General features: G+C 37.6%; 51 protein-coding genes and 4 pseudogenes (2 of these 55 only partly in view). 42 read left to right on the forward strand and 13 right to left on the reverse strand.

Translation table 11 applies throughout. The annotated features are described in order from the left end of the window. The 15 genes from J2S10_RS08875 to J2S10_RS08945 all read left to right on the forward strand — a co-directional run. Positions 1-203: the 3' end of a DUF3388 domain-containing protein gene (locus tag J2S10_RS08875; RefSeq protein ID WP_307406620.1), read on the forward strand. The gene continues 589 nt to the left of window position 1, outside the view; the window shows 203 of its 792 coding nt (coding positions 590-792); its start codon lies off the left edge, out of view; it ends in the stop codon at positions 201-203. Positions 204-223: 20 nt separating this feature from the next. Next, on the forward strand, positions 224-1,135 hold the full coding sequence (locus tag J2S10_RS08880) for a helix-turn-helix domain-containing protein (RefSeq protein WP_307406623.1): 912 nt from the start codon (positions 224-226) through the stop codon (positions 1,133-1,135). Between the two features lie 128 nt (positions 1,136-1,263). Beyond that, the gene (pgsA, locus tag J2S10_RS08885) at positions 1,264-1,842 is read left to right on the forward strand and encodes a CDP-diacylglycerol--glycerol-3-phosphate 3-phosphatidyltransferase (RefSeq protein WP_307406625.1); all 579 of its coding nucleotides are present in this window, start codon (positions 1,264-1,266) and stop codon (positions 1,840-1,842) included. 45 nt (positions 1,843-1,887) lie between these two features. After that, the gene (locus tag J2S10_RS08890; RefSeq protein ID WP_307406627.1) at positions 1,888-3,141 is read left to right on the forward strand and encodes a competence/damage-inducible protein A; all 1,254 of its coding nucleotides are present in this window, start codon (positions 1,888-1,890) and stop codon (positions 3,139-3,141) included. 309 nt (positions 3,142-3,450) lie between these two features. Continuing rightward, complete coding sequence (gene recA, locus J2S10_RS08895) at positions 3,451-4,491, forward strand: recombinase RecA (protein WP_307406629.1); 1,041 nt, start codon at positions 3,451-3,453, stop codon at positions 4,489-4,491. A 319-nt stretch (positions 4,492-4,810) separates the two neighbouring features. After that, complete coding sequence (rny, locus tag J2S10_RS08900) at positions 4,811-6,370, forward strand: ribonuclease Y (protein ID WP_307406631.1); 1,560 nt, start codon at positions 4,811-4,813, stop codon at positions 6,368-6,370. Between the two features lie 106 nt (positions 6,371-6,476). Then, the gene (locus tag J2S10_RS08905) at positions 6,477-7,274 is read left to right on the forward strand and encodes a TIGR00282 family metallophosphoesterase (protein ID WP_307406633.1); all 798 of its coding nucleotides are present in this window, start codon (positions 6,477-6,479) and stop codon (positions 7,272-7,274) included. 163 nt (positions 7,275-7,437) lie between these two features. Then, the gene (gene spoVS / locus J2S10_RS08910; RefSeq protein ID WP_003211281.1) at positions 7,438-7,698 is read left to right on the forward strand and encodes a stage V sporulation protein SpoVS; all 261 of its coding nucleotides are present in this window, start codon (positions 7,438-7,440) and stop codon (positions 7,696-7,698) included. A 494-nt stretch (positions 7,699-8,192) separates the two neighbouring features. Next, positions 8,193-9,929, forward strand: coding sequence for a 2-oxoacid:acceptor oxidoreductase subunit alpha (locus tag J2S10_RS08915; RefSeq protein ID WP_307406635.1), 1,737 nt, complete (start codon positions 8,193-8,195; stop codon positions 9,927-9,929). After that, a complete protein-coding gene (locus tag J2S10_RS08920; RefSeq protein ID WP_307406637.1) occupies positions 9,930-10,796 on the forward strand; it encodes a 2-oxoacid:ferredoxin oxidoreductase subunit beta in 867 nt (288 codons plus the stop codon). 358 nt (positions 10,797-11,154) lie between these two features. Continuing rightward, on the forward strand, positions 11,155-12,699 hold the full coding sequence (gene miaB / locus J2S10_RS08925) for a tRNA (N6-isopentenyl adenosine(37)-C2)-methylthiotransferase MiaB (protein ID WP_307406639.1): 1,545 nt from the start codon (positions 11,155-11,157) through the stop codon (positions 12,697-12,699). Between the two features lies 1 nt (position 12,700). Then, entirely contained in the window at positions 12,701-13,159 is a 459-nt protein-coding gene (locus tag J2S10_RS08930) for a YlbF/YmcA family competence regulator (protein ID WP_307406642.1), read from the forward strand. A gap of 279 nt (positions 13,160-13,438) precedes the next feature. Further along, positions 13,439-13,984 carry an outer spore coat protein CotE gene (locus J2S10_RS08935; RefSeq protein ID WP_307406793.1) on the forward strand — a complete coding sequence of 182 codons (546 nt, stop codon included), beginning with the start codon at positions 13,439-13,441 and terminating at the stop codon, positions 13,982-13,984. 814 nt (positions 13,985-14,798) lie between these two features. Next, the gene (locus J2S10_RS27405; protein WP_370876184.1) at positions 14,799-15,167 is read left to right on the forward strand and encodes a VOC family protein; all 369 of its coding nucleotides are present in this window, start codon (positions 14,799-14,801) and stop codon (positions 15,165-15,167) included. Positions 15,168-15,220: 53 nt separating this feature from the next. Continuing rightward, positions 15,221-15,421 (forward strand): hypothetical protein, encoded by a 201-nt coding sequence (locus tag J2S10_RS08945; RefSeq protein WP_307406646.1) that lies wholly within the window; start codon positions 15,221-15,223, stop codon positions 15,419-15,421. Between the two features lie 10 nt (positions 15,422-15,431). On the opposite strand, the gene J2S10_RS08950 is transcribed toward J2S10_RS08945, so the two are convergent. Further along, positions 15,432-15,986: a GNAT family N-acetyltransferase gene (locus J2S10_RS08950; protein WP_307406648.1), complete on the reverse strand. Its 555-nt coding sequence runs from the start codon at positions 15,984-15,986 to the stop codon at positions 15,432-15,434. Between the two features lie 158 nt (positions 15,987-16,144). Here J2S10_RS08950 and J2S10_RS08955 point away from each other — a divergent pair, with 158 nt between their 5' ends. The 10 genes and pseudogenes from J2S10_RS08955 to J2S10_RS09000 all read left to right on the forward strand — a co-directional run bounded on the left by J2S10_RS08955 (position 16,145) and on the right by J2S10_RS09000 (position 23,580). After that, positions 16,145-16,795 (forward strand): protein kinase family protein, encoded by a 651-nt coding sequence (locus J2S10_RS08955; protein WP_307406652.1) that lies wholly within the window; start codon positions 16,145-16,147, stop codon positions 16,793-16,795. 91 nt (positions 16,796-16,886) lie between these two features. Continuing rightward, positions 16,887-17,075 (forward strand): annotated as a pseudogene (locus tag J2S10_RS08960) (aldehyde dehydrogenase family protein); the annotation flags it as partial. Between the two features lie 75 nt (positions 17,076-17,150). Continuing rightward, positions 17,151-17,357: pseudogene (locus J2S10_RS08965) on the forward strand (fumarylacetoacetate hydrolase family protein); the annotation flags it as partial. A gap of 43 nt (positions 17,358-17,400) precedes the next feature. Beyond that, entirely contained in the window at positions 17,401-17,592 is a 192-nt protein-coding gene (locus tag J2S10_RS08970; protein WP_307406654.1) for a 4-oxalocrotonate tautomerase, read from the forward strand. 226 nt (positions 17,593-17,818) lie between these two features. Further along, entirely contained in the window at positions 17,819-18,562 is a 744-nt protein-coding gene (locus J2S10_RS08975) for a prolipoprotein diacylglyceryl transferase (protein WP_307406656.1), read from the forward strand. Next, complete coding sequence (locus tag J2S10_RS08980) at positions 18,555-19,970, forward strand: radical SAM protein (protein ID WP_307406658.1); 1,416 nt, start codon at positions 18,555-18,557, stop codon at positions 19,968-19,970. Before J2S10_RS08975 ends, J2S10_RS08980 begins: the two co-directional genes overlap by 8 nt. 35 nt (positions 19,971-20,005) lie before the next feature. Next, on the forward strand, positions 20,006-20,296 hold the full coding sequence (locus tag J2S10_RS08985) for a hypothetical protein (protein WP_307406660.1): 291 nt from the start codon (positions 20,006-20,008) through the stop codon (positions 20,294-20,296). A 132-nt stretch (positions 20,297-20,428) separates the two neighbouring features. Further along, positions 20,429-20,914 (forward strand): nitroreductase family protein, encoded by a 486-nt coding sequence (locus tag J2S10_RS08990; protein WP_307406662.1) that lies wholly within the window; start codon positions 20,429-20,431, stop codon positions 20,912-20,914. 323 nt (positions 20,915-21,237) lie between these two features. Next, positions 21,238-22,551, forward strand: a complete 1,314-nt coding sequence (locus tag J2S10_RS08995; RefSeq protein ID WP_307406795.1) for a cytochrome ubiquinol oxidase subunit I — start codon at positions 21,238-21,240, stop codon at positions 22,549-22,551. A 6-nt stretch (positions 22,552-22,557) separates the two neighbouring features. Continuing rightward, complete coding sequence (locus J2S10_RS09000) at positions 22,558-23,580, forward strand: cytochrome d ubiquinol oxidase subunit II (RefSeq protein ID WP_307406664.1); 1,023 nt, start codon at positions 22,558-22,560, stop codon at positions 23,578-23,580. Positions 23,581-23,626: 46 nt separating this feature from the next. Here the strand turns inward: J2S10_RS09000 and serC are convergent, their stop codons facing one another. Then, a complete protein-coding gene (gene serC / locus J2S10_RS09005) occupies positions 23,627-24,724 on the reverse strand; it encodes a 3-phosphoserine/phosphohydroxythreonine transaminase (RefSeq protein ID WP_307406666.1) in 1,098 nt (365 codons plus the stop codon). Between the two features lie 337 nt (positions 24,725-25,061). On the opposite strand from serC, the gene J2S10_RS09010 reads away from it, so the two are divergent. The 5 genes from J2S10_RS09010 to rhaA all read left to right on the forward strand — a co-directional run bounded on the left by J2S10_RS09010 (position 25,062) and on the right by rhaA (position 32,388). Beyond that, on the forward strand, positions 25,062-27,131 hold the full coding sequence (locus J2S10_RS09010; RefSeq protein WP_307406668.1) for a bifunctional aldolase/short-chain dehydrogenase: 2,070 nt from the start codon (positions 25,062-25,064) through the stop codon (positions 27,129-27,131). 165 nt (positions 27,132-27,296) lie between these two features. Next, complete coding sequence (locus J2S10_RS09015) at positions 27,297-28,499, forward strand: MFS transporter (RefSeq protein ID WP_307406670.1); 1,203 nt, start codon at positions 27,297-27,299, stop codon at positions 28,497-28,499. A gap of 84 nt (positions 28,500-28,583) precedes the next feature. Then, positions 28,584-29,549 carry an AraC family transcriptional regulator gene (locus J2S10_RS09020; RefSeq protein WP_307406672.1) on the forward strand — a complete coding sequence of 322 codons (966 nt, stop codon included), beginning with the start codon at positions 28,584-28,586 and terminating at the stop codon, positions 29,547-29,549. A 142-nt stretch (positions 29,550-29,691) separates the two neighbouring features. Continuing rightward, positions 29,692-31,113: a rhamnulokinase gene (rhaB, locus tag J2S10_RS09025; protein ID WP_307406674.1), complete on the forward strand. Its 1,422-nt coding sequence runs from the start codon at positions 29,692-29,694 to the stop codon at positions 31,111-31,113. 18 nt (positions 31,114-31,131) lie between these two features. Then, positions 31,132-32,388 (forward strand): L-rhamnose isomerase, encoded by a 1,257-nt coding sequence (gene rhaA / locus J2S10_RS09030; RefSeq protein WP_307406677.1) that lies wholly within the window; start codon positions 31,132-31,134, stop codon positions 32,386-32,388. Positions 32,389-32,468: 80 nt separating this feature from the next. Here rhaA and J2S10_RS09035 read toward each other — a convergent pair whose 3' ends face one another. After that, positions 32,469-32,909, reverse strand: coding sequence for an Rrf2 family transcriptional regulator (locus J2S10_RS09035; RefSeq protein WP_307406679.1), 441 nt, complete (start codon positions 32,907-32,909; stop codon positions 32,469-32,471). Between the two features lie 198 nt (positions 32,910-33,107). Between J2S10_RS09035 and J2S10_RS09040 the strand changes: the two genes are divergently transcribed. From J2S10_RS09040 to J2S10_RS09050, 3 genes are all read left to right on the forward strand, one after another. Then, complete coding sequence (locus J2S10_RS09040; RefSeq protein WP_307406683.1) at positions 33,108-33,749, forward strand: NAD(P)-dependent oxidoreductase; 642 nt, start codon at positions 33,108-33,110, stop codon at positions 33,747-33,749. A 225-nt stretch (positions 33,750-33,974) separates the two neighbouring features. Beyond that, on the forward strand, positions 33,975-34,736 hold the full coding sequence (locus J2S10_RS09045) for a DeoR/GlpR family DNA-binding transcription regulator (RefSeq protein ID WP_307406686.1): 762 nt from the start codon (positions 33,975-33,977) through the stop codon (positions 34,734-34,736). 955 nt (positions 34,737-35,691) lie between these two features. Next, positions 35,692-36,579 (forward strand): SCO family protein, encoded by an 888-nt coding sequence (locus J2S10_RS09050; RefSeq protein ID WP_307406687.1) that lies wholly within the window; start codon positions 35,692-35,694, stop codon positions 36,577-36,579. A gap of 69 nt (positions 36,580-36,648) precedes the next feature. On the opposite strand, the gene J2S10_RS09055 is transcribed toward J2S10_RS09050, so the two are convergent. Further along, complete coding sequence (locus tag J2S10_RS09055) at positions 36,649-36,840, reverse strand: hypothetical protein (RefSeq protein ID WP_307406690.1); 192 nt, start codon at positions 36,838-36,840, stop codon at positions 36,649-36,651. 180 nt (positions 36,841-37,020) lie between these two features. Between J2S10_RS09055 and pdxR the strand changes: the two genes are divergently transcribed. The 7 genes and pseudogenes from pdxR (at position 37,021) to adhE (ending at position 43,743) form a co-directional block, all read left to right on the forward strand. Next, on the forward strand, positions 37,021-38,484 hold the full coding sequence (gene pdxR / locus J2S10_RS09060) for a MocR-like pyridoxine biosynthesis transcription factor PdxR (RefSeq protein WP_307406693.1): 1,464 nt from the start codon (positions 37,021-37,023) through the stop codon (positions 38,482-38,484). A 74-nt stretch (positions 38,485-38,558) separates the two neighbouring features. Continuing rightward, positions 38,559-38,990: a hypothetical protein gene (locus J2S10_RS09065; protein ID WP_307406696.1), complete on the forward strand. Its 432-nt coding sequence runs from the start codon at positions 38,559-38,561 to the stop codon at positions 38,988-38,990. Between the two features lie 11 nt (positions 38,991-39,001). Continuing rightward, positions 39,002-39,304: a DUF2653 family protein gene (locus J2S10_RS09070; RefSeq protein WP_307406699.1), complete on the forward strand. Its 303-nt coding sequence runs from the start codon at positions 39,002-39,004 to the stop codon at positions 39,302-39,304. 385 nt (positions 39,305-39,689) lie between these two features. Next, positions 39,690-40,154: a hypothetical protein gene (locus J2S10_RS09075; RefSeq protein WP_307406703.1), complete on the forward strand. Its 465-nt coding sequence runs from the start codon at positions 39,690-39,692 to the stop codon at positions 40,152-40,154. A 136-nt stretch (positions 40,155-40,290) separates the two neighbouring features. Then, positions 40,291-40,422 (forward strand): annotated as a pseudogene (locus tag J2S10_RS09080) (ATP-binding cassette domain-containing protein); the annotation flags it as partial. A gap of 399 nt (positions 40,423-40,821) precedes the next feature. Beyond that, positions 40,822-41,049 (forward strand): hypothetical protein, encoded by a 228-nt coding sequence (locus tag J2S10_RS09085; protein ID WP_307406705.1) that lies wholly within the window; start codon positions 40,822-40,824, stop codon positions 41,047-41,049. Between the two features lie 90 nt (positions 41,050-41,139). Further along, complete coding sequence (gene adhE, locus J2S10_RS09090; RefSeq protein ID WP_307406707.1) at positions 41,140-43,743, forward strand: bifunctional acetaldehyde-CoA/alcohol dehydrogenase; 2,604 nt, start codon at positions 41,140-41,142, stop codon at positions 43,741-43,743. 94 nt (positions 43,744-43,837) lie between these two features. Here adhE and J2S10_RS09095 read toward each other — a convergent pair whose 3' ends face one another. The 3 genes from J2S10_RS09095 to J2S10_RS09105 all read right to left on the reverse strand — a co-directional run bounded on the left by J2S10_RS09095 (position 43,838) and on the right by J2S10_RS09105 (position 47,806). After that, positions 43,838-44,227 (reverse strand): YidH family protein, encoded by a 390-nt coding sequence (locus J2S10_RS09095; protein ID WP_307406710.1) that lies wholly within the window; start codon positions 44,225-44,227, stop codon positions 43,838-43,840. 246 nt (positions 44,228-44,473) lie between these two features. Continuing rightward, entirely contained in the window at positions 44,474-46,399 is a 1,926-nt protein-coding gene (locus J2S10_RS09100; protein WP_307406712.1) for a S53 family peptidase, read from the reverse strand. 771 nt (positions 46,400-47,170) lie between these two features. After that, entirely contained in the window at positions 47,171-47,806 is a 636-nt protein-coding gene (locus J2S10_RS09105; protein WP_307406715.1) for a TVP38/TMEM64 family protein, read from the reverse strand. A gap of 242 nt (positions 47,807-48,048) precedes the next feature. Between J2S10_RS09105 and J2S10_RS09110 the strand changes: the two genes are divergently transcribed. Beyond that, the gene (locus J2S10_RS09110) at positions 48,049-48,306 is read left to right on the forward strand and encodes a hypothetical protein (RefSeq protein ID WP_307406717.1); all 258 of its coding nucleotides are present in this window, start codon (positions 48,049-48,051) and stop codon (positions 48,304-48,306) included. 198 nt (positions 48,307-48,504) lie between these two features. Here J2S10_RS09110 and J2S10_RS09115 read toward each other — a convergent pair whose 3' ends face one another. From J2S10_RS09115 to J2S10_RS09140, 6 genes and pseudogenes are all read right to left on the reverse strand, one after another. After that, the gene (locus J2S10_RS09115; RefSeq protein WP_307406720.1) at positions 48,505-49,665 is read right to left on the reverse strand and encodes an MGDG synthase family glycosyltransferase; all 1,161 of its coding nucleotides are present in this window, start codon (positions 49,663-49,665) and stop codon (positions 48,505-48,507) included. Positions 49,666-49,946: 281 nt separating this feature from the next. Further along, the gene (locus J2S10_RS09120; protein WP_307406798.1) at positions 49,947-50,084 is read right to left on the reverse strand and encodes a glycoside hydrolase family 3 N-terminal domain-containing protein; all 138 of its coding nucleotides are present in this window, start codon (positions 50,082-50,084) and stop codon (positions 49,947-49,949) included. A gap of 271 nt (positions 50,085-50,355) precedes the next feature. Next, positions 50,356-51,855 carry a malate:quinone oxidoreductase gene (locus J2S10_RS09125; RefSeq protein WP_307406800.1) on the reverse strand — a complete coding sequence of 500 codons (1,500 nt, stop codon included), beginning with the start codon at positions 51,853-51,855 and terminating at the stop codon, positions 50,356-50,358. A 368-nt stretch (positions 51,856-52,223) separates the two neighbouring features. Beyond that, a complete protein-coding gene (locus tag J2S10_RS09130) occupies positions 52,224-52,700 on the reverse strand; it encodes a hypothetical protein (protein WP_307406722.1) in 477 nt (158 codons plus the stop codon). A gap of 998 nt (positions 52,701-53,698) precedes the next feature. Further along, positions 53,699-54,138: pseudogene (locus J2S10_RS09135) on the reverse strand (hypothetical protein). A gap of 62 nt (positions 54,139-54,200) precedes the next feature. Further along, on the reverse strand, positions 54,201-54,548 hold the full coding sequence (locus J2S10_RS09140) for a S8 family serine peptidase (RefSeq protein ID WP_307406726.1): 348 nt from the start codon (positions 54,546-54,548) through the stop codon (positions 54,201-54,203). A 623-nt stretch (positions 54,549-55,171) separates the two neighbouring features. Between J2S10_RS09140 and J2S10_RS09145 the strand changes: the two genes are divergently transcribed. Next, positions 55,172-57,671 carry the 5' portion of an Ig-like domain-containing protein gene (locus J2S10_RS09145; RefSeq protein WP_307406729.1) on the forward strand. It continues 29 nt past the right edge of the window, so only the first 2,500 of its 2,529 coding nucleotides appear in the window; the start codon lies at positions 55,172-55,174; its stop codon lies off the right edge, out of view.

Here is a 57,671-nt window from a genome sequence, read left to right on the forward strand (position 1 = left end):
AGCTTGTTCGTGAGATTATGCGTATGCCGGCCATTAAAGTAATTGAGCATCCGGATATTTTTGTCCAAAATTCGGAATACTCATTGGAAGATTTTGATTATATTATCGAACTCAGAAATGATGCCGATGAAGAGATTACATACGATGTGGTAGAGCAAAATGATTTGCTCTCCGGATCTGATTTTGGTAGTTTTGATTTTTGAAAATTGGAAGGTGTTAAAAGGTGACTGAATTAGGGAATCGATTAAAAGAAGCCCGATTAGCCAAAAATTTAAGCTTAGACGATGTTCAATCTATCACAAAAATTCAAAAGCGTTACTTAATAGGCATTGAAGAAGGCAACTATAGCAGTATGCCGGGTAATTTTTACGTGCGCGCCTTCATTAAGCAATATTCAGAAGCGCTTCAACTTGATCCTGATGAAATTTTTGAAACATATAAGAATGAAATTCCTGCAGCACTTAATGATGATTTACCAAATCAATTATCAAGGGTAAAAACGCGGAAAAACATTTCGGAAGGAAATTCGAAAATTTTTGATGTTCTTCCAAAAATATTAATTGGAATATTCATTATTGGCGCTGCCAGCCTTTTATATTACTTCTTGACTCATCATGTGGGCAGTAAATCGAATCAAACGGCAAATCCGGGAAATGAGCAAGTGAAGTTTGCTAAATCTGCAGAGTTGGAAAAAGCTAAAACGAATACAACTGATAATGCTATAAAGAATAGCACTGCTAAAAACAATAATTCCGCTGCAATGCAAGATACGGGGAATACACAGGCTGCAGTTCCATCACCGCAAGAGTTAACAGTTGTCCAAAGTGTCGGCAAAAATTCCAGCTATGAATTAAAAAACGCTGATAAGTTTGTATTAAAATTGGTTTCAAAGGGTAAAACCTGGGTGAATATTAAAAATGGCAGCGGTCGCTCTTTTTTTAGTGGGACACTTACAACTACCGGAACTTCCAGCCAAACTGTTGATTTCACAAAGGAAGATAAAGCGGTAATTGTTGTAGGAAATGCAATCGATACGGACATTTATGTAAATGACCAAAAGCTAGAGTATGCTATTGCACCGACTTCGGTGGTTAGTCAGAACGTAACGATTCAATTGGTTCCTAAGACCAAATAGTCATCTATGGATGGCTATTTTTCACTGTTATTTTTTGAAGAACTGTTTAGCACCAAAATGAAAGCTTCTTGGTAATAAGCTTTTGCTAATTCCGTTGGGGCTTCTGCTTTTCTATAGGAGGAAATCGTATGAATTTGCCAAATAAAATAACAGTTTCAAGAATTGTATTAATCCCATTATTCTTGATTGTTATGCTTGTTCCTTTTGATTGGGGTGACATTTATGTGCTGGGGGTCTACCTGCCTGTTACCCATCTTGCCGGAGCATTAATCTTTATAATCGCTGCTACGACCGATTGGATTGACGGCTATTATGCAAGGAAACTAGACCTTGTGACTAATATGGGGAAATTCCTTGACCCGCTCGCCGATAAGCTACTTGTTTCCGCTGCTCTTATCGTTCTCGTAGAACTTGGATATGCTGCATCATGGATGGTTATTGTCATTATAAGCAGGGAATTTGCTGTAACAGGTCTTCGTCTATTGCTTGCAGGGGAAGGCGAGGTTGTAGCAGCTAATATGTTAGGGAAAATTAAAACATGGACGCAAATTATCGCGATTTCCGCACTTTTATTACATAATATACTATTTGAAATGTTTTCATTACCCTTTGCCAATATAGCTTTATGGGTGGCCTTAATCTTTACGATTTGGTCTGGCTGGGATTATTTTGCCAAGAATAGTCATGTATTTAAAAACTCTAAATAGGACTTTTAACGCCTCTGCTTGGATTTAATTTAGGAGTGATGAATCATGAATGCTGAAATTATTGCCGTTGGCTCAGAGTTATTATTAGGACAGATTGTTAATACGAACGCTCGTTTTTTGTCACAGCAATTAGCTGTTCTGGGGATAAATGTTTATTATCATACGGTTGTCGGCGACAACCCTGACCGACTTAAATCAGCAATTGAAATTGCGGAACAGCGTTCCAATCTTATTATTTTTACCGGGGGACTCGGGCCGACTAAAGATGATTTGACAAAGGAAACAATTGCCCGTCACATCGGAAAAAATCTTGTTATGGATCAAACGGCTTTAGAATCGATTGAGCACTATTTCAAAAAGACCAATCGTATCATGACAGAAAACAATCGTAAGCAGGCTCTTGTATTAGAAGGCTCTAAAATCCTTCCTAATGATCATGGAATGGCTCCGGGGATGGTTGTTGAAGGTGATGGCATTATCTATATGCTGCTGCCCGGTCCGCCAAAGGAAATGGAACCGATGTTCAGCCAATACGGTGCCAACGCTATTAGCCTGCAATACGATGCTAAAGAGAAAATTGTTTCAAGAGTGTTAAGATTTTTCGGTATCGGTGAAGCGGCATTGGAGACAGAAATTATTGATCTAATTGATAATCAAAGCAATCCAACGATTGCTCCGCTTGCAGGTGATAGTGAGGTCACATTAAGACTTACTGCGAAGCATATTGACCCGGATTCAGCAAACACTATGCTTGATGAAGTAGAAAAGGCGATAAATAAACGGGTAGGTAAGTTTTTCTACGGGTACGATAATACTTCACTTATGAAAGAGTTGACAAAATGTTTAAAAAACAAAAACCTGACATTAGCGGCTGCTGAAAGCTTAACAGGCGGTTTGTTTCAGGAAGAGTTAACTGGAATTCCGGGTGCAAGCTCTGTGTTAAAAGGCGGAGTTGTCTGTTATTCACCTGAAGTGAAGCAGCAGGTTTTAGGAGTAAAACAAGAAACGATTGAAAAGTACGGTGTCGTAAGTGAACAATGTGCGATAGAATTGGCTGAAAATGCAGCAGGATTGATTTCCACTGATATTGGAATTAGTTTCACTGGGGTGGCAGGTCCTGATGAGCTTGAAGGCAAGCCGGTAGGCACTGTTTATATCGGGATTGCAATTAAAGGTAGGCCGACAATCGTAGAAAAGCTCAATCTCGGCGGCACAAGGGCTGCTAATCGTATTCGTTCAGTGAAATTTGGCTGTTACTTTTTACTGCGTTATTTAAAAGAATCACAGAATGCTAACTAAGCGTTCTGTGATTTTTTTTGAGTCAAATTCCATTATAAAGATCGCTTTAATGAGTCACTTTATTGGTATTAATAAAGTTATTTGACAATTTAAGATAATGTCAATTTCCAGTATAAAAAAATATGGAAATTGACAAAAATCAGGCTGAAAAGCTTGTTTTAACATAGTAAATACCTTTCAAAACAATCGAATGAATGTTCGATTTTTTACTCGACAAAAAGCTAAAAAGAGGTTATATTATTTATAGGTTCATTTTAATAGATTGAGGCAATTATTTTGTGTTTATATAAATGAAGGAGGAACTAATTAGTGAGTGATCGTAAAGCCGCCTTAGAAATGGCGTTAAAACAAATTGAAAAACAATTTGGTAAAGGTTCCATTATGAAAATGGGAGAGCAAACGGAAACTAGAATTTCTACTGTTCCGAGCGGCTCTTTAGCTCTTGATTCAGCACTTGGTGTTGGCGGATATCCTAGAGGACGGATAATTGAGATCTATGGACCGGAAAGTTCCGGTAAAACAACTGTTGCCCTGCATGCAATTGCAGAAGTACAGGCAGCAGGAGGACAAGCTGCATTTATCGATGCAGAGCACGCGCTTGATCCAACATATGCACAAAAATTAGGCGTTAACATTGATGAGTTATTATTGTCCCAACCGGACACCGGTGAACAAGGTTTGGAAATCGCTGAGGCACTTGTGCGAAGCGGTGCAGTAGATATTATTGTCATCGACTCTGTAGCGGCGTTAGTTCCTAAGGCAGAAATTGAAGGTGAAATGGGAGATGCACATGTAGGTTTACAGGCTCGCTTAATGTCCCAGGCACTTCGTAAGCTTTCCGGTGCGATTAACAAATCGAAAACAATCGCTGTCTTTATTAACCAAATCCGTGAAAAAGTTGGAGTTATGTTTGGAAACCCCGAGACAACACCAGGTGGACGCGCTTTAAAATTCTACTCGACTATTCGACTTGAAGTCCGTCGTGCAGAAACACTAAAGCAAGGAAATGACATGGTAGGAAACAAAACAAAAATTAAAGTTGTTAAAAATAAAGTCGCTCCACCTTTCCGAGTAGCTGAAGTGGATATAATGTATGGTGAAGGTATATCTAAAGAAGGCGAGACCATTGACCTTGGAGCTGAATTAGATATCGTTCAAAAAAGCGGTTCCTGGTATTCTTATAATGAAGAACGCCTTGGTCAGGGACGGGAAAATGCAAAGCAGTTTTTGAAAGAAAACCCAAGTATTCGCCTTGAAATTCAACAAAAAATTCGTGAGCATTATGGTTTAGACGGTGAAAAAACTGTCACGGAAACGGACGATGATGATCAATTTGAATTACTTGACTAAAAACCTCGAGCAAAGCCCCTTGTCGGGTTTTGCTCTTTTTTGATAAAATGTATTTTTATGCAAATTAATTTATTATTACACATTATAAAAACCGTCAGAAATCGTGAATATGTGAACAAATTCGAAATATTTCAAAAAGCTAACAGGACTTACCCTTGACAATGAATATACACACATTTACAATTAACATGTATATTTTACATTTTTGTTAATATTACAAAGTAAAAAGCCTTGGTGCTTGCTGTATGTTGAGTCTAAACAATGTACATGCCGACACTTAAAAAAGTAACAAAAGTTCATAGCAAGAGGAGGTGTAACGATGGAACCTATTACAATCATCTCCATTTTGCTTGGCCTTATCGTCGGTGCCGTTGTTGGCTATTTTATTCGTAAATCCATTGCTGAAGCAAAAATTGCCGGAGCAAAGAATGCTGCAGAGCAAATCCTTGAAGATGCAAAACGTGATGCTGACTCATTGAAGAAAGAAGCTTTGCTGGAGGCAAAGGATGAAATTCACAAGCTTCGTACAGAAGCTGAACGTGAGGTTCGTGAACGAAGAAATGAACTGCAAAAACAAGAAAACCGTTTACTGCAAAGAGAAGAGAATTTAGATCGAAAAGATGAAACGTTAAATAAACGTGAGAGTCTTTTAGAAAAGAAGGATGATTCTCTTAACCAAAGACAACAGCATATTGAAGAGATGGAAAGCAAAGTGGACGAGTTGGTACGATTACAACAGACTGAACTCGAACGAATTTCGAGCTTGACGCGTGATGAAGCAAAGGCGATCATTATAGAGCGTACCGAGCAGGAACTTTCTGTTGATACTGCGATTATGATCAAGGAAAGTGAAAACCGCGCCAAAGAAGAAGCTGATAAGAAGGCGAAGGAAATTCTATCATTGGCAATCCAGCGTTGCGCTGCTGACCATGTTGCGGAAACGACTGTCTCTGTAGTCAACCTTCCAAATGATGAAATGAAAGGCCGAATTATTGGCCGTGAAGGACGAAATATCCGTACCCTTGAGACACTTACAGGAATTGATTTGATTATTGATGATACTCCTGAAGCTGTCATTCTTTCAGGTTTTGACCCAATACGTCGTGAAACAGCCCGCTTAGCGCTGGAAAAACTAGTACAAGACGGACGTATTCATCCTGCCCGTATTGAGGAAATGGTTGAAAAATCCCGTCGTGAAGTGGATGAGTATATTCGAGAAGTTGGTGAACAAACAACATTTGAAGTTGGTGTACATGGACTTCATCCGGATTTAATCAAAATTCTTGGCCGCTTAAAGTACCGTACAAGCTACGGACAAAATGTTTTAAAACACTCAATGGAGGTTGCACAGCTTTCGGGCTTGCTTGCAGCTGAGCTTGGTGAGGATGAAACATTGGCCCGTCGTGCGGGATTATTACACGATATCGGAAAAGCCATCGACCATGAAGTGGAAGGCAGCCATGTTGAGATTGGTGTTGAGCTAGCGACAAAATACAAGGAACACCCAGTGGTTATTAACAGTATTGCTTCTCACCATGGGGATACTGAACCAACATCTATAATTGCTGTTTTGGTTGCTGCTGCTGACGCTTTATCAGCCGCGAGACCGGGTGCACGTAGTGAGACTCTCGAAAACTATATCCGCCGTCTTGAAAAGCTGGAAGAGATTTCTGAGTCGTATGAAGGTGTTGAAAAGTCGTTTGCGATTCAAGCAGGTCGTGAAGTGCGCATCATTGTAAGACCGGATGCCATTGATGATCTAGCTGCACATCGTTTAGCACGTGATATTCGTAAGAGAATTGAAGAAGAGCTAGATTATCCCGGACATATTAAAGTGACAGTGATCCGTGAAACACGGGCTGTGGAATATGCGAAATAAAGCGGTGCGTATGCACCGCTTTATTTTTTTAAGGACTATAACGGTTAATTTATATGCCATGTGATACAATTTAAACAGATAGGTCATAATCGGAAAGGGTAAAGACATGAATTTATTATTTATTGGAGATGTTGTGGGCTCTCCCGGACGTGATATGGTAAAAGAATATTTGCCAAAATTAAAAGAGAAATACCACCCGCATTTTACCATTATCAATGGTGAGAATGCCGCAGCCGGAAAAGGGATTACCGAAAAAATATACAGAGAATTTTTAATGTATGGGGCACAAGCAGTGACCCTTGGAAATCATGCTTGGGATAACAAAGAAATCTTCGAATTTATCGATAACGCCAAGAATATGGTTAGACCCGCGAATTTTCCTGAAGGAACTCCCGGTAAAGGACTAGCGTTTTTTAAAGTGAATGATCTGGAAATAGCGGTTATTAATTTACAAGGGCGGACCTTTATGGCACCGCTGGACTGTCCTTTCAGGAAAGCCGATGAATTAGTTGAAATAGCTAGAGCAAGGACGCCTTTTATTTTTGTTGATTTTCACGCCGAGGTAACAAGTGAAAAACAAGCAATGGGCTGGTACCTCGACGGGCGGGTTTCCGCAGTCGTTGGTACGCATACACATGTTCAAACAGCTGACAGCCGTGTCCTGCCGGGAGGTACGGGATATTTATCAGACGTAGGCATGACTGGACCTTATGATGGGATTCTAGGTGTTGAAAAGGAGCTAGTCCTAAAAAGATTTTTAACAAGCCTTCCGGTTCGCTTTGAAGTGCCGAAAACAGGCCGCAACCAATTAAGTGCTGTATATATTGAACTTGACAGAAAAAATGGATTTAGTAAAAAATTAGAACGTATTTTAATAAATGATGATCAACCATGGTATTCATAATCCTGGAAACTCTCCTTATTGGAGAGTTTTTTTTATCTTTTTTTGTCCAAGCCGGAATATGTCTATTGCCTGACGAATATAGTAGCAGTGGAATATTATACACCTGATTTATTCATGAAACTGCTCATGCGGGATCGGGATTTTATACAAGGAGGAGCTAGGAATGGAAATATTAAAAGTTTCAGCAAAATCTAATCCTAATTCTGTAGCTGGTGCACTTGCCGGAGTTCTGCGTGAAAGAGGTGCAGCGGAAATACAGGCGATTGGGGCGGGTGCATTGAATCAAGCCGTTAAGGCAGTAGCGATTGCTCGAGGATTTGTAGCACCTAGCGGAGTTGATTTGATCTGCATCCCTGCGTTTACCGATATCTTAATTGACGGGGAAGAACGAACAGCAATTAAGCTTATTGTAGAGCCGCGTTGAAGGAATCGAAAAACCTAAAAACAATGGTTGATAAAGAGATTTTTCATTTATCTGCTTGTCTTATGACAAGCAGGTTTTTTGTTATTATAAGGAGTCTGAAATCGTTTTAATTAATAGGTGTAAGAAAACTATTATTCTGATATAAAAGAAGTTGATTTTTTCAATACATTTCAAGAAGGCTAAAACTAAGCTGAAATAGTGAAAAGTAGCCGTGGAATGCGCTATTATGCATGTTTCGCTGTGTTCGTCTGAAATCAGAAAACAGACGAATATTAAATAATAAAAAAATATTCATATTTTAGACAATATTTATGATTAAAGGGTTGCAATTTTTAATACATAGGTCTAGAATTGAAAGCGTTTAGTACGTATCTAAGAATAAATTCGCTTTGATTCTTTAAAGCATAAAAGTCTAGTGATTTACTTGGAAAAGTGCTACACTAATAGATGATTAAATCTACTTAATTTTTTACATATCCAAAGGGGTGTAAGTCATGATCAATCAACTTTCATGGAAAGTTGGCGGACAACAAGGGGAAGGTATTGAAAGTACTGGGGAAATCTTTGCTATCGCACTGAATCGCCTGGGATATTACTTGTATGGTTATCGTCACTTTTCATCTCGGATTAAAGGCGGTCATACAAATAATAAGATTCGAGTGAGTACAACTGAAGTTCGTTCCATTTCTGACGATCTTGATATTCTTGTTGCATTTGACCAAGAAACAATCGATTTAAATTACAAAGAGTTACATAGTAAAGGAGTAATCCTTGCTGATTCTAAATTTGATCCAAAGAAGCCTGAAGATTCCAGCGCTTCAATGTATGCGGTACCATTTACTGAAATTGCTACACAATTAGGGACATCTCTAATGAAAAACATGGTGGCAATCGGTGCAACTTCTGCAGTATTAGATCTGGATATAAATGTATTTGAAGAAGTAGTTCGTGAGATTTTCGGTAGAAAAGGCGACCAAGTCGTTGCAAAAAACATGGATGCAATCAAAGCCGGCTTTGATTATATGAAAGAAAACATGGATGCAAATGTTCCAACAATGGAGCTTGAAAAAGCGGACGGCAAAAAACGGATGTTCATGATTGGTAATGATGCAATCGCTTTGGGAGCGCTTGCAGCAGGATGTCGTTTCATGGCTGCCTATCCAATCACACCGGCGTCTGATATCATGGAGTATTTAATTAAGAAACTACCTGCAGTTGGAGGTACAGTTATTCAAACAGAAGATGAAATTGCTGCTTGTACAATGACAATTGGTGCAAGTTATGGCGGTGTTCGTGCCATCACTGCTTCTTCCGGCCCTGGATTATCTTTAAAGATGGAAGCAATTGGATTAGCTGGTATTACAGAAACTCCACTTGTCATTGTTGACACTCAACGTGGCGGTCCTTCAACAGGATTACCAACAAAACAGGAGCAGTCTGACTTAATGGCGATGATTTACGGAACACACGGTGAAATTCCAAAAATTGTTATGGCGCCAAGTACAGTTGAAGAGGCTTTCTATGATACAGCAGAAGCTTTTAATCTTGCAGAAGAATATCAATGCCCTGTTATTGTCTTATCAGACCTTCAATTATCTTTAGGTAAGCAAACAGTAGAACCGCTTGATGTTTCAAAAGTGGAAATTAGACGTGGTAAGCTTGTAACTGAAGAGCTTCCTGAGATTGAAAACAAAGGTTACTTCAAGCGTTATGAAGTTACAGAAGATGGTATTTCACCACGTACGATTCCTGGTCAGAAAAATGGTATTCACCATGTGACAGGTGTTGAGCATGCTGAGACAGGAAAACCATCTGAATCTGCTGCAAACCGGATCGCCCAAATGGACAAACGTTTCCGTAAGGTTGAAAATATCCGTTTTAATACACCTGTATATAAAAATGCACCACATGAAGATGCAGATCTATTGATCGTAGGTTTTAACTCAACTCGCGGTGCTATTGAAGAAGCAATGGTTCGTCTTGAAAATGACGGCATGAAAGTAAATCATGCTCAAATCCGTTTAATTCATCCATTCCCAACAGACGAAGTTCTTCCACTAATTCGTTCTGCGAAAAAAGTAATTGTTGTCGAAAACAATGCAACCGGACAATTAGCAAATATTATGAAAATGAATGTCGGGCATGCTGAAAAGATCACTAAATATGTTAAATATGATGGAAATCCATTTCTTCCTCACGAAGTTCATTCAAAATGTAAGGAGTTGTTCTAAGTGGCCACTTTTAAAGACTTTCGAAATGATGTAAAACCGAACTGGTGCCCTGGCTGTGGTGACTTCTCCGTACAAGCGGCAATGCAACGTGCGGCAGCAAATGTTGGCTTAGAACCACAAAATCTAGCAGTAATTTCCGGGATTGGTTGTTCAGGTCGTATTTCCGGTTATATTAATTCATACGGCTTTCACGGTATCCACGGTCGTTCACTTCCGATTGCCCAAGGTGTTAAAATGGCCAATCGTGACCTAACAGTTATCGCTTCCGGTGGTGACGGCGACGGATATGCAATTGGTATGGCTCATACTATTCATGCCATTCGTCGTAATGTTGACATTACTTATATTGTAATGGATAACCAAATCTATGGATTAACAAAGGGACAAACCTCCCCGCGTTCAGCTGAAGGTTTTAAAACAAAATCTACACCGATGGGGTCAATTGAACAAGCAATTTCCCCAATGGAAATGGCTTTAACAGTAGGAGCAACATTTGTTGCACAAAGCTTCTCAACAGATTTAAAAGACCTAACAGCTTTAATTGAAGCAGGTATTAAACATAAAGGATTCTCTTTAATTAACGTTTTCAGTCCATGTGTTACTTATAATAAAGTAAACACATATGACTGGTTTAAAGAAAATCTAACAAAGTTAAGCGATGTTGAAGGTTATGATCCATCAAACCGCGAAAATGCTATGCAAACATTAATGAAGCATAACGGTCTTGTTACAGGACTTATATATCAAAATATAGAGCGTCCATCTTACCAAGAATTAATCAAAGGTTATTCAGAGACTCCATTAGTAAATGCGAACCTTAACCTTGACCAAGCGCATTTTGATAAGTTAGTTGCTGAATTTATGTAATTTCACTATAAAAAATCCCGTGGATGTAATCCTCCGGGATTTTTTTATTGTTTAAAACATTGATGAATTGTGAACAATGCCTTTTATAGAGTGAGGGTCATCACATATTTTTTTAGAAAAATAAGTTAAAATTATTAATTGTGTATCCATGTTTAACATTCATTCAAGATTCCAAAATAGATTTACTTAGCGGTTTTGCCGGAAAGGATTTTCTATTGTTTTAAAGCCTATAAACCTTTATACTATAATAATGTGCGGTAACGCATGAAGTATTTTTTCTATGTGTTTAAGTAAAAAAATTTCTTTATTTTAATAGAAGTAGTTAAGGAAATTGACATGAAAGGGGATTTTTCCGAACATGAATGAAAATCAACGCTTAGAAAGTCAACAAGTAAAGTCTGCTAATTCTTCGGACAAAAAATCCGCCAAGGATTACAGCAAATATTTTGAACAAGTTATTACTGCTCCATCTTTAAAGGATGCAAAAAAACGCGGAAAGGAAGAAGTGAAGTACCATAATGACTTCTCGATTCCCGAGGAATTCCGCGGGATGGGTAATGGACGCAAATTCTATATCCGTACCTATGGCTGCCAAATGAATGAACACGATACAGAAGTAATGGCGGGAATTTTTTTAGCACTTGGCTACGAGCCAACTGACAGCACAGACGATGCCAATGTAATTCTATTAAATACATGTGCCATCCGTGAAAATGCTGAAAATAAAGTATTTGGTGAACTTGGCCATCTAAAAGCACTGAAAATGGAAAAGCCGGACTTGCTTTTAGGTGTTTGCGGATGCATGTCTCAAGAAGAATCGGTCGTTAATAAGATTTTAAAAACCTATCAACAGGTTGATATGATTTTTGGTACCCATAATATCCACCGCCTGCCGAACATTTTACGTGAAGCCTATATGTCGAAAGAAATGGTGGTTGAGGTGTGGTCCAAAGAAGGCGACGTAATCGAGAACCTTCCAAAGGTCCGCCGCGGTAATATTAAGGCATGGGTGAACATTATGTACGGCTGTGACAAATTCTGTACGTATTGTATCGTACCTTACACTCGCGGGAAAGAACGAAGCCGCCGCCCTGAAGAAATTATTCAGGAAGTCCGCCATTTAGCTGCACAGGGCTATCAGGAAGTTACCCTATTAGGTCAAAACGTTAATGCTTATGGAAAAGACTTAGATGGAATGCACTATGGACTTGGTGATCTAATGGATGAATTACGTAAAATTGATATCCCAAGGATTCGTTTTACAACAAGCCATCCGCGTGATTTTGATGACCATTTAATTGAAGTTCTTGCAAAGGGCGGCAATTTGATGGATCATATCCATTTGCCGGTACAATCAGGTTCTACAGAAGTGCTTAAAATTATGGCGCGTAAATATACAAGAGAACAATATTTAGAGCTTGTTAGAAAAATTAAAGCAGCTATCCCGAATGTAGCATTAACAACCGATATAATTGTCGGCTATCCAAACGAAACAGATGAGCAATTTGAAGAAACATTATCTTTATATCAAGAAGTGGGTTATGAATTAGCTTATACGTTTATTTATTCTCCTCGTGAAGGTACTCCTGCAGCAAAAATGGAGGATAACGTTCCGTTGGAAGTGAAAAAACAACGATTGCAACGTCTAAATGCTCTTGTAAATGAGCTTTCTTTAGAAGCGATGAAAAAACATGTAGGTCAAATTGTTGAGGTTTTAGTCGAAGGGGAAAGTAAGAACAATCCTGATGTTCTTGCCGGATATACAAGCAGGAACAAGCTAGTTAACTTTGTAGCTCCTAAAACAGCAATCGGTAAGATTGTGACAGTGAAAATTACAGATGCAAAAACATGGTCATTAAACGGAGAAATGGTGGAAGAATTAGAACCGGTAGAGGTGAAGTAAAGTGGCGAAGTATACAAAAGATGATATCGTCGCTCGTGCAGCAGATTTAGCACGTATGATTTCAGAAACAGAAGAAGTGGACTTCTTCAAACGGGCAGAAGCCCAGATACATGAAAACCCAAAGGTTAAGATATTGATTTCAGATATTAAAGGATTACAAAAGCAAGCAGTAAACCTCCAGCATTATGGTAAACCGGAGGCATTAAAAAAAGTTGAGGATAAGATTACTTCCATTGAGCAGGAGTTGGATGAAATCCCTGTTGTACAGGATTTCAAGCAATCTCAAGTGGAAGTAAATGAATTGCTTCAGCTAATTGCCTCAACGATTTCCAATACGGTAACCGATGAAATAATTATTTCAACGGGTGGAGATGTATTAATGGGTGAAACAGGTGCAAGCATGAAAAATGGTGGAGCTTGTGATCACGGCTGTGATCATGATCATGACCACGATCATTAATTTACCTAAAACCAGGCTATTTACGGAGCCTGGTTTTTTCTTTTTTCCTTTCCCGGTATATCATTCTAACCCTAAAGGCGGCCTCATAGAATGAAAGCAGGGCCCACATCAGGGTCATCCTCGTTTTTAAAGTGCAAGCTATCATGGAACATACATAAAAATCCCGCATAAAATGAACTATGACTAAACTTTTAACCAGTATTCCTAAAAATATATCGCACACTAGTCTAAAAATTAGCATAGGATGAAATGAAAATGAATGAGGAGGGTTCGCGCGAAATGGGAGAATTTAGAGAGATATTTGCCAAAGCGGTAGTAGCGAAAGGACGAAAATTTACTCAGTCCAATCATACGATTAGCCCGGCGCATAGTCCAACTAGTATTCTTGGCTGTTGGATTATCAACCATAAATACAACGCGAAAAAAGTCGGTAAGACAGTAGAGATACACGGCTCCTATGACATCAACGTTTGGTACTCTTTTAATGATAATACCAAAACTGAAGTGGTTACCGAACGAGTTCAATATACAGATGTCATTAAGTTAAAGTATCGTGACCACGATTGCCTCGATGACAATGAAATTGTTGCTCGAGTGCTTCAGCAGCCTAATTGCTGTGAAGCAGTAATATCCCCTAATGGCAATCGCATCATCGTTCATGTGGAAAGGGAATTTCTTGTAGAGGTGATCGGCGAGACAAAAATTGTTGTTGTCATCAGTTCTGAAGGACATTCAGACGACGATGGTGATTGGGGTATGGATGTAGACGACGAGGAATTCGAAGAACTCAATCCGGATTTCTTAGTCGGCTCAGAAGAGGAATAAAAGATACTAGGAAGGTTTTACTTCCTAGTTTTTTTCTATGTTCATTCCATTTAATGAGACCTTTTTCGAACTTTAGTCTGACAAATTAATGTAGTATTCAACTTATAATGATGGAGAAGGAGTGAGCCTAATGAAAATCTATCAACTATATTTAAAATGTTTTCACTTAGATGAAATGAAAAAGTTCTATACCGAAGATTTAGAAATGGAATTGCTCAGTGAATCTGAACACCATTTTACGGTTAGTGCAGGTACAACAAAAATATTTTTTGAATTGGATACAAGCATACCCTATTATCATGTTTGTTTTCGTACGGGCTCTAAATACATAGAGCACATGTATCATAAGCTTGCCGAAAATAAACTGTTACTGTCTGATGAAAAAGGGCATTACAGTATGTTTTGGGAAGGAAAGCAAGTATATTTTTTTGATCCTGATGGTAATATTCTTGAAATATTGGAAAGGCCGTTTCATTGGGGAGAAAGTCAACCGGAAGCGGGTTGGTATGATATTGGCGAAATAGGGATGCCGGTACCATCGGTAAAGAAAATGCAGGAAAGTCTACGCCCGTATATCAGAGATCAACGAAAAGATGAAAACGATACATTTGCTTTTTACGGTGATCAGAAGGGTGTTTTTGTAATTGTAAAGGAAGGACGGAACTGGAAGCCATCAGCTCGGGCGGCAACGATTCATCCGATTACGGCTGTAGTTTTAGGTGAGCAGGAGGGGCGTTTTACTCATCCTGAATTACCTTACGATGTTTTTGTCCGAAAGGAATGGAATGATGCGGTTCCAGCTGTTCAATTTCGTATGGCCCGCCCAACCAATCAAATGGATAAAATCATCGAATTTTATGAAGAGGGTCTTGGGTTGGAGAAAATCGGCGGATTCAAAGGCCATGCGGGCTATGATGGTGTTATGTTCGGCCTCCCTAATTATAGCTATCATTTGGAGTTTACCCAATCAGAAGAAAAGGTGAAATTGCCAATGCCTACGAAAGAACATCTATTAGTTTTTTACCTCCCCAACCTGTTTGAACTCAATCGAATCGTACATAGACTTTCGGATATGGGCTATAAAGAGGTAGAACCGGAAAATCCATACTGGGGCAGAGGAGGAGTAACGATAGAAGACCCAGATGGATACAGAATTGTGCTTATGAATACAGTGGGGATATAAAAGATGTATTTTTGAAATAGAAAAATCACACCCTAATTTCAGGAGGTGTACTGATGGAACCAAAACTGCCCGGGAATAAGAAGATGCCGGATTTTGACCAATTAAATGATCGTATAATCGCCGATAGACCTTCAACACCATCTTTAGTCATTAAAACGAATCTGGATGCAAAGGATGCAACAGAAAATAATCCCTATAACCATGATAAGGAGCCCAAGGATCCGAAGGAATTTAGAGATTATTTTGAAGAGTGATAAGCCGGGATTAGTCCTTCCGGCTTTTTTTCCACTCCTCTTTTAATAAAGATAATACGTATGTGTCATGAGACTGATTATTTTGATACATATAGTCTCGAAGTAATCCTTCTTCTTGGAAACCTATATTTTCAAGGAGTTTGAGCGATGCAATATTTTCAGGGTACACAATTGCACCGATCCGATGTAAATCCAACTTTTCAAAGCTATACGTTAGAACCTCTTTTATCGCCTCTGATGTATATCCCTTCCGCCAATATTGCGGATGCAATTCATAGCCGATTTCTGCTCTTTTATTACCTAGTTGTAAGCTGTTTAGCCCCAGTGTGCCAATAAATTTTTGATTTTCCTTGAGAACGATACCCCAGCGAATTCCCCGTTTTTCTCTATAGTTTTTACTGAACATGTCAATTAATTTCATTGCCTCAGATTGAAGCATGAAACGATTGGTCCCATAGTATCTTGTCACGTCTTCTAATGATAAAATTTCATATAAGCTTTCAACATGCTGATGAGTGATTTCTATTAATTTTAATCGATGTGTTTTAAGAATCGGAAAATTCATAGTAACTCCTCTCTATTAATCCCTAATTAGTTTGTAAAAGCATACCTTTGAAAAGGCAGCATACATTGGAAATGATACTTTTCTTAATTAGTTTATATTGTAAAAATACAAAAGGAAAGTAGAAACAAAAGATTTATAGTTAGCAAGAAGGTGAAAAAATGCAATTAGATACGTATTTAAGATTAATTGATAAAGAGTTATTACCATATATTCAATTAACATCAGAGAGCCCATTTGACCCCATCATTGTTAAAAATCAATCAAAATCTTGGAAAATGATTGGGAACGGAAATTATGCCGGCGTTTTTACTCATCATGCTAATCCGGAGTGGGTTGTTAAGGTTTATGGAAGAAACCCTAAGGAATTGCAAAAGGAAATTGAAGTATATAAAAAATTAGGAAGCCATGATTCCTATTCTACCCTTTATGCATATGGGGAGGATTATTTAGTGCTTAAAAAATTAGAAGGAATCACTCTGTTCGAAGCGGTAGTAAATGGTGTTCCCATTCCGGATTCCGTCATTATAGATATCGATAAGGGCTTGCAATATGCAAAATCTGTTGGTTTAAATCCTTATGATGTCCATGGTAAAAATGTAGTGATGAATAATGGAAGGGGATTTATCGTCGATGTTTCCGATTTTTATAAACAGGGCTATTGCTGTAAGTGGGATGATTTGAAGAAAGCCTATAACAGGATTTATCGACCATTTCTCTTAAAATATCATCCGCCGATTCCATTTTTTATTATGAACTGGATTAGAAAAGGGTATCGGTTGTATCGGAAAAAGAAAAAGGGAAATATATAATTACTAAATATATTTCCCTAAAAAATCCATATACAGTATCATTTCCGGGCCTTTCGCGGCTCCGATTTCCCCTTCGATCTTTCCGTTTGGCCAAGTGATTGAAACGACTGTTAAATCAAGTTTTGTGAATCAAGGAGAAGTTTGTCTTTGTGGTTCTCGTATTTCCGTAGAGCGTCCGGCCTACGAACCGTTTCTTGCCAAATTCACAGCAAAAGTGAAAGAGCTAAAGGTCGGTCTTCCATTGAATGCTGATACCAATGTGGGAGCATTAATAGAAAAGACTTAAACAAGAATGGTGAGCTCGTGAATACTGGAGTTGGGGCGGCTGCACTTGGAAATCCGGTAAATTGTGTTGCTTGGAGCAGGTGCAGCAGTACTTGGTCATCCTGCTCATTCCGTGGCAATGTTAGCCAATATGCTTGCACGAAAAGGTGAAAAGGTACGTAAGGGTGATGTGTTTCTAACCGGAGGAATTACAAGTGCTGTTATGTTAAAATATGGCGATGTTGTAAGCGGTAAATTTGATGGTTTAGGTGAAGTAACTTTTACTGTAACAGAATAATATGTGGTACGTTGCTTAGTCGATAAGAAAGAGGGTTAGTTTTATGCCAATTATTAATGTGCAAATGATGGAAGGCAGGCCGAAAGAGAAAGTTGCAGAATTGATTCAAAATATTACAAACACGGTATCGGAAACTTTAAATGCACCAAAAGAGAGTATTCGCGTGATCGTGACGGAGATTCCAAAAACCCATTGGGGAATTGCAGGAATTCCTGTATCGGAAAGAAAAAGCTAGTAAACTCCTTTGAGACGTGAGCATGGTATTAAATGTTACCATAAACAGATTAAGGAACTAAAACCAGATGTTTTTTAAGACTCCTATGGATTAATTAAAGAGTTCAATACTCTTAGTTAATCCATGGGAGCTTTTTTGTTAAACTTTAGAAATAATGAGAATTTATTACTACTATTCTGATAATATAGTGATAAATCCAATATTTTTTTAGAAAGGAGGAAGGATTTTGACGTTTCCTTTCTATATTTTTGGGATTCACCCGCATCTATTATTTGAATCATTAGCGTATTTTATTGGTTTCCGTGTTTATCTATACACAAGAAATAAAGATCGAATTCCGATGGAAAAAGCACTTTGGGTAGTAGTTGGTGCAATTTTGGGAGCAGCATTTGGTGCGAAATTTCTATATTGGTTTGAAGATCCAAAAAAGACAATAGTAAACTGGAATAACATCTTCTACTTAATGGAAGGAAAAACAATCGTCGGCGGGCTACTAGGTGGTTTGATTGGCGTGGAACTAGCCAAAAAGTTTATCGGCTGGACCCGTTCAACAGGAGATGATTTTGTACTTCCGTTGGCAGTTGGCATGATGATTGGAAGAATCGGCTGTTTTTTAACAGGCCTGGATGATCATACATACGGAGTGGCGACCAATTGGATAACGGGTGTTGACTTCGGTGATGGAATCAAGAGGCATCCAACGCAGCTGTACGAAATATTTTTCTTGGGTGTTCTGATCATTGTCCTTTTTCAAAAAAAAAAGAAAAAGGCGGGCTGGGAAGGGCTATTATTTCAGTTATTTATGCTTAGTTACTTAGTTTTTCGATTATTTATCGATTTTATCAAGCCAACGCCGCACCCGTACTGGATCTTTAATAATATCCAAATGGCTTGCTTACTAGGAATCTGGTATTATATTTGGCTTATAATGAAAAAACAAATGGAAAAAAGGAGAGAATCCTATGCCTAATCGTCCCTATTTATTTTATGAACTAACCAACAGTATTTGCTCGACTTGTTTACGCAAAGTAGAAGCAAAGGTCATTATTGAGAATGAAAAAGTGTATCTTGTAAAAAATTGTATGCAGCACGGCCGTGAAAAGGTATTAATTTCAACTGATGTTGACTACTACAAGTGGTGCCGTGAATTTATTAAACCTTCTGAAATGCCTTATCGATGGAACACGCCGATCAAATACGGCTGCCCTTATGATTGCGGCCTTTGTCCGGACCATGAACAGCACAGCTGCTTAACATTATTAGAAATTACCGAAAGATGCAATTTAAAATGTCCGATTTGTTATGCTGAATCATCCCCGCAAAAGGGTAGCTATCGTAGCTTAGAAAAAATTGAATTTATGCTAGACAATATTATTAAAAACGAAAGACAAGCGGATATTGTTCAAATTAGCGGCGGTGAACCCACCATTCATCCGCAATTCTTTGAAATCCTTGATATCGCTAAATCGAGACCGATTCGGCATATTATGGTGAATACAAACGGACTCAGGATTGCTAATGATAAAGAATTCGTCAAGCGCCTTGCGGCTTATTCTCCTGGCTTTGAAATTTATCTGCAATTCGATAGCTTTGAAAAAACAGCACTCGAAGAACTGCGGGGTGTCGACGTGCGAGATATCCGGCTAAAAGCAATTGAGAATTTAAATGAATACAATATTTCTACTACTCTTGTGGTCACGCTGAAAAAAGGCTTAAATGATCATGAGGTTGGCAAAATCATTCATTACGGATTGCAGCAAAAATGTGTTAGGGGAGTAACTTTTCAACCGATACAAGCAGCCGGCAGATTGGAGGAATACGATCCTTCGACCAATCGTTTAACATTAAGTGAAGTCCGCCAGATGATTATCGATCAATCCAATGTGTTTGGACCAAAGGATATTATCCCGGTTCCTTGCCATCCGGATTGTCTGGCGATGGGGTATGCGTTAAAAATGAATGGTGAGGCAACACCATTAACCGGTTTAATTGATCCCAATATTTTACTGGAAGGAGAACGCAATACGATTGTTTTTGAACAAGACGACAATATAAAAAATATGATTTTTAAATTGTTCTCACTCAATCATTCACCGGATTCATCAGCACTTTCATTAAAAGATTTATTATGCTGCCTGCCAAAAGTTGCGATGCCGGGTGAAATCGGATACGACAATGTATTTCGCGTCATTATTATGCAGTTTTTAGATGCTTACAATTTCGATGTCCGTTCTGTAAAAAAATCATGTGTGCATATTGCTCACCCGGATGGCCGTATCATTCCGTTTGACACTTATAATTTATTTTACCGGGACGATAAAGAACTTGAATTAAAAAAAATACAGGAAGAGCTAGAGGGGAGAACCTATATTAGATAATTGAATCTATCATTCTTTAAATGGGGTGAGTTAGTTTGGATCAACATCAGGGTGGAAAAGAGAAAAGCGGGTCGTTAAAAGACCTTTGGCTAGGGATTGGCATTGCTGTTGGAATATACCTTCTTGGACTACTGATCATGTTTACAATGCCTCCTTTTATTTTGGTATATATATTGCTTTCACCAATCGCTCTTATTGTCATAACGATAATAAGCTTCAAAAAAGGGAAAAAGCAGTTAGGTCAAGGATTATTAATTGGGATAGGTATTGATATCTTGTTGTTTGCAGCTTGTTTTGGGATCTTCTTCTCTAATTTAGGCGGTTAATCTATGTCTATAAATGGCAGGAACTGTAAGGATTGCCTGCTTAAAGCGGATAATGAAAAAATTTGTAAAAGTTTGTGAAAAGAGATTATGATTATTAAGAACAAAACTATTTTAACAATAAGGGGGATTTCCTTGGATATCTTAGAAATAATCAAAACACGCCGTAATATAAAAATCTTCAAATTGGATCCCATAAATCCGGATAAACTCCATTTGTGGCTAGAGGCTGCGGCAATGGCTCCGAATCATCGAATGACAGAACCTTGGGAGGTTTATATAGTCGGTCCTGAGACTAGAGCAAAATTAAACCATAAAACAAACTTCGGTGATGCTCCTGTTGTCTTAGCTATTTTGTCTAAGCATGGTGCCACAGCCATTGAAACAGAGGAAAATGCACTGGCAACAGCCTGTTTTGTTCAAAACTTTAACCTCGCTGCTTGGGCAGAGGGTGTGGGAACATTCTGGTCTTCAATGGGTGGAAATCCGAAAAATCGTGAAATACTTGGTGTTCCAGATGGATATGACGTCATTGGCGTATTTGGTGTGGGCTATCCGGATGAAACCCGAGAACCAAAGCAGCGGACCCCAATTCAAAATAAATTGAAGCAGCTTTTGTAGGCTAATTTATTTATTGTGGAATTAAAAAGACAAAAAGCGTAATTCCGGCTTTTTGTCTTTTTCAATACTTTTGGCGCAAAATTCCTTTTGCATCTCAAGATATTCAAATAATTGGCTGCAAGTAAATGAAACTCATAGAATCATTTGTTAAAATAAGGGAATTCTACTAATTAAAATGTGTAAATAAACCATCAATTATTATGATGAAAGATTCCGTAAGTTGGTTTATATGTGAATCAAATCACAATGAATGGAATACATATTGTAGATGATAAATTTTTGAATGAGGTGAGAAGGAATTGGATAATGTTATCTTAAGCCGAATGCTAACCACTTTAACATTAGCTTTTCATATTATTTTTGCCACAATTGGGGTAGGCGTACCCTTAATGATCTCGATTGCTGAGTTCGTTGGTATTAAAAAGAAAGACTCCCATTTTATTTTACTAGCACGAAGATGGGCAAGAGGGTATACGATTACAGTAGGGGTCGGGGTGGTTACCGGAACATGTATCGGCTTGCAGCTGTCGCTTTTATGGCCAAGTTTTATGAGGATAGCCGGCCAAGCGATCAGTTTGCCATTATTCCTCGAAACCTTTGCATTTTTCTTTGAAGCCATTTTCCTAGGAATATATTTGTACACATGGGATCGCTTTAAAAAGCAGTTAAACCATTGGATGTTATCCATTCCCGTGGTGCTTGGTGCAGCATTGTCCGCTTTTTTTATCACAACAGTGAATGCCTTTATGAATACACCACAAGGTTTTAAATTAGTAAATGGAGTAATTGTCACCTTAGATCCACTAAAGGCAATGTTTAATCCTGCAACACCATCGAAAACCTTTCACGTCATCGTGACGGCCTATTTAAGCTCTGCTTTTCTTTTGGCGTCAATTGCTGCACTCCAAATTTTAAAGGGCAAATTCACAGATTATACAAAAAAAGCTTTAAAATTAACGGTTACAGCGGCGTTTATTTTTGCTATTTTAACTGGAATTGCCGGGGACTTATCCGCAAAATTTTTAGCCCAATATCAGCCTGAAAAATTAGCAGCGATTGAATGGCATTTTCAAACAGAAAAAGGAGCGGATTTGATTCTTTTCGGTACATTAGAAAAAAATACAAACGTGATTAAATATGCGATTCATTTACCAAAGATGCTAAGTTTTTTGTCTTTTGATAATTTCGAAGGGAAGGTAATTGGTTTAGATCAATTTAAAGCTAATGAAATTCCTCCACTCTATATTCATTATTTATTTGATACGAAAGTAACGTTTGCGATGTTAATGATTTTTGTCTCCTTTTGCTTTGTCGCTTTTTCGATATGGAAAAAACAATGGACCTATAATAAATGGCTGCTTCGTTCCATTGTTCTTTGCGGCCCATTAGGCTTTATTTCAATTGAATTAGGGTGGATATTAGCAGAGGTTGGCAGGCAGCCATGGATTTTAAGGGGATATATGAAAGTATCAGAAGCTGCAACGACATCAAGAGGAGTAGGTACGATGGTTTGGTTGTTTTTTGCGTTGTACGCAGTTTTAGGAGTTATTTGTACCGTCGTACTTAGAAAGATGTTTCGAAATAATCCGGCTGAAGCTGAGCTTGAATTCCGATTTCAGGGGGATAGAAAGGAGTAGGTAGGTATGAACATTCAAATTTTAGGAATAACCGTTTTGTGGATTTTTCTATATGGCTATTTAATTGTAGCCTCGATTGATTTTGGTGCCGGCTTCTTCGCCTATTATGGAAAAATCACAAAACAGGACCATATCATGAACAAACTGATTAGCAGATATTTATCGCCGGTATGGGAAGTAACAAATGTTTTTTTCGTATTTTTCTTTGTAGGTATGGTCGGTTTTTTTCCTGAAACCGCCTTTTATTATGGCACCGCCTTACTTATACCCGGCAGTATTTCGCTCGTTTTGCTTGCGATTCGCGGCTCCTTTTATGCCTTCAATAATTACGGTTCTAAGGATAATAATATTTACTTATTTTTATACGGAGTAACAGGTTTGCTTATCCCCGCCTCGCTTTCAACAGTATTAACCATATCTGAAGGGGGGTTAATTAAAAAAAGCGGTAACAATGTCGAATTTCTCGCAAAAGAGTTATTTACAAACTTCTATTCATGGAGTGTTGTGATATTGGCCATTGTTTCTGTTTTGTTCATAAGCGCCAGTTTTCTTACCTATTACGCGGATCGGGCAGATGACGAAAAGGCGAGGGAAATATTACGTCGATTTGCTTTATTGTGGTGTTTTCCCACCATTTTGGCCAGTCTTTTAGTGTTTATTTCGTTAAAAGAGCATAATTTACAACACTTCAATCGAATCGTCAATCATTATTGGTGGATGTTTGCCCTTTCCTTGCTGTGTTTTTTAGCTGCATCCTTTTTGATATGGAGACGCAGAAATTACGGTACTGCGTTTATTTTCGTTATGTTTCAGTTTTTCTTTGCTTTTTTTGGATATGGGGCATCACATTTACCTTTTATATTGGATCCTTATATCACGATATATAGCGGTTATACCAATCCGACAATGGGGACTTCCTTGGTCATCGCGTTTATTTGTGGATTATTAATCCTGGTTCCTTCATTAATCCTTCTGATGCGATTATTCTTATTCGATGCGGACTATGTAAAAGGGGGAAAAAAGGTGTAAGAATGAAAGGTAAAGCCCTCTCGTGCGAGAGGGCCTTTGAATAAATTTATTCATTTTTATTTTGAAATTGTAACATGAAATCACTGAATGCCTTGCATGTTTCATACGGAACTGCATTGTAAGTGGATGCACGGCAGCCTCCGACAGAGCGATGTCCGTTTACACCAATAAATCCTTCATTTTTGGCTTCTTCCAGGAATTTCTTCTCTAATTCTTCATCTTTTAAGCGGAAGGTAATGTTCATAAGAGAGCGGCTTCCTAGTTCAGCATGCCCGCTATAAAAACCATGGCTTTGATCGATTGCATTATAAATTAGCTTTGCTTTCTCTTCATTCCGTTTGCTAATTTCATAAATGCCACCTATTCCTTTTACCCAGTTCAGAACTTCACCGAGCATATAAATTCCAAAGGTTGGTGGAGTGTTATACAAAGAGTTGTTTTTTGAATGCGTGCTGTATTTAAACATTGTTGGAATGCTAGAATTCGCTTTTTCAATCATATCTTTGCGAATAATCACCACTGTTACACCAGAAGGACCAAGATTTTTTTGGGCACCTGCATAAATTAAGGCAAATTTGCTGACATCAATTGGCTTAGAAAGAATATCGCTCGACATATCTGCGATTAAAGGAATATCTCCGATTTGAGGGAATTCCTTCCACTGTGTGCCGTATATCGTATTATTTGATGTGAGATGTACATACGCATCAGTCGCGTTGTATTGCAATTCATCAAATTGAGGAATTCCGCGATATTGACTGTCTTTTGTACTCGCAACATGATAGGGATTACCGAATAATTTTGCTTCTGAAAACGCCTTTTCTGACCAAGAACCTGTCATAATATAGCCTGCTTTTTGCTCAGGTGTCAGAAAATTCATCGGAATCATTGAAAACTGAAGACTAGCACCACCTTGAAGGAAAAGCACTTCATAATCTTCAGGAATTGAAAGCAATTCCTTTAAAAGGGCAATGGCCTGATTATGTACCTCTTCATATGCAGCACTACGATGGCTAAGCTCCATGATTGACATACCAGTACCACGAAAATCAATCAGTTCCTGCTGGGCTTTTTCTAGGACGGCAAGCGGAAGGGCAGAGGGACCAGCGTTAAAATTATAGGCACGTTGTACAAGTTGATTCATTTTCTCACTCTCCATTTTTTATTTATTAGAATATAACATATTTTTCGATTTTTGAGATAGGGTAAATAATTTGTTTTTTAAGCTCCATCAAGATCATTCATTGTATTGTAAAGGATGTAGGCGCTTCCAAATAGCAGAAAAAATTTTGTGTTTTATTTTTTTAGTATTTCATTAAATGATTTATTTTAAGCCTTACCTGTCACCTACCAAAACAAAAGCGATAGAAATAATCAAAAATAATAAAAGATTTAAATATTCATATTCAAAAATAAACAAAGATATATTATAATAAAACAGAAGATAATACACATAAAAACATACAAACGGAGGGATTTGGATGGTTAAGAATTTTTGGGATACAGAAAAAGCTTCACATGTAACTAAAGGGGTGGAAGAATTAGTTTATCGTTCAAATTTGATAGGATCAGATCGTGTCGTATGTAACTGGGGCGGCGGAAACACATCGATGAAGTCAATGGAAAAAGACTTTCGCGGGCGTGATATTGAGGTTATGTGGGTAAAAGGAAGCGGTTCGGATTTAGCTACTATGAAAGCAAAAAATTTCACAGGTTTAAATTTAGAAGATATACGTCCATTATTTGAACGCGATGAAATGTCAGATGAAGAAATGGTTGCCTATCTTTCACATTGTATGATTGATAGTAAACATCCAAGAGCATCCATCGAAACATTATTGCACGCTTTCTTACCATTTAAACATGTAGACCATACGCATCCAGATGCAATTATTAGCCTATGCTGTGCGGATAATGGCAAGCAGCTTGCCGAAGAGATTTTTGGAAACCGTTTTGTTTGGGTTCCATATTTGCGCCCGGGCTTTACCCTTTCAAAAATGATTGCACAAGGAGTATTAAATAATCCGAATGCTGAGCTTGTTTTAATGGAAAAACACGGACTTGTGACATGGGGAGAAACTTCAGAAGAGTCCTATGCAAAAACGATTGAAATTATTAATGAAGCAGAACAATATATTAAAGAAAGAATGAATGAATCATCCGTATTTGGCGGTAAAAAATATGATTCTCTTTCTAAGGAAGATGCAACTGATATTTTGGCTAAAGTAATGCCAATTATCCGTGGAGCTGTAAGTGAAGACAAGAAAATGCTGTTAACCTATGACCTCAGTGAGGAAGTGCTTCAATTTGTTAATAGCCATCAAGCTCTGGAACTTTCACAAATTGGTGCAGCCTGTCCGGACCATCTTGTTCATACAAAAATGGTACCACTTTATATTAATTGGGATCCGCGAACGAAGGATGTAGAAACCCTAATTGCCAGTGTAAAAGAAGGTATCGCCAGCTTCAAAGCGAAGTACAAAGAATACTTTGACCGCAACAAGCATAAAGGTGATAAAATGTTTGAACCTGCTCCACGTGTAATCCTTATACCAGGGGTAGGCATGGTGAATACAGGAAAGGATGTAGCAAATTCAAAAGTAAGCGGTGCTTTATATCACCGTGCCATTGCTGTTATGAAAGGTTCTACAACATTAGGAAGTTTTGTCTCCTTAAGTGAAAACGAATCCTACAATGTTGAATATTGGCCATTAGAATTATATAAATTAACTCTTGCACCGGCTGAAGCAGAATTTTCTAGAAAAGTGGCATTTATTACTGGGGGGGCAGGGGGAATTGGAAGTGAAACAGCCCGGCGCCTCGTTTTTGAAGGTGCACATGTCGTTCTGGCAGACCTAAATCTGGAAGGGGCGGAAAAAGTCGCAGCTGAGATTAACGAAAAATACGGTGCTGGCCATGCTTTAGCTGTAAAAATGGACGTAACAAAGGAAGAACAAGTTCAAGCAGCTTTCGATCAATCAGCATTAACTTTCGGTGGAGTAGATATTATTGTCAACAATGCCGGCCTTGCTACTTCAAGTCCATTTGACGAAACAACCCTCCATGAATGGAATTTGAATATGAATGTTTTAGGTACAGGCTATTTCTTAGTAGCGCGAGAAGCATTCAAGCAAATGAAGAGCCAGGGCATTGGCGGTAACATGGTATTTATCGGTTCGAAAAACTCAGTTTATGCCGGAAAAAATGCAGCAGCCTATAGCTCTGTAAAAGCATTGGAAACGCACTTAGCCAGATGTATTGCCGCTGAGGGTGGAGAGTTTGGAATTCGCGTGAACTCAGTACTTCCTGATGCAGTTCTTCAAGGTTCTGCCATCTGGGGCTCAAGATGGCGTGAAGAGCGTGCTGCAGCGTACGGAATCCACCCTGATCAATTAGAAGAACACTATCGTAAACGTACGACTCTGCTAGTAAATATTTATCCTGCAGATATTGCAGAATCAATTGCTTTCTTTGCATCATCTAAATCAGACAGAACAACTGGATGTATGTTAACAGTAGATGGCGGTGTTCCAGCTGCGTTTACGAGATAAAAGGAATATAATTTATTATATATGCTAAAAGGGGCCATTTTCTGTTGGCCTCTTTTTCTATTTTTGTTTAAAGGTAATCTTATTTTAAAAATTAAAGTAATATCATATCTTTTACTATATAACTTTGTATAATAATTAGTATTAAGGATCAAGGAGAAAAATGGTATGACAATTTCCCTTTCAGATTTAAGAGATAGCGAGCAAAATAACCAAACGCTTTCAAAAAGTTTAATCTTATTAATGTCGTTCGCATGCGGATTGGCTGTTGCGAATCTTTATTATAATCAACCGCTTCTTGCTGATATGGGGCGGACCTTCCATGCTACTTCCCATCAAGTTGGCAATATCTCCATGTTTACACAAATTGGATATGCGATTGGCATGTTTTTATTTGTACCGTTGGGAGATATGAAAGAACGTCGTCAGCTTATCTCCATTTTGTTAATAGCCGTCACAATTTCACTTATTGGTGTTGCTACCTCACAAAATCTCATTTGGATTTATATCTCCAGCTTGGCTGTTGGGATTACGACTGTTGTACCACAAGTCATTATTCCTCTTGCTGCACAAATGGCTGCCCCTTTTGAACGAGGGAAAGTGATTGGAAGTGTTATGAGCGGGTTGTTTTTTGGAATTCTTTTGGCAAGAACTGTCTCTGGATTTATCGGTGGAACCCTAGGCTGGCGTGTTATGTATTGGATTGCCGCAGCAATGATGTTAGGACTGGCGGTGATATTACGAAGTTTCCTTCCTAAAAGCTATCCGGAAACAGCTTTGTCTTATCGTAAACTCCTTAAGTCAATGGGTGAGCTAATCGTTACTCAACGGACTTTAAGAGAAGCATCGCTAATAGGAGCAATGATGTTTGGCGGTTTTAGTGTATTTTGGACATCCCTTGCGTTTTTTCTAGAGGGGGCTCCTTATCATTACGGCAGTCAAGTGGCCGGACTATTTGGATTAGTCGGAGTGGTAGGAGCGGCAGGTGCACCGATAGTGGGTCGGTGGGCTGATCGTTTAAGCGCGAAGTCCATGGTTGGCATTTTGATTACGATATCTGTTCTGTCCTATATGTTTTTTGGGCTTTTTGGTACATCATTATGGGGGCTGGTAATAGGTGTCATACTTTTGGACTTAGGGGTTCAGGGTACACAGGTTTCAAATCAGACAAGAATTTACAGTTTAATACCGGAGGCAAGAAGTCGCTTGAATACGGTTTATATGGTTAGCTACTTTCTCGGAGGCTCGATAGGTTCTTCTCTTGGAAGCTATGCTTGGTATGTCTGGAAGTGGCAAGGAGTTTATATGACGGGAGGCTTAATGATTGTAATGGGTCTATTAGTATGGGGAGTCCATCGAATAAAAAAATAACTGATTCTAAAACCGGTTTTTCTAATTCACTTTGAGATGTATGATATATTTAAAAAAAATCGAATCTAAAAAGAGAGTGCAAGTATGAAGACGAATCTCCTTAGTGAACTTATGCAAATTTCAGAGGAAGAAAAAGCAATACTGGAGCAAAATAAAGAAATCACCAAAGATCTTTACACAAGCCAAACAAATTTCGTCATTGAAAGCGAAAAGTTCCTCGGGCACGACCGTATGATTATGGTCCGAAAGCATACTCGTTTTGTTGATTTTCCAAAACATACGCATAATTATATTGAGATAAACTATGTTTTTAACGGTAAGCTCACACAAAAGGTTGGTAATCAAAAAATTGCATTAAAAAAGGGCGAGTTGTTGTTTTTAAACCAACATATTGAACATGAGATTGATGCCTGTGCAAAAGAGGACATTATCATCAACTTTATTATCCAGCCGCAATTTTTTGAGTTTATTTTTTCCTTCCTTTCATCCGATAATATGATTAGTAATTTTATTATTAATAGCCTATACAATAACACGCAAAGCGGGCAATTCCTTTACTTTACTGTTGCTTATGTAGATAGTATTCAGGATTTAATTAAGACGATTATCATGGAAATTATGAACCCTACGCTATTATCTGATTCAACGATAAAGCTCTCTATGGGTCTCTTGATTATTGAGTTAATTAAGCATTCTGATAAAGTTGAACATAAAGAAGAAAACTCTTCGCTGCAATATTTGCTAGTCGAGTCTTTAAAATACATTGACGAACACTTTCAAACTGCTTCGTTATATGAACTTGCGGAAAAATTAAACCAAACACACTATTCGTTAAGCAAACATATTAAAAAGGCGACCAAATATACCTTTAAAGAGCTTTTACAGGAAAAACGCTTAAGTAAAGCAAAAGAATTATTAGATAGTACACAAATGACCATTACGGAGATCATTGAAGAAGTTGGATACGATAATATCAGTTATTTTTATCGGATTTTTAAAAATAAATATGGGAAAACTCCCAAGCAGTTTAGAGAGCAATTAGGAAATTAAATTTTTTCCGATTGCTCTTTCATATTTGTAAAGGAATGCAAATAAGGACAATAAATTAGCCGAATCACGTTATATGAATTTACTTTTCTTTTAGTATGATAGAGATATATCAGTAAGCGTTTACAACTAAAGGGTGATGTTAATGACAAAATACAGTATAGCCGTCGATATCGGTGCTTCAAGCGGAAGACTCATTTTAGGATATCTTGAGAATGGGGTATTAAAGCTAAATGAAATTCATCGCTTCGAAAATAAAATTGTCAAAAAAGGCGAGGCTTTTTGCTGGGAAGCGGGTAAACTCTTTCAAGAAATAAAAAACGGTCTTCATCAATGTAAGCAAATGGGGATAAAGCCAGACAGTATTGGGATTGATACGTGGGCTGTTGACTTTGTTTTATTAGATGAGGATGACATGCCTTTAACGGAAGCAGTCTCATACCGTGACCCAAGAACAGATGGAATAATGGAACAAGTTTTCGGGCACATCATAAAGGAACGGCTTTATTTGGAAACAGGGATTCAATTCCAAAAGTTTAATACCATCTTTCAATTGTATTCAATCAAACAAAGCAATCCTGAAATTTTAGAGAAAGCAAAATCATTTTTAATGATTCCGGATTATTTTAATTATTTACTGACCAATAAAAAGGTAAACGAATACACCAATGCTACATCTACACAGCTCGTCAATGCTTTTACGAAAAAATGGGATGTACAGCTCTTAGATTTACTTGGGATTAATAAAGAAATGTTTCACGAAATCAAAATGCCAAAAACGATTCTAGGCAATCTATCCGAAGAACTTGTAGGGGAGATCGGGTTTGATATGAAGGTCATCCTTCCTGCAACACATGATACAGGGTCTGCCGTTATCTCTGTACCGGAAAAGGAAGATACGATTTATATCAGTTCCGGTACCTGGTCATTAATCGGAGTGGAAAACTATTTTCCGATTTGTATTATGAAGGCGTTGGACTACAATTTCACCAATGAAGGCGGACTCGATTACCGCTATCGTTTCTTAAAAAATATTATGGGCCTTTGGATGATTCAAGAAGTAAAGCGAAACTATCAAGACGTATATTCATTTGCAGAATTAGTGGAAATGGCCCGTGCAGCAGATTCGTTTAAATCACTAGTTGATGTAAATGATGACCGTTTTCTAAAACCGGAAAATATGGTGGATGAAATTAGAAATTACTGCCAAGATACCAATCAAATGCAGCCAAATACACCTGGGGAAGTAGCAAAATGCGTGTTTGATAGTTTAGCAGCTAGCTATAAGCTTGCTGTTAAGGAAATTGAAGAAATTTTTGAAAAGCAATTTAAAAAAATTAATGTCATTGGCGGCGGCTGCCAAAATGAAATGTTGAATCAGTTAGTTGCTGATGTTACAGGTAAAGAAGTCAATGCAGGACCTGTTGAAGCAACTGCGATTGGAAACATTGTGGCACAATTGATGGCTCTTAATGAAATTGAGGACATTAAAGATGCTCGGGCGATTATTAAAAAATCCTTTGAAATAAAAAAATATTTACCTGCTAAACATGTATTGAATCAATAATGGAAAGGGAGAATCCAGATGTCTATTAAAGAAAACTATGAAATTGCCAAACAAGCCTATGAAAAATGGGGAATCAACGTTGATGAAGCAGTAGAAAGGTTGAAAAACGTACCAATCTCCATTCACTGCTGGCAGGGGGATGATATCGGCGGATTTGAAGTTAATAAAAGCGAATTATCGGGTGGTATTGATGTAACCGGGAACTACCCCGGAAAAGCAACGACTCCAGAAGAATTAAGAAGTGATTTAGAAAAAGCTCTTTCACTGATTCCTGGAAAACACCGCGTAAATTTACATGCAATTTATGCTGAGACAAATGAAGAAGTAGTGGAAAGAGACCAGCTTGAACCAAAGCATTTCGAAAACTGGGTTAAATGGGCAAAAGAAAATGGACTTGGTTTGGATTACAATCCAACGTTATTCTCCCATCCTAAGGCAGCTGATGGCCTAACACTTTCACATCCAAACGAGGAAATTCGTGAATTCTGGATCAATCACTGTATTGGCAGCCGAAAAATTGGCGAGCATTTTGGAAGAGAACTTGGAACACCATCCTTAACTAATATATGGATTCCGGATGGCTACAAAGATATTCCCAGTGACCGTTTGACTCCAAGACAAAGATTAAAAGATTCATTGGATAAAATTTTTGCCGTAGAAGTAGACGAAAAGTATAACCTAGATGCGGTTGAGAGCAAGGTTTTTGGGATCGGCTCTGAGTCATATGTGGTCGGTTCACATGAGTTTTATCTTGGCTATTCGTTAAAAAATAATAAACTTTGCCTCTTAGATACCGGGCATTACCATCCAACAGAAACGGTTTCAAACAAAATTTCTTCGATGCTTCTTTACAGCGATAAACTTGCACTGCATGTATCAAGACCGGTGCGTTGGGACAGTGACCATGTGGTGATTTTAGATGATGAACTAAAAGAAATTGCCCTTGAAATTGTTCGCAATGATGCATTAAATCGTGTAATTATAGGGCTTGATTTCTTTGATGCCAGCATCAATCGGGTTGCTGCATGGACCATTGGAACGCGCAATATGATTAAGGCTCTGCTTTATGCGATGCTTGTTCCCAATGATCATTTGAAACAGCTGCAAGAAAAAGGGAATTTTACTGAAAGACTTGCACTCATAGAAGAATTCAAAACGTATCCATTTGGTGCGGTATGGGATTATTATTGTGAAAAGATGGGTGTGCCGGTAAAAGAATCTTGGTTAGAAGAAGTAAAGGCATATGAAATTGAAGTTTTATCCAAGCGTTTATAGAATGAAATCAAAAAACAGACTCGAACATCTTTCTTACGAGTCTGTTTTTTTAAATTATTAACTCTTAAAGTCTTAATTATTTAGTGATTGCTCATTTTTTCCTTTTCTAAAATATCCTTTACAACATCCTCAATGGTCACATTTCCTAATGCCTTTTCGAGTGCAAGTTCAGCGACCGATAGTAGTGGAACGATTGCATCTTGAATATTTCTTCCAACAGGACAAGTCGGATTTGGACTTTCATGTACACTAAACAACTCTTTTTCCTGAACAACATTAACTGCCTTATAAACGTCAAGCAATGTTATGTCAGATAGTTCTTTTGCCAGCTCTGCCCCGGCTATACCAGGTCGTACCTTTACTAATCCCGCATTTTTAAGCATTCCCATAATTTTTCTGATCACAACCGGATTCGTATTGACGCTGCCGGCGATAAATTCGGATGAATTCACTCCGTTATTGTTTATTTCTAATAAGGATAGTATATGAATACCTACAGCAAAACGGCTGCTGATGGACATTTTATTCACCTGCCTTCATTTTGAATCTTCCTAATTATTATAATAGATTTATCATGTAATATAAATAGTTACAAGTTGGTATATATTGCAGACTAAAAGAAAAAATAAGAAAAGTTTGTTGACAAACATCCAGGATGTAACTTATATTATTACATGTAATCAAATTAGTTGCAAGTTATCAAAATGGAGGAATCGAAAATGAAAATAGGGATTATCGGAGCAAGTGGGAAGGCTGGGAGCTTTATCTTAACGGAAGCGGTAGAAAGAGGTCATAAGGTTACAGCTATTGTTCGAAATGCAGAAAAAGTTCAAAATAGAAATGTTGCTGTGCTGGAAAAAGACATCTTTGATTTGAAAGCAGAAGATGTAAAAGAATTTGATGTGGTTGTAAATGCGTTTGGTGGAGTTCATGGTCAAGAGCACCTTCACGTTGATGCTGGTAAAATATTAATTGAGGCAATGAAAGGTGCACCTCTAACAAGATTAATTGTCGTAGGTGGGGCTGGTAGTCTTTTTGTTGACGAAGCAAAAACAATTCGTTTAATGAATACACCTGACTTCCCAAAAGAATATTTCGCCACTGCATCAAATCAAGGAAGGAATCTTGAAGAACTACAAGCAGCAACCGGAATTCAATGGACCTTCATCAGCCCTGCTGCATTCTTCAATCCGGAAGGGAAAAGAACAGGTTCCTATCAAAAAGGAAAAGACAACTTAATTGTCAATGCAGCTGGACAAAGCTATGTAAGCTATGCGGATTATGCTATAGCCGTCTTAGATGAAATTGAAAATCCGGAGCACACAAATGAAAGATTTACGGTTGTTTCAGAAGCAGAATAATATATCAAATCGCTAGATTGATTAATAAGAATCAAAGGGCCATTAACGGGTCCTTTTTTTCTTTGGGAAAAATTCAATATTCATGTTAAATTGAGAAACTTTTTCAAAAATAATTTTTGTTTTTCAAAAAATATGTTATATTATTAATGAAATTAAAAAATAAATAAAAGCAAATCAACATAAAACAAAAATATTGGGGATCGTATTCAGAAAGGTACGGATTAGATGCTACTAGCAGAAAGGCAAAGGAAAATTGTTGAATTAGTAAATGAAAAGTTAAGTGTTCGGGTTACCGAGTTAAGTAAAATTTTTGCTGTAACCGAGGAAACGATCCGTCGGGATCTTGAAAAACTTGAAAAAGAGAACTTATTAATGCGGAGCCATGGAGGTGCGGTAAGTATTGAGGAAAATCAAGCAGAAACCTCCTATTTAGAACGGGAGATTACCAATGCAGCTGAAAAAAGGGCCATTGCGAATAGAGCAGTCCAATTCATCGAGCCTGGTGACCAAATTGTACTGGATGCCAGTACAACAGCATGGTATATGGCGAAGGAATTACCGGATATGCCATTGACAGTCCTTACGAACTCAATTAAAGTTGCCGTTGAGCTCAGTAAAAAAGAACAAATAAAGGTGATTTCCACAGGCGGAATCCTCTTGGCACAATCGCTTTCCTATGTCGGCCCCCTTGCCGAACGATCATTGGGAATGTATCACGTTAACAAGGCCTTCCTATCCTGTAAGGGTGTACATCTGGAAAAAGGACTCAGTGACTTTAATGAAATGCAAGCATTATTAAAGAAACAAATGATGGAAATTGCTGATGAAACGATTTTAATGGTGGATTCCAGTAAATTTGGGACACGTGCTTTTTCAACAATTGGTTCTTTATCCACTATTTATTCGATTATTACGGATTCAAAAATAGATGAACAAGTAAGAAAACAGTTGGAAGAAAAAAATATTAAGATTGCAATTGTAGAATAAGCAATGGATCCCGGCAGACCATATATTGGTCTGTTTTTTTTATAAAAAAAATAAATAGGTGCTAATTGTGGCGAGTTATTTAAAAATCAAAAATAAACAAAGAGATAATTCTATAACAGGAAAATCAAGTTCAATGGTACGAAGTACAAAGCTTGGATCTAAATAGGGATTGACTTCCTCCTCTTTTAATAAATAACTGATGTCACCGCCGTTACGTTCATCCCAGACAAATAAAAGCTCTATAAAGGCAGCTTAATGATTTGAATATGAATTAATTTTGTAAACACATAATTTTAACCAAAAAAGTAGGAAAAGTGAAAATAACAGGTCGTTTTAATGGTAGTAAAAGGCTTTCATACGTTCTACCATTAATAGGGGAAATGAATTTTTTTCATTATGAATGATAATTACCATTATAAAATGCCAGATCCCTTCAACAAAGAAAGTCATTTATCCTATTCCGCCGCCGAATCGGCAGTTTTTGGAGGGTAGCGGCCAGCTTAATTAGGTTCAACAGTTGAGTAAGAAGTTGGGAATGCTTTTACATGTGGTAGAAAAATATCGAAAGTCAGAACCATTAAAGGAAAGAACAGAGAGCAAGAAATCTCAATGACTATTTGGCTCGTAAAATGATAAAAAAAGGGGTAGTAAAAATGACAATGGAAATTGGATAGGGCGGGCCATTAATCGACATTGGTACGCATGCAATGGATTTAACTGACTGATATTTTCAATGCCGATATTCCATGAAATATCAGAAACAGGCAGTCAGAAAATAAGGAAATTGGATGAAACGTGTAAAATATCACAGTTGAAAAATTGTTTGAAGTTTATAGTGGAAAGGTACACCTAATATACTGTGTCCGAATGAACAAAAATTGGCTTAATGCATCGTCAAGTTTGCTGAGAGCAACCCCAAACACATACTTATTAATTTACGGAAAGGTTGTTAGTGATGAAAAAATTCGTAATTTTCATTGGGTGTCTTATACTGGTCTTGATTGCAGGGTGTTCAGGAGCAAATAGCCTTCAAGTTAAGCTCTCGACACCAAAAACGTTTACTCCTGGAAAAGCCTTTCCGATGCTAATTAAAATTCTCGACAAGCAAGGTAAGCCAGTAAAAGGTGCAAAGGTAAGTGCAGAACTGAATATGAAAAATATGGATCATGGAACAATTCCGGTTTCAATAGAAGAAACCGGAGATGGCAAGTATATAGGTATCGCTAATATATCCATGAATGGTGACTGGGTGGCAGATATAAAAGTAGACAATAACGGAAAAACAGAAGAGGTAGAAAAACAATTCACTGTTGCGGCATTAACGAAGGAGAATGCCCACAGGGTGACAAAACAGGTAGCACTGCCTGAATTTAAGCTGATCGACGAAAATGGAAAGCTGGTAACAAAACAGGATCTTTTGGGGAAAACGGTTGCTATGACCTTCACCTATGTAAATTGTGATGATCCGAACGCCTGCCCGATTTTATTAGGGAATTTTAGTAACCTGCAGCAGGATATTAAATCAAAGGGGATTAACTCTAATAATATTTTACTCGTTTCCATTTCGATTGACCCTAAAAATGATACTCCGGCAAAATTAAAAGAACACGCAAAGAAAATGAAATTTGATACATCATACCTAAAAATGCTCACCGGGGAAATGACGGAAATCAAAAAATTGTCTAATACTTTAGGGGAGCACTTTGAAAAGAAAGGTTCAGAAGTTATTCATGATAACAAAACCTTTATTTTCAATCCTGACGGACAATTGACGCATGAGTTTTCAGGAAGCTATATTGATCGGGATGAGTTATTTCAAGTTGTAACGGGAAGCAGTAAGTAATTTGGAATTTAGATATACCATAAGAGCCAAGTGTGTGTAAAAACACTTGGCTCTCTTCAATTATTTTGCTTAAATATGGGAGATGTACCATCCTAACCCACATAACGCAAATAGGATTACAATTATATAAATAGCTGTTAATCTGAATGTATTTTGCTTTGTTGAAGATTTATAGTTTTCATCCGTTTTTCCTGTAAGAGCATATGTCCCCACTAAAGCTAATAGAAGAATAACAACGACCATAGCCATCGCAAATGTCATCAACGCTCCCCCTTTTTCCAATAAATACAGCAAATTCTTTGTCTCTCTTTTTATTTTAGAATAGCGGCAAGTAAAAGAAACCATCCAATTATCGAAAATTTTGGCCATCCAATTCTTTATTTTTCCAAACCATTTACATATAATAGATAACAATAAAAAGTGAAAGTAAGGATGTTAGTGATGGATTGGACACCGGATCGCTCAAAAAAAGTGCCTATATACAAACAAATAGCTGAATATATTGAAAGTGGAATTCTCGACGGAACTTTTCCGCCGGAAAGTGTTCTTCCATCTGAACGTGTTTTGGCAAAAGACCTGCAAGTTAACAGGAGTACTGTAGTCGCTGCCTATGATGAATTACAAGCAAACGGATTAATTGAACGTAAGAAGGGAAGCGGAACAATTGTAAATCGTGGCATATGGGGGTTTTCAAAAAAACGTATTCCCAGCTGGAATCGGTATATCGAAGCCGGTTCCTTTCTACCCAATCTTCCGATGGTACAACAGATTCGGATGGAAACAGAAGTTCACAATCCAATAAATTTGGCAAGCGGTGAATTATCGGATGATTTAATTCCTTATGATTTCTTTAGAAAGGTACTTGTTGAAAAAACTTTTGCAGGGAGACTTGGTTACGATCATCCTCAAGGTAATATTGCTTTAAGAGAAACGATTTCTGAACATGTTAGAGAATTTAGGAATATCGAAACGAGGCCATCTTCAATCCTTATAACCTCCGGTGCCCAACAAGCCTTGCATCTTATCATTCAATGCCTGTTAACGCCGGGTGATGCAGTTGCGATTGAAGATCCATCATATAGCTATTCCCTGCCGGTTTTCCGCTCAGCAGGATTGAAGACATTCCTCTTACCGGTTGATCAATATGGAATAAACCCGGATGACCTTATTTCATTAAATAAGAAACACCGAATAAGGATGATTTTTGTAAATCCATTTTTTCAGAATCCAACAGGGGCAATGCTTTCTTCAGAGCGACGAAAAAAAATTCTTGAGATTTCTGAAGAGTACGGAATCCCGGTGATAGAAGACGACCCTTACAGTTTAACTTCCTTTTCCGGTGAAAAAATTGCCACTCTAAAATCTTCAAACTATAATAATGTACTTTATGTTAGCTCTCTATCTAAAATTGTAGCTTCAGGGTTACGAATTGGCTGGATTATTGGGCCAACACCCGTAATTGAACGTTTAGCGGACGCAAAACAACAAGTTGATTTTGGCCACAGCACATTTACACAATGGATGGCAAATGAGTTTTTACAAACCGGTTTCTTTTCGTCTCATATAAACTTTTTAAGAGACCGGTTGAAACAAAGAAGAGACCAAATCACTTCAAGTTTAGATCAGTTCCTTCACGAACAAGTGGAATTCAGTCCTCCTAATGGCGGGATTCATTTATGGTGCAAATTAAAAACAGATATAGATGAAACGTCCTTACTTCAGGAATCAATAAAATATGGAGTTGTTTTTGTGCCGGGAACCGTTTTAGGCTCTCAAAAGGGGTTTATTAGGTTTACATTTTCCCGAGAAAAAGCCGAGTTCATTCATGAGGGAATAGGAAGATTTGCACAAGCTATAGAACGGTTAGAATCTTCAAAAAAAAATTTTTTTATTTCAGATTTCTAATCCATTTTAAATCGAAACCTTTTTTGTATTTTGTATTATAATAGTAGTGTTTCAGTTAGAAAGGAGTTTTGATTTTGAAAAAATTAATTTGGGTTTTCTTGCTCGTGTTTACGCTTGTTTTGCCAAGCTTTGCAGAAGCCAGAGGATTTAGCGGCGGTCATAGTACAACTACTCACAGTACTCTGTCAGGATCTCATTCGAGTACCAGCAAAACCTACCATTCCGGATATAAGTCACCATCAAGCAGTGTTTCAAGAACACCGTCTTCTTCTCAGTATAGCCGATCTCAACCTTCACGTTCCGGCAGCTTTTGGTCTCACGCTGCTGCCTTTGGAGCAGGAACATTTTTTGGTCATATGTTCCATCCCTTTGGCGGTCATTATTACGGAGCAAATGGTTATTACGGTTCGTACGGATTTTCCTTTTTTGGACTTCTCGTAGATATCATTGTCATATTAATTATTATCAGGTTAATTAAAAGCATTTTTAGAAGAAGAAGATACTAAGGAGAATGGCGATGGAGCTTATTTTTAATGAACAAGACCTTGTAGATAGTGTATGTGTGTATACATCCGTAAGAGAAAAGGCAAGACCTGAACAGGTAGAAGCTGATTTGGAGTTTAATCCGGATTTTGGATTTGCCGCCACTGCTTTAGTTTATGGACGCCAAGTGCGATTAAATGAACAAGACGTAATCGATGCGGTTTCAATCTATTTACGAGACTACCATCAATTCCATCCGGATAGATTACTAGTTAATTTGTCCTTCTCTGAAGCGGAAGGATTTTCGGCATCCATTCAGGTTCGAAATAATTATTAAAAGCAATATAAAAAGGGGCTGGAATTACCGGTCCCTTTTATTTCTATAAGTATGGTTAATGGTCCTATAAGCTTCTCTTCAAAAAGAAAGGGGCTTTGTGCTTTAAGTCCTAAAAATTCACATTTTTTGCAGGATTTCTTATAATTCGTTATAATTTTCAAATATTAGAGTTTTAATTTTTCTGAAAATTACTTCTTTCTTCCTATTTTTTAGAAAACAAAATACTACTATTGACTGAATGATTAGAAATTATTAAGAGATACCATAAATATATATATCTATTAAAAAAAGATTTACGACCAATATTCAGATTTATCCATTTAATACTAGATATTCTCAAAAAGGTATATTACATCCAATTATCAAAAGAAAGAAGGTATACGTTATGAATGAAAATTTTTTTGCTAACTATAAAAATTTTGTTGTTATCCCAATGGAAATACAAAAAGTTGGCAATGAAAGCTTTGACCCTAAAGATTATTCCTCCTATTATATCCTAACAGTTTCTCTTTATGATTCCCTTTTATCAAACTGGAAAGATGCAAATAAATATGAAATAGATGTAAAGAAAAGTATTGATAAAGTTTTAGATGAATTTAATAAAAAACAGAAAGGTACTAATCATCTTCAATTACTTGAATTTGAAAATGATAAATCATATTTTGTCATGGCTCTGTCTTGTAAAAATAAAATTGAAAATCCGGAAGCAAATGGCCGTATTTCAAACTACATAGAAAAGTTAATTTCAAATCCTTTTTATATTGGACAAAGCTGGTACAAGCTAATTGGTCATAAAGGAAGAATTGAGCGTAAACTCTTTTGTTTCTCATTCAAGGAATACACCATATGAAATTGAGCTAAAGCTCCCATAAATGAATTGGGATACCAAAGGGGTTGATTGTTAAATTAGCCGAATATTCCTAATGCAATGAATAATATAGATGTATGATTATTTTTACATAGAATGGTAGAGGGGAGAATCAAACATGGTTCTTCATCTGGAAGACGTCTCTGTAAGACGAGATGGAAATTGGGTTTTACAGAACATTCATTGGGATGTTGAAAAAGGAGAGCACTGGGTATTATTTGGATTAAACGGAGCCGGAAAAACTGCTATCCCAATTTGTTAATCTTCCAGTCAGTTTTGTTTGGAAGAATAATCAGCCCTTGCTTTCGAAGTTACAAATGATAGAAAAATAGTATAATCAAATAAAAAGGGTGTCTGATTTGAATTGGACACCCTTCTTTTGTGACAAGTTTTAAGAATGGCTTACAGTTTAAATAGCTTGAAGATAAAAAAGTATACTAAAATAATATTATTTTTGAATGCGTTTTCAAATTGGATAAATCTTTTTTCAAATTTAACCAATAAATGAGTCGAAAATCTTACTTATATGAAGAAAGTACTATTTGTAACAATATTTTTCAATGGTTCATAGATTGTTCAATATTTCACAATCTGTTTTTGAAATTTCATGTTATGATGAAATCACAAAGGAAACAAGGAGTGATAACAAATGATGGTATGTGAATGGAAGACCTTCTCAACTGATTCAGAAACGTATACATTAGAAACCTTTGAAGAGGTTGCGGGAGACGAATTTGAGGCGATGATGTTCAAAGAAAATGAAGAAATTCCTGCTTATATTTGGACAGTAAACTATTGTATCATCGTTAAGAAAAGTACTAAATTATTTACGGACATTTCATTTGAAAAGATTCCAAGAAATCCGGTTTGCGAGTAACAATTTATCCATAAATTAAGGCACTATCACTTTTAAAAAAAACTAAACATGTGAATAAATTCACAAACAGTACAAACGGAGGGATTAACAATGTCAGTGGAAGAAAAAGTAATTAAACAAAAACAAGATGTAACAAAAATGGTTGATACCTTAGTGGAAAATGGTCTTAAAGCGTTAGCGGAATTTCGCAGCTTTGATCAGGAAATGATTGATGAAATTGTGAAGCAAATGGCTTTGGCTGGCCTTGATCAGCATATGCCTCTAGCCAAACTGGCTGTTGAGGAAACAAAAAGAGGTGTATACGAAGATAAGATCATCAAAAACATGTTTGCCACTGAATATGTTTATCACAATATTAAATACAATAAAACAGTTGGTATTATAAACGAAAACGAACATGAAGGGATGATTGAAATTGCTGAGCCTGTGGGTGTTGTGGCAGGTGTAACACCAGTTACAAATCCAACTTCAACTACGATGTTTAAATCTTTAATTTCAATTAAAACAAGAAATCCAATTGTTTTTGCCTTCCATCCATCTGCTCAAAAAAGCAGCAGTGAGGCAGCAAGAATACTAAGAGAGGCCGCCATTAAAGCAGGCGCACCTGAAAATTGCATTCAATGGATTGATACTCCATCACTTGAGGCAACACAAGCATTAATGAACCATCCGAAAATTTCGCTGATCCTTGCTACCGGCGGTGCAGGCATGGTGAAATCAGCATACAGCTCAGGTAAACCGGCACTGGGTGTTGGACCGGGTAATGTTCCTTGCTATATTGAGAAAAGTGCTAACCTAAAACAAGCTGTTAACGATTTGATTTTATCAAAAACATTTGATAACGGGATGATTTGTGCTTCAGAACAAGCCGTTATTATTGATAAAGAAATTTACGCAGAAGTTAAAAAAGAGATGATCTCAAACAATTGCTATTTCTTAAATGATGAAGAAAAACAAAAAGTAGAAAAATTAGTGATCAATGAACAATCCTGTGCAGTAAATCCTAATATTGTTGGAATGCCTGCATATAAAATTGCCGAATTGGCAGGCGTAGCCGTCCCGGATAGCACGAAAATTCTTGTGGCAGAATTAAAAGGAGTTGGACCGCAATACCCGCTATCAAGGGAAAAATTAAGTCCGGTTTTAGCATGCTTCAAGGTTAACGGTTTAGAAGAAGGACTAAAAAGAGCTGAAGAAATGCTTGAGTTTGGCGGTTTAGGTCACTCTGCAGTTATTCACACAACGAATCAAGATGCTATAAGAGAATTTGGTATGCGAATGAAAGCAGGACGAATCATTGTCAATGCACCATCCTCTCAAGGTGCGATTGGTGATATTTACAATGCTTATATGCCATCCCTAACACTTGGCTGCGGTACGTATGGAGGAAACTCTGTGTCAACTAACGTTGGTGCCATTCACATGATTAATATTAAAAAAGTTGCTAAGAGGAACGTGAATATGCAGTGGTTCAAAGTCCCATCTAAAATTTATTTTGAAAAGAATGCAGTTCAATATTTAGCAAAAATGCCGAAAATCTCTAAAGCAATGATTGTAACAGACCCTGCTATGGTGAAATTGGGCTATGTAGATAAAGTGCTTTACTATTTGAGAAAGCGTCCGGATTATGTGCATTGCGAAATTTTCTCCGAAGTGGAACCGGATCCATCAATCGAAACCGTGATGAAGGGTGCAGAGATGATGGCAAAATTCCAGCCTGATGTCATCATTGCCCTTGGCGGAGGATCTGCCATGGATGCTGCCAAAGGAATGTGGCTGTTCTATGAGTATCCGGATTCTGAATTCTTTGGATTAAAACAGAAATTTTTAGATATCCGAAAACGGATTGTGAAATATCCTCATTTAGGGGCAAGAGCACAATTTGTAGCTATCCCGACAACTTCCGGAACAGGTTCTGAAGTAACATCATTCTCTGTTATCACAGATAAAGAAGCAAATATGAAATATCCATTAGCTGATTATGAATTGACACCTGATGTTGCGATCATTGACCCGCAGTTTGTAATGACGGTACCAAAAGCTATTACAGCCGATACAGGTATGGACGTATTGACTCATGCGATTGAGGCCTATGTTTCCTGTATGGCAAATGACTTTACTGACGGCCTTGCAATGAAAGCAATTCAGTTAGTATTTGAGTATCTTCCAAGAGCTTACAGAAATGGCAGTGATGAAGTAGCACGTGAAAAAGTTCATAATGCTTCAACGATTGCCGGTATGGCGTTTGCCAATGCATTCCTTGGAATTAACCACAGCCTTGCGCATAAGCTGGGTTCTGAATTCCATATCGCTCATGGACGTGCAAATACAATCCTTTTACCACATGTTATTCGCTATAATGCAACAAAACCGAAAAAGTTTACTGCATTCCCTAAGTATGACCATTTCGTTGCCGACCTTCGCTATGCTGAAATTGCCAGAACGCTTGGACTACCGGCAAAAACAACAGAAGAAGGTGTAGAAAGCCTTGTTCAGGCCATTATAAAATTGGCTAAAGAACTCGACATTCCTATGAGCCTTGAAGCAAATAACGTTGATAAAGTTGAATTCGAAAGCAAGGTGGATTTCTTAGCAGAACGCGCATTCGAAGACCAATGCACCACTGCCAATCCAAAGCTTCCTTTAGTAACGGAATTAGCGGAGATTTACCGTCTATCATATAAGGGAGTTTAAAAGATAATAACCGTTAACAATAATGAAAGCCATCTCTCAAAAGATGGCTTTCATTTCTATTGCTGACAGGGCATCTCTTTTATATTGCAAAAAACTATGATTTAAGCATTCCCCAGACGAATAAATAATAAAATCCAAAAACGAGGATAATGAGTATTAAGGATATTGTTAGGAAGTAAACCAAGAATTTTGAATAGCGAAAGGACTGTTGGTTTATATCATTTCCTTTTTTAAAATAACTAAAAGTTGCTATTAACAAACTCAGAATGCCAACAATAATAGAGGCCAATCCAATGATTTTTGCTAACAAATCTCCTATAGCTATCTTCTCTGAAAGAGTCGAAAAGTGTAGATTTGTAATCAGAAAACCGACTCCCATTATCGTGATGCACGTTCTGATCCATGCCAAAAATGTTCGTTCATTGGCTAAATGTTGCTGAATGTATTTCGAATCAATTGTTTTTTCCTTGCTGATTTCTTCCATATGTAGTACCTCATTCTTATGACATTTCCGATAAGAGGAAATTTATCTCTTCTTATTATTTTCAAAACTAACCTCATATTATAAGTCCGAACAAAATTACCAGTGAAGCTTCAAATCATCCTCTAAGAGTATATCATTTTAAAATAAAAAAATTAGTTAAATTATTGTAAAAAAGTAGGAAAGTCGAAAGCCCATCTCCAATAGGGGATGGGCTTTGGTTTTAGAAAATACGGTAAAATTTGTTAATTATTTTGAGAATTTAGTTGCAAGTGCTGCGACATCCGGTGTTCCAAGTCCTGTAGCCTGATTATAGACCGTACCCGGAGTTCCTGTGTAGAAGCCGTTATCGTTAGTAGCACCAGTTGTGTTTAATGGGTGTAATGGTGAATGTGCTTGTTGTGCAAAACGATAGATTTGCGGATTCCAGAAGCCCACCTGTGTTTTATCTGCACTATTAATTAAAGCAGAAAGACCAGCTAACTGTGGAGCAACAAAGGAAGTTCCTCCGTAAGTGGCAGACCCGAAATTCGTACCTGGTGCACCTGGATCACTGAACCAAACCTGATAGCCTGTGTATGGATCTGCGTTCATAGAAAGGTCAGGCATATTTCGTCCAGTTCCTCTTCCTGTAACTATCGTTGGACCGGCATCTCGTGTTAAGGTAGTCTGGCCAGCATTCGGTGTCCATTGTTTCACAGCTGTATACTTGTTTACACCCTTAACTCCAAGCTGATAATCAGGGGTAGCAAAGAATTGGCTAAAGCCGCCGCCGCTGCCTGCAAGGTATCTGCCTGACCAACCAGCAGGAGTGTTTAATCCTCGTGCATCAAAATACTTAAATAGGTAATCCCAGCCCCATGCACGTTCTTGATCATTACTTACATCCAAATTATAAGTATTTGAATGGAAGTGGAACGGTAAGGTAGTTCCGCCAGCTGCTGTAATATATGGACTATCGGCAGGATTATCTACTGACAACGAAGCTGCGTTAGGTACTGTAGAACCTAGCCCGAATTCCCTTGCTGCATCATAAGAACCTTCGTCACCTGCAGCTGCAAACATCGAAATGCCTTGTGATGCTGCCTGCATGTACAATTGATTAAACACTTCCGCGTATTGTGGTGTCTCGAGTTGTTGTTGGACAAAATATTGAATAGCGGGTTCGCTTTCTCCCCAGCTTACAGAGATTTGCTGTGCATTATTTTCATTAATCGCCGTTGCGAATGCATCAGTGAACCCTGTGTCAGTATTTGGTCCGACATAGACATTAATATTTGCTTGCGGGGCTAATGCACCTGATTGTTGCACATCTAGTGTTGTTTCATCATATCCGTCCCAGCCAGAGCCTCCATCGACATCTGTTTTGGTAATCCGATCGTTTTTAACGTCTATTCCTGTACCTTTCCAGAATGAATAAGCATCCTCAGGATTAAACTCAGCTAAGGAGACAATCCCAATTGTCTGCCCGGCCCCTGTTGCCCCTTTGTCATAAAGCGGTTGGACATTGTACTGCTTGATTAAATCTTGTGGCATAAGATTAAGCGGGCCAGTTGGAGTGGTTCCATTATCGGTTAAAGGAGCAGGTTGTTTTACAGCATGTGAAGTGAAATTGGAATAGTTACTTAACCCTAGGATACAAAGAATATCGTTTCCAAAACTTATTGGAACTTTTGGACTGTCTTTCGTCCCATGGAAGGTTTTCCCTTTGTATTTTTCTTGCTTAAGTGTAATGGAAAATGCTTTATTAAACTGATCTGCCGTTCCTGTTGCCGTAATGAGTAAATTGTTAGGATAAACTTTTGTTTTAATACCAAAAAAACTTAAATAAGTTGTTGTAAGTTTAATTGATTTTGGATTTGCTCCATAGCTTTTACTGAATTGATCAACCGAAAGATAATGACGGTAATTTTTGTTTCCAGGTGTTGTTGTATCATTAATATACTTGGCAAGCTTGTCCTTATTGTTGATTTTCAACACAATATCAACTGTTACTTGGGTATTTCCCGGCAAATCTCCAAATACACTGGCATTCTGTAAAGCTTGCGGGTTAGCCCCCTGTTGCACAGTTACTTTTTGCGGGCTTGCCGCGTTTGTTAAGGAAGGTACAGCTGTTAGGAGCATCATGGAACTTAAAGTAGATACGGTACTAAATTTTTTCCAGAACTTTTTCACTCATTTCCCTTCTTCCTTTATGTAGTAGATTGCACAAGTACTTGTACGTTTCAATTATGTAATAAAGAGAGATGATTAACAATAAAATATATTCTGACTTTTTCGACAGTTAAGAATGATGATTCTACAATTATTGCCTCCGCGGAAAAGAGAAGTTAGTAAAAACTCCTTCCCCAGGTTGGGAAGGGGTTTGAGTTATGGATAAATGAAGGTTTTCAGGAATTCCAAGTAAGATTGACAAAGCTGGTAAGTAGTTGGATATAAAATAGGACGTGACATTATGAGTATTGGGATATATTTGTATTATTTCTTCAATATATATATATTGAATTGAGGATATTTTACAACGAATCTATTATTCTATAGCAACCCCTTTAAATATTACTCGGTTATATTATAATCTTTTATAAAAATAGTAAAAGTATCAATAATATGTACTTGTTTCAGAAGAAAAGCCTCATTTTTGGGTGTTTTTTTTGTTGGTCCATCGAAATATTTTATCGTTTTCCTTGAAGGAAAAGAGCGTTATCGCCTACAATTATATCAGTACCGACTTTTAGTTTAGAAGAAGGTAAGGACGTTCTAATCCTTGTTCATTTTTTATAATAAGATAGTAAATTTAAGGTTGATGACAAAAACGAAAGGATGTTTATTATATGAAATTCTTGGTTAAGACACTTATCATAATAGATATTCTTATAATTTTGGCTGTTATATGCGGTGAAATTTTTTTTAGCATATGATGCTTAATCAACAAAAAAGATAGTAGGGTTATTTTGTTTTTGCCATATTTTTAGGTATTTTACGATAAACCAATATAAAGTTGATGATAACAATGATGACAAGGTAGAAAGAATACATCAAAATAGAAACCCACTTATTGTGATGGAGATTTGCTCCTGCATAGGAAAGAACGAATATATTTGGGATTTTACCGAAAGCTGAAGCTATAATGAAAACTACCCAATTGACGTTACTTAAACCACAAACGATATTTACGACTGGTGCAGGAATAACAGGGATTAATCGTGCTGTTAAAATCGCTAAAAAGGACTTGCGATTAAGGAATTCTTCATATTCTTGAACCTTTGGATACTTCTTTAACTTTTGTTGCGCCCATTCTCTAAAGCCATATCTAGTAATAAAAAAGAGAAGGATTGTGCCAAACATTGATCCGGAAAGGGAGATAACCGCTCCTTGTATGGTTCCAAAAACCGCTCCTATGATACCGGTTGAAACGGCAAAAGGAACTACTGGAAAGAAAACGCATATAGTAAGCAGCAATATACTTACGATAATGGCAGGACTACCACCATGAATTATCATTCCAATAAGAGTGTCTTTTTGGGTAATTCCAACAACTATGATGGTGATTAGCATAATGACTAAGAATGTTTTTTTAAACATTTTGCACCTCAATTGTTTTCAATCATCTATCTAAAATTATAAAATACCTTTTCTGAAAATGGGGTTGTTAAGTAAATTTTAATAAAATAGCATCCTTTCACGATGCCTTAAAATCATTGCCCTGTACATGGTTTTTAAGCTGTCTACAGCATCACTTTCTTTGTTGATTAAGGAATGGTGGAAAAGAATATTTGGCTTAGGATTTTAATTATGATAATTTTTAAACAGGATAAGGTGAGTTTATGAGATTAGCGATAACAATTGCAATTATATGTATTATTGTATTATCTGGCTGCCAAAAAGAAGTAAAGCAATATCAAAATGGAAAACTAGTTTATGAAGGTGCTGTAGATAATAATGGAGTACGTGATGGTACAGGGAAACTATACGATACTCAAACTGGAAAAGTGATTTTTGAAGGTCTATTTAGGAATGGTCTGATGTTAAAAGGGACCATGTATGATAAGAATGGCGAAAACCCACATCCTTATCAAGAGTGAAAAGCCGTCTCCCCGTCATTTAGTTGATCATTTCATAATTTAGTAGGTGTTAAAGAGTTTTTACATTTAAGTCAAGACTCTCTATTCCTCTCATTGTTTATTTTATCGAATAGTGAAATGTGTACGAGAAAAGTCAAAGAAAAAAGACTCAAGTGGATGGTCACTCGAGTCTTTTTATCATCAAAAATAAGGAAAAATTTATTTATTTGAAGCAACAGCAAAAGAAAAAGAAAATCTTTTTTTCTTCACAGGTTCATACTCCTCTTTTTCCACAGAGAGGAGAAAAGTCAAAATATCTTCCGCTGCATGCTCGTTGATAAAGTTTCTTTGCGAATCTATGATAGAAGTTAAACGTTCCCCGCCACCCGCTAACAATCCTTTGATAATGGAAGTAAGATGTTCAGTGTTTTTGCAAAACACACCTAAATTATGCTTTTCGGCAAACCATGGATTATCTTTTTCTTGCCCTGGTAAAGCTCCTGTTATGATAATGGGCAAGTTCGTCGAAACAGCTTCAAACATTACATTCGGGCTTCCTCTTGTGATCGCAATATCTGCTGCCAGCATCAAATCTTGAATATTTTTAACAAATCCATAAATTTGAGCACGGTCACCAAAACGATCTTTTAAAGAAGATTCCAATTCCATTTTCAATTTTTCATTTCTGCCTGCGATGATGCTTACCGTACAATCGAAGTGTTCAAGCAGTTCTTCTGCAATCGCACTCATATTGCCTACTCCTTCACCACCACTCATCATTAAAAAGTTGATAGTAGATTTTCCACTGTTCCGATTGCCTGAATGGCAATGAAATCTTTCCCGAACAGGAAAGCCAACCACGTTTATTTTTTCTTCAGGAACGCCAAACTCTAAACATTTTTCTTTGGCTTCATCCGTAGGGCTAAGGATAAAGTCTGCCCGCCCGTCTGCCCATAAAGGATAAATATTCACAAGATCGGCAATAAGGGTGCCAAAAGGAATGTGAATGTTTTCTTTACGCAGGATATTAATGACAGAACCATTGAAATTAGGATGAATCGATAAAATCAAATCAGGTTTTACTTCATTCAGTAAAGCCAGAAAATTGTTTCTGATCATCACTTCTACGCATTTATCCACTAAAAAGGAATTCATTGCAGAAAAATGCCAGATGGCGTTCCACAGCTGGGCAGAATATCGAGTAATCGGTCCGTAGGTTTTGCCGATGTTTAATAAAGCTGTACCGCCTAAAGCAAAGCCATCGACCACATGGATGTCAATGTGAGTATTTACACCGATTTTTTCCTGCAAGGATTCTGCGATACTTTTATGTCCATGACCTGTATGGTCAGAGGAAATCACCAGAATTTTTTTAGTCACACTATCAATCCTTTCTAAATTACTTATATTGAAAGAACGTTTCATCAAAATATTATCGCTTTTGAAGGAGAAATTTTCTTTTATATTATAAAAATAGGAATATTTTAAATTTTATTTTGTAAAAACATGCAAAAAAGCCTTTTCGGTAAAAGACTTCGGTTATTAGGATGACTATAAACTTTTAGTGAATCTTTTATCATTATATGTAAAATCAATAAGAAAAAAAAGAACTTTTTTATGGAAATAGATTTTTTGGTCCTGTCATATGGAAAATTTAAGAATTAATCCCCTAATTTATATAAACATTGAAGGCCAGTTAATACTTTTTTGGATAAGATAGCCGGAAGCTTAGGGTCAATAGCGTTAATAATGACATGTGCAGTCATAATGGAATCTACTCCTGCAGCAATGAGGATTATGAGGCATAGATTTGGGGCTGGTTCATAGTTATATTATTAACATCAATTTTTAGCCTAGAGTTTACTACCACTTATGTTACGGTTCATCGTAGCCTTTCTAACTGCAAATTTTAAAAAAAGAACCTTCAATCCAAAGATAGATCAAAGGTTCTGTGTTTTATTTTCAATAGTATTCTATTATTTACTCAATCATCATAGAAACGATTGTCCATTAATGAAAAATGTTGCTTAAACTTTTTCATTCAATACCTTGGTTTCTACATCCAAAGAATTAACTAAAGACCGGCTCTTTTTCGCTTAGACCAAGCGTCTGCGCTGTTGAAGAATGAATTTCGTGCAGAAGCTTTGGGTTTTCCATTAGGGACACGCCATAAGAAGGAATCATTTCTTTGATTTTCGCTTCCCACTCTTTCATATGTTGCGGGAAGCATTTTTTGATTACCTCAAGCATTACGTGAACGGCAGTAGAAGCACCCGGAGAAGCGCCTAGTAATGCTGCGATCGAGCCATCAGCGGCAGTAATCACTTCCGTACCAAATTGAAGCGTTCCTTTGCCGCCTGCTTCAGTATCTTTAATAACTTGCACTCGTTGGCCCGCTACTACTAAATCCCATTCCTCAGCTTTAGCGTCCGGGATAAACTCTCGTAACTCTTCCATGCGCTGTTCTTTCGATAACGTAACTTGCTGAATCAGGTATTTCGTCAATGACATCTCTTTTGCGCCTGCCGCTAACATAGTTATGACATTATTCGGTTTGACGGAAGTTATCAAATCAAACATTGAACCGTTTTTTAAAAACTTTGGTGAAAAGCCGGCAAACGGTCCAAATAGCAACGATTTTTTATTGTCGATAAATCTTGTGTCAAGATGCGGAACAGACATTGGCGGAGCTCCAACCTTAGCTTTGCCGTATACTTTTGCATGATGCTGCGCTACAACATCCGGATTATTACACACCATAAATATTCCGCTTACCGGGAATCCTCCAATATGTTTTCCTTCAGGAATACCGGATTTTTGCAGTAAATGCAGGCTTCCTCCACCGCCTCCGATAAAGACGAATTTTGCAGTATGGCGTTCGACGTTACCGCTGTCGTTTCGTACTTTCAATTCCCAGGAGCCGTCGCTAGTACGTTTAATATTATTAACGCTATGTTTGTATTTGATATCGACGCTTTTACTCTTTAAGTGATCAAACAACATGCGTGTTAAAGCACCAAAGTTGACATCCGTTCCAGAGTCGATTTTTGTTGCCGCTATCGGTTCATTCAATGTACGGCCTTCCATGATAAGCGGAATCCATTCTATCAGTTTTTCATGGTCATCGGAAAATTCCATCCCTTGAAACAGGGTATTGTTTGATAGCGCTTCAAAACGTTTTTTCAAAAAAGTTACATTTTGTTCCCCTTGTACCATACTCATATGAGGTATTGGCATGATAAAATCCTGCGGATTACGAATCAGCTTGCTGTTTACAAGATAAGACCAAAACTGCATTGAAACCTGAAACTGTTCATTAATTTTTATAGCTTTACTAATATCTAAAGATCCATCCGGTTTTTCGACCGTGTAGTTAAGCTCGCACAGTGCCGCATGCCCCGTTCCCGCATTATTCCATTCGTTAGAGCTTTCCTCTCCTGCGTTTGCGAGCTTCTCAAACACTGTAATTTCCCATTCCGGTACTAATTCTTTCAAGAGTGTCCCCAAAGTCGCACTCATGATTCCGGCGCCAATTAAAATAACGTCTGTTTTAGTTCCTATGTTGATCATTTTTACCAACCTTTTCCCCTAAAATTTGCAGAAAAGATGTAGGCGTCACAACAAGCTAAGGCGCGACCTAGTCACACACCTTTTCTGTCTCAATTATAACCAAATTATAGTGTATTACAAATTTTTTATAGATTAAAACATCTACTATTATATAATAATTATAAGTTATATAAAAGCTGGTAATAAGTGAGAAGTCCGTCCACAAGGCCTAGGAACACATAATATAGTTTGTGTGAAGAAATGAACTTAAACTACCGCAAGGGAAGGGGAAGAACACAAGTGTTTTTTTTCATGGGAATACCCGCAATCCCAATCGTTAAAGGATTACAGGTTTTATTTGATGATACATACTGCATTTCAGTCAATATTTATTCGTTTTCTTTCACTTCTACTGTAGCACCAGTTTCTTCACTCGGCTCTTCAACTGGGTCTTCACCATAACCTTGGCTTTGTTCGGATTCTGAGCTAATAATGCTCTCTATTAATTTGTTTATACCTTGCTGTCCTCCTGCTTCATCATTATCCCGTCCTGCGATTCCACTTCTTCCATTTCCATATGCGAATTGTGATTGATTATTTTGGGACGCGCTATGGTCAATAGCGTTTTGTCCACCTTGATTTGCGTTCGTACCAACATGTTTATTGATCTGTCCGCCGCCCTCAGCTCTTTGTTCTATATTGAAATTTTTGTTTCCAATATTAAAGGTGTATTGAATGTTGATATTAATTTTAAGACCGTCACTGTTGGGTTCTATTGAGTGTTCATTTTTTGCTTCTTTCTTATAATCGCTATTTTTTTTGTCTTTTTCATGGTCTGATATCAGTATGTTCCCTCCTTTTTTCATGTGATATTATCAATATATTTGTGGTCGCTAGATTACGTTTGGACAAGCTATTGAGAAAATCATCCTTTTTTGCCAAGATGTGTACTCAACGTATTAACGGAAGTAGTTGGATGCCTTATTCAGTTGAGTGAATCTCAACATATTTACAGTCATATAAAACCACGTCCTACAGACAACGAAAAAAACGCTATGTCACGTAATTGTCCCGTATGATTGAACGGTAAACAATATGATAACATAGCGTTTTTTTTAAAGTACGTCCCAGAGAGGATTCGAACCTCCGACCTACAGTTTAGGAATGTGTATACTTAAACTGTATTACATAGTTAGATGCTTTATTTTATAAGGTTTTGTTTGCTTAATGTTAGGTTTAATTTATTAGGTTTGGGCGGTAATTTGTAATGTGTGGTGGCAAATTGGTGGCAAAAATTTGTGAGGAAAATTGTATCTCATTTTAAATTTTATATTCCTTCAAGTTGGTGTGGTGGCCACTTTACATTGATGGCTTGTAACTTAAGGATACAATAAATATCAGGTAAAATTATTTCCACATACTAGCCATGTGGGATCCAGGAACAATGGTGGTAAACTAGTGGCAAACTCCATTAATCTGAACCCCAACTACATCGTAAAAAACGTATATGCTTGAAACAAAAACCTAATAAATCAATCCTTTCATGCAATTCTGTTTTAATTAGATTAACATTTCAGATTGATAGTGTTGGGGTCGGGGGTTCGATTTCCCCACAGGTCATTAATACAGAGCCGTGCTAACCATTGTGTTATCAAGGCTCTTTTTCAATAACAGGAAAATTATACAGATGACCAACTACTGGATTCATTCCAAATCTCTTCCTCCAATTATCAATTCATAGATACCCCTAATTTCTCCGTACAGTATATCAGCTTTTCTAGTTTCATACAAAGTAGGGAATTCTTCAACGAACTTCAAGAATCTACAAATAAAGTTTTATACGGAATTGAGTAGTAAAAATTGTTTATCCAAGGTGTTCAAAGTCCATAGGATCCTTTGGAAGTAGGATGTAAGTTTCTAAGCCCTCGATCGTGAGAACCCACGAAGTTGACGAGCTAAGTATCGGTTTTCTCTCTTTGAAAGAACGGAGTGAAGCGCTTGGTAATCTGTAAGACCAACTGTTTCCGCCCGTCCAATAACCTGGGCAAGTTCCTTTTCAACCGACTGATTTGGAAACCGTAGTTCGATTTTTCCGCAAGCATAGATGTAAGACGGTTCTTTAGTCTTTTCACTATTGGAATTAGATGCTACTCCTCTGCCTCCGCAGCTACAATTACCTGTTGTTCCGCATTGCGGGAAAAGCATCGTTTCTAGATTATCGGAATACGAACCGACTGCTTGTACCTCATTTTCGTTAAGAAGCTGATTTTCTAACTGTTCCATCCCTTCATTAATATGTTCCATTTTTCTTCCTCCTACCACAAATTTGTTAATACTTTCAATTAAATATGCCAAATGAAATTATATTAAGAACGCTTTTTGACCAAATACTGATATGCTGACCATGCATTTAACAAAGGTGGAACAACCGTAGTTCTTCGAGGAAAGTATGATTGTGTTACGGCAAATCTCATCTCAGTTGCGGTTGCTGTTGGAAATAAAGAATACAACAAAGCAATGGTACCACTGACAAAAGGTGCTGCGACACTTGTTCCTCCAAATGTTAACGGTTTGCCATTAGGTGAGAGGCTAGTAATGTTATCACCAGGAGCACTTAGACCCTTTTTTCCAACCGATCCTCCCAGGTTTGACTCAGTTAACGGTCTACCGCCAAAATCAGATTGCGGTATTTTTACATTGTTTTCGAAGTTCATTGACCTTTTTCTTCGCTTGTCTCAAGGAGTAATCTTGAATGAAGAAAATCCTTTAAAGCGTAGTTCATTTTAATTCATTTTGCTTTTTGTTTAGCTGTAAGGAATTTAGTAATCCTTTAATTTTCTCACAATCTTTTAGATGTACGAGTCGGTGAACGTCTTCATGAAGCACTATCACAACGGAAGTAAAGTACAGGCACTCAAGAAATCTAATCTAAAAGAATGCTATATCATAAGGTATGCAGATGATCTTAAAGTTTTATGTCGCACACGCTCGCAAGCGAGAAAGTTGCACCTACGGTGCTAGCAAGGGGAAAAGGGGGCGATAACGTCAAACCCTTACCTATCTGTCATTAATAACACTCGGTGGTAAGTTTTTGGATTTTTATGAAAAAATATAGATTGTGAAGGGATGTACTTATAGTACTGGCAAGTTAGCTGAAGAAGGTAAAGGGAAATTAACGGCAAATTACTATCTTATCTTTTAATAGAAATAAGGTGTTATATGAGTCAATCAGTCGTACAATGGAATTTTTTAATACAAGTATTATAGAAAAACAGGTATCTATTATGGTAAAATCTACTAGATACATATAGAATAATATATAAGGGAGAATGAGAGAATGAAATCATTCATACTAAAAGCAGGAGTATTTACTTCTTTACTATTCCTTGGATTGTCACATGAACAAGCTTCTGCGGAGATGAACTTTCCATCCAAATGCACATCATATGGTGAAATTAAACCAAATCAAAATCCTTCACCTCAGCAGATGAACTGCTTACTGACAAACGCTGCATTGGAAGCAAACATTCCTCCCGAAGTTGTAAAAGCTGTTGCCGCAAAAGAAAGTGATTGGAGACAATTTGTCGATGGACAACCATTAATGAATAATACAGGCGACGGCGGGATTGGGATCATGCAGATTACCAATCAACCCGGCTATGATCAAGAAAAATTGAAGGATGACATTTACTTCAATATTCAAGCTGGTGTTGATATTCTTAACAACATGTTCAATCGCATGTACAGTAATGGTCAAGACCCCCTCCCGAGAATAAAAGGCGCAGATCAGTATGTCATTGAAAATTGGTACTTTCCGGTGATGGCTTACAACGGCACCAAGCCGATCAATAGTCCCATTCATCAGGCGGATGGAACAAGGAATACGCAGACTTATCAAGATGATGTCTTTGGAATAATTCAAAATGACAGTTATTTGCTTGATCCTAAAATATATCCTAGTATTTTTGCGCAGTTCCCGTTCAGCAGTGCTGATTTCACATATGATTCCAGCAGCACCAAACCAATTCAATTCAATCAGCTGGAATATACCGTCACTGATCCGATGCATGCTTCTGCGTATTTTTTTAAAACGGGAGACAAGGTAGTAGTAACTACAGATGATGTAAAATTACGGTCACAACCTTCAACCAGCGCATCTATTAATAGCCACTTAAGTAAAAACACCACGCTCATCATTGACGGGGAATTTACCTATGACCGGTACATCGACAGCAACCGATTTGTCTGGTATCCGGTCAAAACAGCTGATCAAAAATTAACAGGTTATATTTCCTCTGCTTATATAATTAAAAAGTTAGATGCACCTGTAGTTAGCCCAGTGGATGATAATGATGTATCTTTATCTGGCAAAGCTCCTTTTGCAAATGTGATGATACAAATAATGAACGGAACGTTGCCAGTTGGCAGTACAGTGGCTGATGCAACCGGAGACTTTAAGGCAGAAATTCCTGCTCAAAAGGCAGGGACCAACCTAACTGTAACCTATAAGGATAAACTGAATGAGTTAAGCCCAGCAACAACAATATCTGTTACCCCTCCCCTTCCTGCTAAAGGGTATATTGATAACCCAGCCAATGGATCTATCCTTAAAGGGGCAAGTGACGTAAACGGATGGTTTTTAGATGGAAGCGATGTTGCCATGATCGAAGTGTTGGTAGATGGAAAAAGCATGGGAACAGCACAATATGGTAGTGCACGTACCGATGTGGAAAATGCTTTTCCGCAATATCAAAATGCTAACTCTGGATATCAATATACCCTTGATACCACGAAAATAACCAATGGACAACACTCATTAACTGTTAGAGAGACAGGGAATAATGGAAACACGACAGTGCTCAGTCAAATGGTGAATGTTCAAAATTTACCGGCAAAAGGATCGATTGATAACCCTGCAATTAATTCTTCAATTAGTGGATCAAGTAATGTACAGGGTTGGTTTTTAGATGGAAGCGGCGTTGCCAAAATCGAAGTGTTGATAGATGGAATTAGCATTGGGACAGCACAGTATGGAAGTACGCGTATCGATGTACAAAAAGCCTTTCCGCAATATCAAAATGCTAACTCCGGTTATCAATATACCCTTGATACCAAGAAAATAACCAATGGACAACACTCATTAACTGTTAGAGAGATAGGGAATAATGGAATCACGACAGTGCTCAGTCAAATGGTGAAAGTTCAAAATTTACCGGCAAAAGGATCGATTGATACCCCTGCAATTAATTCTCCAATTAGTGAAACAAGTAATGTGCAGGGTTGGTTTTTAGATGGAAGCGGCGTTGCCAAAATCGAAGTGTTGATAGATGGAATTAGCATTGGGACAGCACAGTATGGAAGTACGCGTATCGATGTACAAAAAGCCTTTCCGCAATATCAAAATGCTAACTCCGGATATCAATATACCTTTGATACCACGAAAATAACCAATGGACAACACTTATTATCTGTTAGAGAGACAGGGAATAATGGCACCACAACCGTACTTAATAGCCAAATGGTGAATGTTCAGAATTTACTAGCAAAAGGATCGATTGATGCCCCTGCCATTAACTCTGCTATTAGTGGATCAACGAATGTCAAGGGCTGGTTCTTAGACAGAAGCGGCGTTGCCAAGATTGAGATTTTAGTAGATGGAACGAGCATGGGGACAGCACAATATGGTGGACCGCGCCCTGATGTACAAAAAGCCTTTCCGCAATATCAAAATGCTAACTCCGGTTATCAATATACCCTTGATACCAAGAAAATAACCAATGGACAACACTCATTAACTGTTAGAGAGACAGGGAATAATGGAACCACAACCGTACTCA

This window comes from Neobacillus ginsengisoli (genome assembly GCF_030813055.1).

Bases quoted from the DNA above. Each gene is read 5' to 3' on its own strand.
- J2S10_RS09045 (WP_307406686.1), top strand. From the start codon at position 33,975: ATGCTACTAGCAGAAAGGCAAAGGAAAATTGTTGAATTAGTAAATGAA.
- J2S10_RS08935 (WP_307406793.1), top strand. From the start codon at position 13,439: ATGGGAGAATTTAGAGAGATATTTGCCAAAGCGGTAGTAGCGAAAGGA.
- spoVS (WP_003211281.1), top strand. From the start codon at position 7,438: ATGGAAATATTAAAAGTTTCAGCAAAATCTAATCCTAATTCTGTAGCT.
- J2S10_RS09140 (WP_307406726.1), bottom strand. From the start codon at position 54,548: ATGAACTTCGAAAACAATGTAAAAATACCGCAATCTGATTTTGGCGGT.
- J2S10_RS09130 (WP_307406722.1), bottom strand. From the start codon at position 52,700: ATGAAAAAAGGAGGGAACATACTGATATCAGACCATGAAAAAGACAAA.
- J2S10_RS09070 (WP_307406699.1), top strand. From the start codon at position 39,002: ATGGAGCTTATTTTTAATGAACAAGACCTTGTAGATAGTGTATGTGTG.
- J2S10_RS08950 (WP_307406648.1), bottom strand. From the start codon at position 15,986: ATGAATTTTCCGATTCTTAAAACACATCGATTAAAATTAATAGAAATC.
- J2S10_RS09055 (WP_307406690.1), bottom strand. From the start codon at position 36,840: ATGACATTTGCGATGGCTATGGTCGTTGTTATTCTTCTATTAGCTTTA.
- serC (WP_307406666.1), bottom strand. From the start codon at position 24,724: ATGAATCAACTTGTACAACGTGCCTATAATTTTAACGCTGGTCCCTCT.
- J2S10_RS08995 (WP_307406795.1), top strand. From the start codon at position 21,238: ATGCTAACCACTTTAACATTAGCTTTTCATATTATTTTTGCCACAATT.
- J2S10_RS09015 (WP_307406670.1), top strand. From the start codon at position 27,297: ATGACAATTTCCCTTTCAGATTTAAGAGATAGCGAGCAAAATAACCAA.
- J2S10_RS09095 (WP_307406710.1), bottom strand. From the start codon at position 44,227: ATGGAAGAAATCAGCAAGGAAAAAACAATTGATTCGAAATACATTCAG.
- J2S10_RS08905 (WP_307406633.1), top strand. From the start codon at position 6,477: ATGAATTTATTATTTATTGGAGATGTTGTGGGCTCTCCCGGACGTGAT.
- J2S10_RS09105 (WP_307406715.1), bottom strand. From the start codon at position 47,806: ATGTTTAAAAAAACATTCTTAGTCATTATGCTAATCACCATCATAGTT.
- pdxR (WP_307406693.1), top strand. From the start codon at position 37,021: ATGGATTGGACACCGGATCGCTCAAAAAAAGTGCCTATATACAAACAA.
- J2S10_RS09020 (WP_307406672.1), top strand. From the start codon at position 28,584: ATGAAGACGAATCTCCTTAGTGAACTTATGCAAATTTCAGAGGAAGAA.
- J2S10_RS08915 (WP_307406635.1), top strand. From the start codon at position 8,193: ATGATCAATCAACTTTCATGGAAAGTTGGCGGACAACAAGGGGAAGGT.
- J2S10_RS09085 (WP_307406705.1), top strand. From the start codon at position 40,822: ATGATGGTATGTGAATGGAAGACCTTCTCAACTGATTCAGAAACGTAT.
- pgsA (WP_307406625.1), top strand. From the start codon at position 1,264: ATGAATTTGCCAAATAAAATAACAGTTTCAAGAATTGTATTAATCCCA.
- J2S10_RS09035 (WP_307406679.1), bottom strand. From the start codon at position 32,909: ATGTCCATCAGCAGCCGTTTTGCTGTAGGTATTCATATACTATCCTTA.
- rhaB (WP_307406674.1), top strand. From the start codon at position 29,692: ATGACAAAATACAGTATAGCCGTCGATATCGGTGCTTCAAGCGGAAGA.
- miaB (WP_307406639.1), top strand. From the start codon at position 11,155: ATGAATGAAAATCAACGCTTAGAAAGTCAACAAGTAAAGTCTGCTAAT.
- J2S10_RS09040 (WP_307406683.1), top strand. From the start codon at position 33,108: ATGAAAATAGGGATTATCGGAGCAAGTGGGAAGGCTGGGAGCTTTATC.
- J2S10_RS09010 (WP_307406668.1), top strand. From the start codon at position 25,062: ATGGTTAAGAATTTTTGGGATACAGAAAAAGCTTCACATGTAACTAAA.
- J2S10_RS09110 (WP_307406717.1), top strand. From the start codon at position 48,049: ATGAGATTAGCGATAACAATTGCAATTATATGTATTATTGTATTATCT.
- J2S10_RS09050 (WP_307406687.1), top strand. From the start codon at position 35,692: ATGAAAAAATTCGTAATTTTCATTGGGTGTCTTATACTGGTCTTGATT.
- adhE (WP_307406707.1), top strand. From the start codon at position 41,140: ATGTCAGTGGAAGAAAAAGTAATTAAACAAAAACAAGATGTAACAAAA.
- J2S10_RS08970 (WP_307406654.1), top strand. From the start codon at position 17,401: ATGCCAATTATTAATGTGCAAATGATGGAAGGCAGGCCGAAAGAGAAA.
- rny (WP_307406631.1), top strand. From the start codon at position 4,811: ATGGAACCTATTACAATCATCTCCATTTTGCTTGGCCTTATCGTCGGT.
- rhaA (WP_307406677.1), top strand. From the start codon at position 31,132: ATGTCTATTAAAGAAAACTATGAAATTGCCAAACAAGCCTATGAAAAA.
- J2S10_RS09000 (WP_307406664.1), top strand. From the start codon at position 22,558: ATGAACATTCAAATTTTAGGAATAACCGTTTTGTGGATTTTTCTATAT.
- J2S10_RS08955 (WP_307406652.1), top strand. From the start codon at position 16,145: ATGCAATTAGATACGTATTTAAGATTAATTGATAAAGAGTTATTACCA.
- J2S10_RS08945 (WP_307406646.1), top strand. From the start codon at position 15,221: ATGGAACCAAAACTGCCCGGGAATAAGAAGATGCCGGATTTTGACCAA.
- J2S10_RS09075 (WP_307406703.1), top strand. From the start codon at position 39,690: ATGAATGAAAATTTTTTTGCTAACTATAAAAATTTTGTTGTTATCCCA.
- J2S10_RS08890 (WP_307406627.1), top strand. From the start codon at position 1,888: ATGAATGCTGAAATTATTGCCGTTGGCTCAGAGTTATTATTAGGACAG.
- J2S10_RS09125 (WP_307406800.1), bottom strand. From the start codon at position 51,855: ATGATCAACATAGGAACTAAAACAGACGTTATTTTAATTGGCGCCGGA.
- J2S10_RS27405 (WP_370876184.1), top strand. From the start codon at position 14,799: ATGGCCCGCCCAACCAATCAAATGGATAAAATCATCGAATTTTATGAA.
- J2S10_RS08980 (WP_307406658.1), top strand. From the start codon at position 18,555: ATGCCTAATCGTCCCTATTTATTTTATGAACTAACCAACAGTATTTGC.